Source organism: Solirubrobacter ginsenosidimutans (assembly GCF_027587205.1).
Window position 1 is genome coordinate 110,364 of the sequence record NZ_JAPDOD010000022.1, and the last position, 46,308, is coordinate 156,671.

Annotated in this window: 48 protein-coding genes (1 of these 48 cut by a window edge); 27 read left to right on the top strand and 21 right to left on the bottom strand. The window is 71.2% G+C overall.

What is annotated here, in order from left to right; translation table 11 throughout:
- A protein-coding gene (locus OM076_RS22500; protein WP_270042321.1) for a fimbrial biogenesis chaperone crosses the window boundary here: on the top strand, positions 1–22 show its final stretch. 728 nt of this gene lie to the left of the window's left edge; the window shows 22 of its 750 coding nt (coding positions 729–750); its start codon lies beyond the left edge, outside the window; the stop codon is at positions 20–22.
- Here the strand turns inward: OM076_RS22500 and OM076_RS46245 are convergent.
- Complete coding sequence (locus OM076_RS46245) at positions 19–2,460, bottom strand: PAS domain S-box protein (protein ID WP_270042322.1); 2,442 nt, start codon at positions 2,458–2,460, stop codon at positions 19–21. The genes OM076_RS22500 and OM076_RS46245 overlap by 4 nt on opposite strands.
- 13 nt (positions 2,461–2,473) lie before the next feature.
- Between OM076_RS46245 and OM076_RS22510 the strand changes: the two genes are divergently transcribed.
- Both OM076_RS22510 and OM076_RS22515 read left to right on the top strand, forming a co-directional pair.
- Positions 2,474–2,860, top strand: a complete 387-nt coding sequence (locus OM076_RS22510) for a BlaI/MecI/CopY family transcriptional regulator (protein ID WP_270042323.1) — start codon at positions 2,474–2,476, stop codon at positions 2,858–2,860.
- 1 nt (position 2,861) lies between these two features.
- On the top strand, positions 2,862–3,731 hold the full coding sequence (locus OM076_RS22515) for a M56 family metallopeptidase (protein ID WP_270042324.1): 870 nt from the start codon (positions 2,862–2,864) through the stop codon (positions 3,729–3,731).
- A 2-nt stretch (positions 3,732–3,733) separates the two neighbouring features.
- Here the strand turns inward: OM076_RS22515 and OM076_RS22520 are convergent, their stop codons facing one another.
- Positions 3,734–4,909, bottom strand: coding sequence for a calcium-binding protein (locus OM076_RS22520; RefSeq protein ID WP_270042325.1), 1,176 nt, complete (start codon positions 4,907–4,909; stop codon positions 3,734–3,736).
- A 38-nt stretch (positions 4,910–4,947) separates the two neighbouring features.
- The gene (locus tag OM076_RS22525) at positions 4,948–5,985 is read right to left on the bottom strand and encodes an SAM-dependent methyltransferase (RefSeq protein WP_270042326.1); all 1,038 of its coding nucleotides are present in this window, start codon (positions 5,983–5,985) and stop codon (positions 4,948–4,950) included.
- A gap of 17 nt (positions 5,986–6,002) precedes the next feature.
- On the opposite strand from OM076_RS22525, the gene OM076_RS22530 reads away from it, so the two are divergent.
- The gene (locus OM076_RS22530; protein ID WP_270042327.1) at positions 6,003–6,539 is read left to right on the top strand and encodes a VOC family protein; all 537 of its coding nucleotides are present in this window, start codon (positions 6,003–6,005) and stop codon (positions 6,537–6,539) included.
- On the opposite strand, the gene OM076_RS22535 is transcribed toward OM076_RS22530, so the two are convergent.
- Positions 6,529–7,545, bottom strand: a complete 1,017-nt coding sequence (locus tag OM076_RS22535) for a type I asparaginase (protein WP_270042328.1) — start codon at positions 7,543–7,545, stop codon at positions 6,529–6,531. The genes OM076_RS22530 and OM076_RS22535 overlap by 11 nt on opposite strands.
- Complete coding sequence (locus OM076_RS22540) at positions 7,542–8,351, bottom strand: PaaX family transcriptional regulator (protein ID WP_270042329.1); 810 nt, start codon at positions 8,349–8,351, stop codon at positions 7,542–7,544. Before OM076_RS22540 ends, OM076_RS22535 begins: the two co-directional genes overlap by 4 nt.
- A gap of 37 nt (positions 8,352–8,388) precedes the next feature.
- Here OM076_RS22540 and OM076_RS22545 point away from each other — a divergent pair, with 37 nt between their 5' ends.
- From OM076_RS22545 to OM076_RS22580, 8 genes are all read left to right on the top strand, one after another.
- Positions 8,389–8,835: a winged helix-turn-helix transcriptional regulator gene (locus OM076_RS22545; RefSeq protein ID WP_270042330.1), complete on the top strand. Its 447-nt coding sequence runs from the start codon at positions 8,389–8,391 to the stop codon at positions 8,833–8,835.
- Positions 8,829–10,436: an adenine deaminase C-terminal domain-containing protein gene (locus OM076_RS22550; RefSeq protein ID WP_270042331.1), complete on the top strand. Its 1,608-nt coding sequence runs from the start codon at positions 8,829–8,831 to the stop codon at positions 10,434–10,436. Before OM076_RS22545 ends, OM076_RS22550 begins: the two co-directional genes overlap by 7 nt.
- Positions 10,433–11,902: a benzoate-CoA ligase family protein gene (locus tag OM076_RS22555; RefSeq protein WP_270042332.1), complete on the top strand. Its 1,470-nt coding sequence runs from the start codon at positions 10,433–10,435 to the stop codon at positions 11,900–11,902. Before OM076_RS22550 ends, OM076_RS22555 begins: the two co-directional genes overlap by 4 nt.
- Positions 11,899–12,252, top strand: a complete 354-nt coding sequence (locus tag OM076_RS22560; protein WP_270042333.1) for a hypothetical protein — start codon at positions 11,899–11,901, stop codon at positions 12,250–12,252. Before OM076_RS22555 ends, OM076_RS22560 begins: the two co-directional genes overlap by 4 nt.
- Positions 12,249–12,938 carry an SDR family oxidoreductase gene (locus OM076_RS22565; RefSeq protein WP_270042334.1) on the top strand — a complete coding sequence of 230 codons (690 nt, stop codon included), beginning with the start codon at positions 12,249–12,251 and terminating at the stop codon, positions 12,936–12,938. The genes OM076_RS22560 and OM076_RS22565 overlap by 4 nt, the downstream gene beginning before the upstream one ends.
- A 67-nt stretch (positions 12,939–13,005) precedes the next feature.
- The gene (locus OM076_RS22570; RefSeq protein WP_270042335.1) at positions 13,006–14,451 is read left to right on the top strand and encodes an aldehyde dehydrogenase family protein; all 1,446 of its coding nucleotides are present in this window, start codon (positions 13,006–13,008) and stop codon (positions 14,449–14,451) included.
- A gap of 2 nt (positions 14,452–14,453) precedes the next feature.
- On the top strand, positions 14,454–15,227 hold the full coding sequence (locus OM076_RS22575; RefSeq protein WP_270042336.1) for an enoyl-CoA hydratase/isomerase family protein: 774 nt from the start codon (positions 14,454–14,456) through the stop codon (positions 15,225–15,227).
- Positions 15,220–16,431: an NAD(P)/FAD-dependent oxidoreductase gene (locus tag OM076_RS22580; protein WP_270042337.1), complete on the top strand. Its 1,212-nt coding sequence runs from the start codon at positions 15,220–15,222 to the stop codon at positions 16,429–16,431. The genes OM076_RS22575 and OM076_RS22580 overlap by 8 nt, the downstream gene beginning before the upstream one ends.
- On the opposite strand, the gene OM076_RS22585 is transcribed toward OM076_RS22580, so the two are convergent.
- Genes OM076_RS22585 through OM076_RS22600 form a run of 4 tightly spaced genes read right to left on the bottom strand, consistent with a single transcriptional unit; the run spans position 16,428 to position 21,776 of the window.
- The gene (locus OM076_RS22585) at positions 16,428–18,155 is read right to left on the bottom strand and encodes a sensor histidine kinase (RefSeq protein WP_270042369.1); all 1,728 of its coding nucleotides are present in this window, start codon (positions 18,153–18,155) and stop codon (positions 16,428–16,430) included. The two genes, OM076_RS22580 and OM076_RS22585, sit on opposite strands and share 4 nt — an antisense overlap.
- A 52-nt stretch (positions 18,156–18,207) precedes the next feature.
- Entirely contained in the window at positions 18,208–18,597 is a 390-nt protein-coding gene (locus OM076_RS22590; protein WP_270042338.1) for a hypothetical protein, read from the bottom strand.
- The gene (locus OM076_RS22595) at positions 18,594–21,149 is read right to left on the bottom strand and encodes a DEAD/DEAH box helicase (protein ID WP_270042339.1); all 2,556 of its coding nucleotides are present in this window, start codon (positions 21,147–21,149) and stop codon (positions 18,594–18,596) included. The genes OM076_RS22590 and OM076_RS22595 overlap by 4 nt, the downstream gene beginning before the upstream one ends.
- Before the next feature lie 3 nt (positions 21,150–21,152).
- Complete coding sequence (locus OM076_RS22600; protein ID WP_270042340.1) at positions 21,153–21,776, bottom strand: alpha/beta fold hydrolase; 624 nt, start codon at positions 21,774–21,776, stop codon at positions 21,153–21,155.
- 53 nt (positions 21,777–21,829) lie between these two features.
- Between OM076_RS22600 and OM076_RS22605 the strand changes: the two genes are divergently transcribed.
- Genes OM076_RS22605 through OM076_RS22620 form a run of 4 tightly spaced genes read left to right on the top strand, consistent with a single transcriptional unit; the run spans position 21,830 to position 24,391 of the window.
- Positions 21,830–22,915 carry a sensor histidine kinase gene (locus OM076_RS22605; RefSeq protein ID WP_270042341.1) on the top strand — a complete coding sequence of 362 codons (1,086 nt, stop codon included), beginning with the start codon at positions 21,830–21,832 and terminating at the stop codon, positions 22,913–22,915.
- A gap of 10 nt (positions 22,916–22,925) precedes the next feature.
- A complete protein-coding gene (locus OM076_RS22610; RefSeq protein WP_270042342.1) occupies positions 22,926–23,795 on the top strand; it encodes an SAM-dependent methyltransferase in 870 nt (289 codons plus the stop codon).
- 12 nt (positions 23,796–23,807) lie between these two features.
- The gene (locus OM076_RS22615) at positions 23,808–24,227 is read left to right on the top strand and encodes a DUF6529 family protein (protein ID WP_270042343.1); all 420 of its coding nucleotides are present in this window, start codon (positions 23,808–23,810) and stop codon (positions 24,225–24,227) included.
- 2 nt (positions 24,228–24,229) lie between these two features.
- Entirely contained in the window at positions 24,230–24,391 is a 162-nt protein-coding gene (locus tag OM076_RS22620; protein ID WP_270042344.1) for a hypothetical protein, read from the top strand.
- An 87-nt stretch (positions 24,392–24,478) separates the two neighbouring features.
- Here the strand turns inward: OM076_RS22620 and OM076_RS22625 are convergent, their stop codons facing one another.
- Together OM076_RS22625 and OM076_RS22630 are read right to left on the bottom strand one after the other, a co-directional pair.
- Positions 24,479–24,988 (bottom strand): gamma carbonic anhydrase family protein, encoded by a 510-nt coding sequence (locus tag OM076_RS22625; RefSeq protein ID WP_270042345.1) that lies wholly within the window; start codon positions 24,986–24,988, stop codon positions 24,479–24,481.
- Positions 24,985–25,731: an enoyl-CoA hydratase/isomerase family protein gene (locus OM076_RS22630; protein ID WP_270042346.1), complete on the bottom strand. Its 747-nt coding sequence runs from the start codon at positions 25,729–25,731 to the stop codon at positions 24,985–24,987. The genes OM076_RS22625 and OM076_RS22630 overlap by 4 nt, the downstream gene beginning before the upstream one ends.
- Positions 25,732–25,738: 7 nt before the next feature.
- On the opposite strand from OM076_RS22630, the gene OM076_RS22635 reads away from it, so the two are divergent.
- Genes OM076_RS22635 through OM076_RS22660 form a run of 6 tightly spaced genes read left to right on the top strand, consistent with a single transcriptional unit; the run spans position 25,739 to position 29,724 of the window.
- A complete protein-coding gene (locus OM076_RS22635; RefSeq protein WP_270042347.1) occupies positions 25,739–26,425 on the top strand; it encodes a ferritin family protein in 687 nt (228 codons plus the stop codon).
- Entirely contained in the window at positions 26,422–27,150 is a 729-nt protein-coding gene (locus OM076_RS22640) for an alpha/beta fold hydrolase (RefSeq protein WP_270042348.1), read from the top strand. Before OM076_RS22635 ends, OM076_RS22640 begins: the two co-directional genes overlap by 4 nt.
- Positions 27,147–27,560 (top strand): PaaI family thioesterase, encoded by a 414-nt coding sequence (locus tag OM076_RS22645; RefSeq protein ID WP_270042349.1) that lies wholly within the window; start codon positions 27,147–27,149, stop codon positions 27,558–27,560. The genes OM076_RS22640 and OM076_RS22645 overlap by 4 nt, the downstream gene beginning before the upstream one ends.
- 28 nt (positions 27,561–27,588) lie before the next feature.
- Positions 27,589–27,984 carry an ATP-binding protein gene (locus OM076_RS22650; RefSeq protein ID WP_270042350.1) on the top strand — a complete coding sequence of 132 codons (396 nt, stop codon included), beginning with the start codon at positions 27,589–27,591 and terminating at the stop codon, positions 27,982–27,984.
- Between the two features lie 12 nt (positions 27,985–27,996).
- On the top strand, positions 27,997–28,737 hold the full coding sequence (locus tag OM076_RS22655; RefSeq protein ID WP_270042351.1) for a lipoate--protein ligase family protein: 741 nt from the start codon (positions 27,997–27,999) through the stop codon (positions 28,735–28,737).
- 45 nt (positions 28,738–28,782) lie between these two features.
- A complete protein-coding gene (locus tag OM076_RS22660) occupies positions 28,783–29,724 on the top strand; it encodes a manganese catalase family protein (protein WP_270042352.1) in 942 nt (313 codons plus the stop codon).
- Positions 29,725–29,839: 115 nt separating this feature from the next.
- Here OM076_RS22660 and OM076_RS22665 read toward each other — a convergent pair whose 3' ends face one another.
- A complete protein-coding gene (locus tag OM076_RS22665; protein ID WP_270042353.1) occupies positions 29,840–31,261 on the bottom strand; it encodes an NAD(P)/FAD-dependent oxidoreductase in 1,422 nt (473 codons plus the stop codon).
- A 7-nt stretch (positions 31,262–31,268) separates the two neighbouring features.
- On the bottom strand, positions 31,269–32,636 hold the full coding sequence (locus OM076_RS22670; RefSeq protein ID WP_270042354.1) for an amidase family protein: 1,368 nt from the start codon (positions 32,634–32,636) through the stop codon (positions 31,269–31,271).
- A 27-nt stretch (positions 32,637–32,663) separates the two neighbouring features.
- On the opposite strand from OM076_RS22670, the gene OM076_RS22675 reads away from it, so the two are divergent.
- Positions 32,664–33,071, top strand: coding sequence for an acyl-CoA thioesterase (locus tag OM076_RS22675; protein WP_270042355.1), 408 nt, complete (start codon positions 32,664–32,666; stop codon positions 33,069–33,071).
- Here OM076_RS22675 and OM076_RS22680 read toward each other — a convergent pair.
- Both OM076_RS22680 and OM076_RS22685 read right to left on the bottom strand, forming a co-directional pair.
- Positions 33,059–33,583, bottom strand: coding sequence for an AAA family ATPase (locus OM076_RS22680; RefSeq protein WP_270042356.1), 525 nt, complete (start codon positions 33,581–33,583; stop codon positions 33,059–33,061). The genes OM076_RS22675 and OM076_RS22680 overlap by 13 nt on opposite strands.
- Positions 33,584–33,618: 35 nt before the next feature.
- Positions 33,619–34,587, bottom strand: a complete 969-nt coding sequence (locus OM076_RS22685; protein WP_270042357.1) for a PRC-barrel domain-containing protein — start codon at positions 34,585–34,587, stop codon at positions 33,619–33,621.
- 64 nt (positions 34,588–34,651) lie between these two features.
- Between OM076_RS22685 and OM076_RS22690 the strand changes: the two genes are divergently transcribed.
- A complete protein-coding gene (locus OM076_RS22690) occupies positions 34,652–35,731 on the top strand; it encodes a hypothetical protein (protein ID WP_270042358.1) in 1,080 nt (359 codons plus the stop codon).
- The gene (locus OM076_RS22695; RefSeq protein ID WP_270042359.1) at positions 35,728–36,081 is read left to right on the top strand and encodes an STAS domain-containing protein; all 354 of its coding nucleotides are present in this window, start codon (positions 35,728–35,730) and stop codon (positions 36,079–36,081) included. The genes OM076_RS22690 and OM076_RS22695 overlap by 4 nt, the downstream gene beginning before the upstream one ends.
- Here the strand turns inward: OM076_RS22695 and ppc are convergent.
- Positions 36,078–38,723 (bottom strand): phosphoenolpyruvate carboxylase, encoded by a 2,646-nt coding sequence (gene ppc, locus OM076_RS22700; protein WP_270042360.1) that lies wholly within the window; start codon positions 38,721–38,723, stop codon positions 36,078–36,080. The two genes, OM076_RS22695 and ppc, sit on opposite strands and share 4 nt — an antisense overlap.
- Before the next feature lie 150 nt (positions 38,724–38,873).
- On the opposite strand from ppc, the gene OM076_RS22705 reads away from it, so the two are divergent.
- The gene (locus OM076_RS22705; protein ID WP_270042361.1) at positions 38,874–40,085 is read left to right on the top strand and encodes a hypothetical protein; all 1,212 of its coding nucleotides are present in this window, start codon (positions 38,874–38,876) and stop codon (positions 40,083–40,085) included.
- On the opposite strand, the gene OM076_RS22710 is transcribed toward OM076_RS22705, so the two are convergent.
- From OM076_RS22710 to OM076_RS22725, 4 genes are read right to left on the bottom strand one after another with little or no spacing between them, the layout of a single operon-like run.
- Positions 40,082–41,296: a sulfate adenylyltransferase subunit 1 gene (locus tag OM076_RS22710; protein WP_270042362.1), complete on the bottom strand. Its 1,215-nt coding sequence runs from the start codon at positions 41,294–41,296 to the stop codon at positions 40,082–40,084. The two genes, OM076_RS22705 and OM076_RS22710, sit on opposite strands and share 4 nt — an antisense overlap.
- 2 nt (positions 41,297–41,298) lie before the next feature.
- The gene (cysD, locus tag OM076_RS22715; RefSeq protein WP_270042363.1) at positions 41,299–42,216 is read right to left on the bottom strand and encodes a sulfate adenylyltransferase subunit CysD; all 918 of its coding nucleotides are present in this window, start codon (positions 42,214–42,216) and stop codon (positions 41,299–41,301) included.
- Positions 42,217–42,244: 28 nt separating this feature from the next.
- A complete protein-coding gene (locus OM076_RS22720) occupies positions 42,245–42,832 on the bottom strand; it encodes a phosphoadenylyl-sulfate reductase (RefSeq protein ID WP_270042364.1) in 588 nt (195 codons plus the stop codon).
- Positions 42,832–44,418, bottom strand: a complete 1,587-nt coding sequence (locus OM076_RS22725) for a nitrite/sulfite reductase (protein WP_270042365.1) — start codon at positions 44,416–44,418, stop codon at positions 42,832–42,834. The genes OM076_RS22720 and OM076_RS22725 overlap by 1 nt, the downstream gene beginning before the upstream one ends.
- Before the next feature lie 253 nt (positions 44,419–44,671).
- On the opposite strand from OM076_RS22725, the gene OM076_RS22730 reads away from it, so the two are divergent.
- Entirely contained in the window at positions 44,672–45,373 is a 702-nt protein-coding gene (locus OM076_RS22730) for a thermonuclease family protein (protein ID WP_270042366.1), read from the top strand.
- On the opposite strand, the gene OM076_RS22735 is transcribed toward OM076_RS22730, so the two are convergent.
- Positions 45,370–46,308 (bottom strand): 3'-5' exonuclease (locus OM076_RS22735; protein WP_270042367.1); only part of this gene is annotated, 939 nt, incomplete at its 5' end. The two genes, OM076_RS22730 and OM076_RS22735, sit on opposite strands and share 4 nt — an antisense overlap.

A 46,308-nucleotide genomic window follows, 5' to 3' on the forward strand; every position in this document is an offset into this window, starting at 1 on the left:
GAAGCGCACCTTCAAGCTCTAGTTGAGCCTATCGGTCGCCCGGACGGGTTCCGGGCGGCCGATATGGAACCCCTGCGCGTAGTCGACACCGAACTCGCGCAGCATCGCGACCGTCGCATCGTCTGAGACGAATTCGGCGGTCGTGGTCTTTCCGAGCCCCTTCGCGATCTGCACGATCGCCTGGACCGTGAGCTGATCGGTGCGGGTGGTGGGCAGCTCCTTGATGAAGTCGCCGTCGATCTTGACGACGTCGAACGGCAGGTGCTTGAGGTAGTAGAACGACCCGAAGCCTGAGCCGAAGTCGTCGAGCGCGAACTGGCAGCCGAGGTCGGCGAGCCCGCGCGCGAGGCTGCGGGCGCGCTCGACGTTGGCGATCGCCGCCGTCTCGGTGACCTCGAAGATCAGGCAGGTCGGGTCGATCGGGGCGTTGCGCACCTCGGCGGCGATGAAGTCCATCACCGTCGGGTCGGTGATCGACTCGCCTGAGAGGTTCACGTCCAGGCCGAGGCGCTCGTGGCCGGAGGCGTGGCGCTCGGCCAGCAGGCGGATCGCGCCGCCGATCACCCACCGGTCGATCGCCTTGATCAGCCCGTAGCGCTCCGCCGCGCCCAGGAACGCCCCAGGCAGGACGATCTGCCCGTCGGCGTCGAGCAGGCGGATCAGCAGCTCCGAGCGGTCGACGCGGTTGCGGGCGAGGTCGAGGATCGGCTGCTCGTACAGGACGAAGCCGTCGTTCTCGAGCGCTTCACGCAACCGCTCGACCCAGCTCAGCGCGCGCGACCGGGCCGAGCCCACGACCTCCCGGCCGGAGACGGCGAAGCGGTCGCGCCCGCGGTCCTTGGCGTCGTTGCGGGCGATCTCGGCCTCGGCGAGCTCCTCGGCGAAGGTCAGCTCCGTCTCGGGCTCGATCGCACGGATGCCCATCGAGAGCGTCGCGCGGACCCGGCGCCCGTCGCGGACGACGTGCACCTGCTCGCGCGCGGCCTCGATCAGCGCCTGCCCGGTCGCCTCGGCGTCCTCCAGCGCCGTCTGCGGCAGGATCACCCCGAACTCGTCGCCGCCCAGCCGGCCGACGATGTCGGTGTCGCGCAGCCGCGAGCGCAGCAGCGCGGTCACCGTGCCGAGCAGCTCGTCGCCGGTCGCATGGCCGTAGCTGTCGTTGATGTACTGGAAGTGGTCGACGTCGATCGCCAGCAGCGCCGCCGGATGGCCGTAGCGCTGGGCGTAGCTGACGACCCATTCGAGCTCCTCGCCGAAGCGGCGCCGGTTGTAGAGCCCGGTGAGCGCGTCGGTGTCGGCGAGCCTGCGGAGCTGGCCCTCGAAGCGCCGGCGATCGCTCACGTCGACGAACTGCACGATCAGGTAGCGCCCGTCGTCGCCGCCGATCGGGGTCGCCCGGACCTCGGCGTGGACGACGTGCCCGTCGCGGTGTACGTAGCGGTACTCGCCCGCGAGGCTGCCGGACGATCCGTCGCGCAGCGGCTGGAGGGCGTGGTGGGCCGCCTCGCGGTCATCGGGGTGGATGAGCTCCCGGATCGCCATGCCGGTGAGCTCCTCGTAGCCGACCAGCTGGCTCAGAGCGGCGTTGGCCTGAGCGATGACGACGTCCTCGAGGCCGACGAGCGCCATGCCGATCGGGGCGTGCTCGAACGCGGCCTGGAACCGCGCCTGCGCCGCCTGCAGCGCGTGCTGGGCGCGACGCTCGAACGTGACGTCGCGCGAGACGCCGACCGCCCCGGTCACCCGCCCCGACCGGTCGCGGATGGGGGAGAGCGTGCTGGCGATCACCACCTCGGAGCCGTCGCGGCGCCGGCGGGTGGTCTCGCGGCGGATGACCTCGCCGGCGATCAGGCCGGCGGGTGGCGTGCCGTCCCCGCTGGTGATCGGGACCAGGTGCGCGGCGCTCTGTCCCAGCGCCTCGCGTTCCGTGTAGCCGAAGAGCACGGTCGCGGCGTGGTTCCAGGCGGTGACGCGCCCGTCGCGGTCGATCGCGACGATCGCGTCGGCGCTGTGCTCGACCAGCGCGGCGTGCCGGGCGCGCTCGGCCTCCGCGCGGGTGCGATCGGCGATGTCGCGGGCGATCGTCGTGACGCCGATCAGCTGCCCGCGCGTGTCGCGCAGCGCCGCCACGCTGATCGAGACGGGGACCGTCGAGCCGTCCCGGCGCATCCGGACCGTCTCGAGATCCTCGATCGTCGCGCCCGAGAACACGCGCCGGCGCAGGTCGGCCGCCTCGCCCTCACGATCGGGCGGGACTATGCGTTCGATGGGCCCGCCGATTGCTTCCTCGGCCCGCCATCCGTAAAGTCGCTGCGCACCAGGGTTCCAGGCCGTGATGCGACCGCGCCGGTCAGTCGCGATGATCGCATCGGGTGAGTGCCGCACCAGAGCCGCGAGGCGCTGGGCGGCGGCGTTGCCGCGCCGGGGGCTCGTACTAGTTGCTGGACGTCTTCGTTTCACTCAGGGATCACTGATGAGTCTAGATGGCACACTTCCCCCACTTCACGCGCTCGAATCCGAAGTCATGGAGGAGCTGTGGGCCCGTTCCGAGGCGACCGTGCGCGAGGTCCAGGAGGCCCTCAACGCGCGCGGCGGCAAGGTGCGCGCGTACACGACCCTGCTGACGGTGATGACGCGGCTCGACGGCAAGGGCCTGCTGGTGCGCCGCCGCGCCGGGCGCCTGGACGTCTATGCGCCCGCGCTGCCGCGCGACGCGTACCTGCAGCGGCGCGCCGAGTCCGAGGTCGCCGCGCTCGTCGAGGACTTCGGCGATCTCGCGCTCGCGCATTTCGCCCGCCACATCGGCGGGCTGGATCCCGAACGGCTCGAGAAGCTCCGCCGGCTGGCGAACGGCGGCTGAATTGCGCCGAGCTGAGTTCGCGGTCGCCGCGTTCGGACTCACCGCATTCCTGCTGGCGCTGATCTTCGCGCTCGACGCCGTGCGCTTCCACGGCGACGTCCTCGTCGCGGCGCTGGAAGGCTTGACGCGGGGCGAAGTGCACATCCGGGGCGTGCTGTTGATCTCCCTGGCGCTATTCGACCTGTACGCGCTCACCCGCGCGGTGGGCTCGATCTCGCACGGCGTGAGCGCGCACCGGCGGATCAATGCCCGGATGCCGGTGTCGGAGGCGCGCGCGGTGGCCGGCCACGACGTGCTGGTGGTGCCGGCCGCGCGGCCGATGGCCTTCTGCGCGGGGCTCTGGCGGCCGCGGGTGTACGTCTCGACGGGCGCGGTCGAGCGCCTGGGCGCCGACGAGCTCGCCGCCGTCGTCACCCACGAGGCGCACCACGCCGAGCGGCGCGATCCGCTGCGGATTCTGATTGCGCGGGCGATCGGAGACGCCTACTCGCTGGGCGCGCTGCCGCGACGGGAACAGGCACTGGCCGAGCTGGCCGCCGACGCCGCGGTCGTCCGCAGCCGCGGGGCCGCGCCGCTGGCCTCGGCGCTGCTCGCCTTCGACGCGGCGGAGATCGCCCCCGAGCGGGTGGATCGCCTGGTCGGCGAGGCGCCGCGCGACGAGGTCCCGCGCGCGTTGGTGGCGGGCGCCGGGGCCGTGATCGCGGCGCTGCTCGTCGTGCTCGCGCTCGGCGTGCTGGTGCACGGGCACCCGCGGGTCTGCCTTCCGCTGGCGTCCGCGCCGGTCTGGTGGGTATGCGCCGTCATGGCGCGGTTCGCGGCCATGGGGCCCGCCTGGCTCGGCTGGCGCCGAGCCGGGGCGTTCCTCACGTAGGGCTAGCCCTGGACCTTCTTCTCGCAGTCCTTGGCGACCGAGACGCGCTTGCGGTTGCCCTTGAAGCGCGAGATCAGCACGGTGTCGTTGCCCGGCCCGCACTTCACGCTCGCGCGGCCTGAGGCGATGATCGCGGTGATCGTGTCGTCGCCGTCGCCGCCGTCGGCGCTCGTGTTGCGGCCGGCGACGCGGATCGTGTCCGCGCCCGGGCCGCCGCTGAGCACCGCGCGCTGGCCGTTGCCCTGCAGGAAGTCGTTGCCGTCGCCGCCGAGGGCATTGGTCGTGCCGCGGCCGGCGTAGATCGTGTCGTCGCCCGCGCCGCCGCTGACGAAGTCCTTCTGCTTGAGCGCGCGCGCCCCGCCGCTGTCGTGCGCGGCGTCGCCCCAGAGGACGTCGTCGCCGCCGTTGCCGTAGAGCTTGTTGTTGCCGTGCTGGCCGTTGAGGCGGTCGTTGCGCTCCGAGCCGTGCTTGGTGCCGTTGCCCTGCCACGAGATCCCGCGCGTGGGGTCACGCTCGGCCGCCAGGTCGATCACGTTCTCGCAGTTGGACTGCTTGGCGAGCAGCTTGCGGTTCGTGCGGCCCATCGGCGCCGGGCTGTTGTAGACGGTGTCGTAGCCGTCGCCGCAGTCGATGCTCGTCACGTGGCTGGGCGGGTCGCTGTTGAGGTGGATCGTGTCGTCGCCGGGGCCGGCGTCGATGCGGTCGGGCCCGGTCTCGGAGCTGATGTCGTCGTTGCCGTTGCCGCCGTGGATCTCGTCGCCGCCGCTGCCGCCGTTGAGGACGTCGTTCCCGTCGCCGCCGAAGAGCTTGTCCGGCGCTTCGTTGCCCGCGAGGTTGTCGTCGCCCGGACCACCGATCAGCGTGTCGTGGCCGAAGCCGCCGACGCCCTTGTCGTTCCCGTCGCCCCCGTCCATGTGGTCGTCGCCCGAGCCGCCGTCCATGCTGTCGTTGCCGTTGCCGCCGTCGATCTGGTCCGGGCCGGTGTCCCCGGTCAGCATGTCGTCCCCGTCCAGGCCCCGCAGCACGTCGCGCCCGCCGAGCCCATTGATGGTGTCGGGGCCCGCCGTCCCGGTCAGGTTGTTCGGAGCGTTGGTCCCGATGATGGTCTTCGCGAACGCCGTCGAGGCGAACGCGAGCGCGCCGAGTGCGGCGACGACGAGCAGGGTGCGGAAGCGCATGGACGCAATTATGAAGCGCCCCGCCGTGTCCAGCGGGCTTAACTTCGGCGCGCCGTCAGCAAGTAGTGCGACACGAGCCAGTCGTTGCCGCCGTTGAAGTCCCAGATCTCGGACGCCGAGAGCATGAACAGCCGCCAGGCGGCGAGCTGCCGCCGAGCCTCGCGGCGGCCGAACTGCGCTTCGAGCAGCGCGAGCGCCTCCGCCGAATTGGCGTCCAGGCGGTCGAGCCACGCGCGCAGGGTCCGCGCGTAGTGGGTGCCTGAGACCGCCCAGCGATCCTGGACGACGAGGTGCTCCTGGAAGCGCAGCATGAGGTCGTGGCTCGGCATCGTCCCGCCGGTGAAGAACCGCTCTGCGGCCCAGGTGCCCTCGAAGCGGTAGGCGAGGCTGCGGTGACTGAAGACGTGGACGAAGGCCTTGCCGCTCTCGGGCTCCAGGCGCGTGGCGATCCGGCGCAGCAGCTCCTTCCAGTTGCGCATGTGCTCGAACAGTTCGACTGAGAGCACGCGGTCGATCGTGCGCTGCGGGTCGTAGGCGTTAGGCCCGGCGGTGACGATCTCGACGTTGGCGATGCCGCGCTCGCGCGCCTCGCGCTCGATGTGCTCGCGGTGCGCGACGGACGCCGAGATCCCGGTGACGCGGGCGTTCGGGTACTGCTCGCCCAGCCAGAGGGTGAGGCTGCCCCAGCCGCAGCCGAGGTCGAGGATGTCCATGCCGTCCTCGATCTCCGCCCGCTGACAGGTGAGGCGCAGCATCGCCTCCTCCGCCTCGGCGAGCGTGTTCGCGCCAGGCGGCCACAACCCGCACGAGTACTTGTGCCGCGGGCCGAGGAAGAGCGTGAAGAACTCCGCCGGCAGCTCGTAGTGCTGCTGGTTCGCCCGCTCGGGCACCTCGGAGATCGGGCCGTGCGACATATGCCAGACCAGTGAGCGCAGCCGATCCTCCTGCGCCTCCACGCCGCCCTCGAGCTCGCTCGCCAGGCGGCGCCGGGTCGCGAGCCGCGAGCCGAGCAGCAGCACCGGATCCGGAAGCAGATGGTGGGAGAGCGCTCGATCCAGGAGCTCGTAACGGAGCATCGCGGCAGTATGTCGGTATGAGCGACGATGCTGTGGAACCAATCGCCCGCGCGGAGCGCCCGATCGCGGCGGGAGCGCGGATCGGCCATGTGCACCTGCGCACCGCCGACATCGATCGCGTACGCCGGTTCTACGTCGGCGTGCTCGGCTTCGACGTGATCTCCGAGGTGCGTGACGTCCCGGGCTGGGGCACGACCGGCGACGCGCTGTTCCTCTCGGCCGGCGGCTATCACCACCACCTCGGCTTCAACACGTGGAAGTCGGCGGGCGGGCCGCCGCAGCCCGACGGCGTGACCGGGCTGCACCACGTCGCGATCCTCTACCCGTCGCGGGCCGATCTCGCCGACGCCGTGCGCCGCCTGCAGGAGGCGGACTGGCCGCTGCGTCAGCTCGCCGACCACGGCACGCACGAGGCCGTCTACGTCAGCGATCCCGACGGCAACGACCTCGAGCTCTATTGGGATCGCCCGGCCGCGGACTGGCCCCGCGACGAGGCCGGGCACCTGGCGTTCGCGGGCGGTGAGCTGGACCTGGAGGATCTCCTTACGGCGTGAGCTCGCCCGCGAGGTCCTGGGCGAGCAAGGCGCGGACCGTGGCGGGCGGGTGGCCCTCGGAGAGCAGCACGACGAGCTTCGCGTAGGCGGCCTCGGTGGTCATGTCGAGCCCGCCGACCGCGCCCGCGCGGATCAGCGGCCCGCTGGTCGCGTACGCGCCGAGGTCGACGCGGCCGTCGGCGCACTGGCTGACGACGGCGATCACGATGTCGCGGCGGGCGCCGTCGGCGAGCGCGGCGAGCAGGTACGGGTCGCCGTCGGCGAAGGTCCCGGCGCCGTAGGCCTCGATCACCAGCCCCTTGATCGGCTCGGCCAGCGCCGCGCGCAGCAGCGCCGCGGGCATCCCGGGGTACAGGCGCAGCAGCGCGACGTTGGCGTCGAGCGCGAGCGGCAGCGCGATCGGCGCTCGCTCGGTGACGCGCAGGCGCGCTTCGTCGAGCGTGATCAGCACGCCGGCCGCCCCGAGCGGCGCGGCGTTGGGGGAGGTGAAGGCCTCGAACCCGCTCGCGCTCGCCTTGACCGCCCGGGCCCCGGCGAGGATGTGCGAACCGAACACGAGGCAGACCTCGCGCACGTCGTCGCGCGCCGCGACGAGCGCGCTGGTCAGCAGGTTCTGGCGGCCGTCCGAGCGCAGCACGCCGAGCGGGATCTGGCTGCCCGTGACGATCACCGGCTTGCCCAGCCCGCGCAGCAGGAACGCCAGCGCCGACGCCGTGTAGGCCATCGTGTCGGTGCCGTGCAGCACCACGAACCCGTCGAAGCTGTGGCGGTGCTCGACGATCTCGCGCGCGATCCGCAGCCAGTCGGACGGGCGGGCGTTGGCGGAGTCCAGGAGCGGCTCGTGCTCGGAGACGACCAGCTCGGGCACGTCGCGCGCGTTGAGCTCCGGCGTCTGGCGGATCTGGGAGCCCAGGTGCCCGCGCACCGGCGCGTAGCCGCTGGCGGTGGGCATCATCCCGATCGTGCCGCCGAAGTAGGCGACGTAGATGCGCTTGCGGCCACTCACGGTGCGGTCAGGTCGTCGAAGTGCTGCTGCGCGAGCGGCGCCCAGCGCTCGTGGCGCTCGCGAAACAGCTCATACGCCTTGCGCCGCGGCCAATCGCGCGGGAGCAGATCGTCCGGCAGGTCGGGATCGATGAACGGAAAGCGCCGCCACGCGTGCACGATGGCGATCTGGGTCGCGAACGTGGCCTCGGGGCTGCGCGGGCGCACCTGCGCGAAGTCGTCGACGAACGTCTCGTAGTGCTCCCTGAGGTTCGGCAGGTCCCACGCCTCGTCGATCACCTTCTGCGTCTCGCCCAGCGCGCCCAGCTCGGCGCGAAAGCTCAGCAACTGGGCGGGTTCCTCGGCGTTGACGAGCGTCTCGCGATCGACGTGCGGCGTGATCCACAGCCCGTTGCCGAGGCTGCCGAACCCCGCCCACGCGAGTTGCGTCGTGAGCTGGTGGCGCAGCTCGCGCCGCTGCTCCGGCACCCGCAGCACGAGCAGCAGCCAGCGTCCGTCCCAGCTCACCGGTCCACCGAACCCATAGATCCGCCGCGCGCCATCACGCAGGAGAGTGGCGGAAGAGGATGTGAGCCGCATGCGCGACCGCCGCCCCACCCGCTCACCCTCCAGCCACCCTTCCCGCGCGCTGCGCACCACCGCCTGCCGCGCGGCGCTGGGCGTGAACCCGAGCCGGTTCAGCGCGGCGATCAGCGCCTCCTGCCACGCGCCGTCAGGCCGGGGGAGCAGGAACTCCCCGAGGATCGTGAGCAGCGTCGAACGGGCGGCGGGCGCGCCGACAGAACGGCGTCGCAGGACGTCTTCCACCGCGGAGACGCTAGCGCTCCGACTATCCTCGCCCGGCATGAAGCACCGGGCGCTCGACGAGGTCTATTGCTCGGTCGCGCGGACGTGGTCGGTGTTGGGGGACCGGTGGACGATGCTGGTCCTGCGCGAGGCGTTCGCCGGCACGAGCCGGTTCGACAGCTTCCAGTCCAAGCTCGAGATCGGGCGGACGCTGCTGTCTGAGCGGTTGAACCGGCTGGTCGAAGAGGGCATCTTCGACCGAGTGCGTTACAGCGAGAAGCCGGAGCGCTTCGAGTACAAGCTCACGCGCAAGGGGCTCGATCTCTATCCCGTGCTCCTGGCGCTGATGGAGTGGGGGGACCGGTACAAGGTCGAGGACCCGCCCGTGCGGCTGTTTCACAAGGCATGCGGTGAGGAGGCCGACCCGCACCTGGTGTGCAGCCACTGCGCCGAGCCGGTGGCCTACGGCGACCTGCGCGCCGAGTACGCGCCCGGCGCTTGGTAGTTCTGCGCGGCGGCACCGTCGCCGACGTGTACACCGGCACCTGGGTCGAGGCCAACGTCGAGATCGACGGCGGCCGGATCGTCTACGTCGGGCCGCGCGACCCACCGGCTCAAGCCGAGGTGATCGACGTGCGCGGAAAGATCGTCGCGCCCGGGTACATCGAGCCGCACACCCACCCGTGGTGCCTGTACTCGCCGGCATCGCTGCTCGAGGTGGCGGTGCCCGACGGGACGACGACGCTCGTCTACGACAACCTCTTCTTCTTCCTCGCGCACGGCGTCGACGGGCTTCGCGCGATCGTCGACCAGATGAATGCGGCGCCCGCGCACATCAAGTGGGTCGCGCGGATCGCGGCGCAGACGGCGCTCGCGGAGGACGCGTTCGATCCCGAGGTCGTGGCGGCGATGCTGGCGTGGCCGGAGGTCGTGGCGTCGGGCGAGATCACGAACTGGTTCGGCGTCACCCGCGGCGTGTTCGACCGCGGGATCGCCGCTGCCAAGCGGGCCGGCAAGCGCGTCGAAGGCCACAACGCCGGCGCCTCCTACGCCCGCCTGAACGAGCTGAGCGCGGCCGGGATCTCCGCCGACCACGAGGCGATCACGGCCGAGGAGACCCGCCAGCGGCTGCGCCTGGGCATGTGGACGATGATCCGCAACTCCTCGCTGCGCCCGGACCTCGAGCCGATCCTGCGCGAGCTGGCGCCGATCGTGCCCGCCGCGCGCCGGCTGATGTTCACCACCGACGGCGCGGTCCCGAGCTTCTACGCGCAGCATGGTGTGATCGGCGGGTGCCTGCGGATCGCGACGCAGCTCGGCCTGGACCCGATGCGGGCGCTGCAGATGGCGACGCTCGACCCGGCGACGTTCCTCGGCCTCGACGAGGAGCTCGGCGGCGTCGCGCCCGGGCGCCGGGCGACGCTGAACATCCTGCCCGCGCCCGGCGAGTGGCGGCCGGAGCTCGTCTTCGTCGACGGGGAGATCGTCGCCCGCGACGGCGAGCTCGTCATGGCGCCGCCGGACCTGAAATGGCCGGAGGGGCCGAAGCTCACCGCCCCGCCTCCGATCACGCCACTGAACGGCGTCCAGCCCGTCGCCCGCTACGAGAGCGCGGTGATCAACCGCCGCGTCGACCGGGAGGTGCGCCGCGGCGACCTCCAGGCGGCGCTCGTCGCCCGCGACGGCACCTGGATCACTCAAGGGGTGATGGAGAATTTCCTGGACACCCCCGGCTTCGCGACGACCGCCACCACCAGTCTCGAGCTGCTCGTCCTCGGCACCGACCCGCGAGCGATGGCGCGCGCCGCGGCCCGGGTGGCGGAACTGGGCGGCGGCTTCGCGTTTGACGGCGGCTGGTCGGCGCCGCTGGAGATCGACGGCCTGATCGCGGCCGGCGGCTTCGAGCGCGCGCTGGGAATCGAGCGCGAGCTGACCAGCGAGATGCAGGCGGCCGGCTATCCGTTCCACGATCCGCTGTACTCCCTGCTGTTCGCTTCCGGCGACTTCCTGCCGGAGGTGCGGCTCACCCCGAGAGGAGTGCTCGAAGTGAAGACCCGGACTGTCCTAAAGGGTCCGTCACGAATTGATACGGTCCCCGCCCGATGATGAACTCGGGGACGCTCGTCGACCGGCGGCTGGAAGCCGGCCACGGCGACAAGGTGGCGATCCGCTGCGCCGGCGAGGAAGTGACCTACGCGCAGCTGCACGACCGGATCTGCGCGGCCGGGAACGTGCTCTCCCAGCGGGGCATCGGCCGCGAGGACCGCGTGCTGATGATCCTCGACGACACGCCCACGTTCCCGACGCTGTTCCTGGGGGCGATGCGGATCGGCGCCGTACCCGCGCCGGTGAGCTTCCTCGACACCACCGAGAACTTCGCCCACTACGCCCGCGACAGCTACGCGAAGCTGATCGTGGCCGAGGACCACTTGCTCGGCCGCCTTCCCGAGGGCGCGATGTCGCGCACCGCCTTCGAGGAGCTGCTGCGCTCGCACGCCGGTCTCACCGACCCCGCCGACACCCACCCGGATGACATGGCGTTCTGGTTGTTCAGCGGCGGCAGCACGGGCTTCCCGAAGGGCGTCGTTCACCTGCACCACGACATCCCGTACACGTGCGAGACCTTCGCCAAGGAGATCCTGAAGATCACCGAGCGCGACGTCACGTTCAGCTCGACCAAGCTCTACCACGCGTACGGCCTGGGCAACAACCTGACGTTCCCCTATTGGGTCGGTGCGACGACGGTCCTGCGCATGGGCAAGCCCGAGCCGCGCGGCCTGCTGGAGACCGCGCAGGCCAACCGGCCGAGCCTGTTCTTCTCGGTGCCGACGCTGTACGGCGCGATGGTCAACCTGCCGGACGCGGAGGAGTACGACCTGAGCAGCGTCCGCTTCTGCGTCAGCGCCGCCGAGCCGCTCGCGCCCGAGGTCTACCGGCGCTGGAAGCAGACCTTCGACCTCGACATCGTCGACGGCATCGGCTCGACCGAGATGCTGCACATCTACTGCTCCAACCGGCCGGGAGAGGTGCAGCCCGGGACGAGCGGGAAGCCCGTCCCGGGCTACGAGCTCGTCCTGCTCGACGAGCTCGGCCAGCCGGTGTCGCAAGGCGAGGTCGGCAACCTGCACGTCCGCGGCGACAGCGCGCTCGCCTACTACTGGCACCAGCACGAGAAGACCAAGGCGGCGGTCAAGGGCGATCTGTTCTTCACCGGCGATCGCTATCGCGAGAACGAGGACGGCTACTTCGTCTACGAAGGCCGCGCCGACGACATGATCAAGATCGGCGGGCTGTGGGCGTCGCCGATCGAGATCGAGAACGCGCTCGTCGAGCACCCGCGGGTGCTCGAGGCCGCCGCGGTGGGCGTCGACGCCGACTACACGACGCGCGTGAAGGCGTTCGTCATCTGCCGCGGCGAAGCGGGCGACGAGGCGCTGGTGGCGGAGCTGCAGGAGTGGTGCAAGAGCCGCTTGCGCCGGTACGAGTTCCCGCACTTCATCACGTTCGTCGACGACCTCCCGAAGACGCCGACGGGCAAGATCCAGCGCTACAAGCTGCGGGAGGAAGCGTGATCTTCACGGCACTGGAGCCGAGCGACTTCGACGGGGTCGAGACGGCACTGGCCGACGCGTTCCGCCGCTCGCAGGAAGCCGCCCGCAACGAGGAGCCGATCGTCTTCGTGCTCTCCCAGGAGGACCTGCTCGGCCAGCGCGGCGTGCCGGGCGCGATCCTCGCCAACGCCCTGCTGAGCGGGATGCGCACGCTCGCGGCCGAGGGCCACAAGGCCAACGCCGTCGCGGTCGGCAACGACGCCGATCCCGAAGACCTGCAGCACTGGATCGCGCAACTCGAGGCGGGTCGCGGCGTCGCCGGCGAACTCGTACGCGTGCATGCGGCCCACGTGGGGAAGATTCAGGTATGAGCGTGATCGTCACCGGTGCGGCGCGTGGGATCGGCCGTGCCGTCGCCGAGCGGTTCAGCGCTGACCGCCCGGTCATCCTGGCCGACCTCGACCCCGCGGTGCACGATGTCGCGCGCGAGCTCGGCGGGATCGGCGTGGTCGCGGACGTGACGAGCGCCGAAGGCCGCGCGGCGATCCTCGCCGCCGTCGAGGGCGACATCACGCTGCTCGTCAACAACGCCGGCATCACCAAGGACGCCCGGATCGTGAAGATGACCGAGGAGCAGTTCCTCGCCGTCATCCGCGTCAACCTCGGCGCCGCCTACGAGCTGACGACGGCCGCGATCGGGCGCTTCGCCGACGGCGCCAACGTCGTCAGCCTCGCGAGCCGCGCCTACCTCGGCAACTTCGGCCAGTTCAACTACTCCGCCTCCAAGGGCGGCCTGGTCGGCATGACCCGCGCGCTGGCGCTCCAGCTGGCGCCACGCGTGCGCGTCAACGCGATCGCCCCCTCGCTCACCGCGAGCGAGATGACGAGCGCGATGCCGGAGAACGTGCTGAACAAGATGATCGCGACCATCCCGCTCGGCCGCATGGCCGAACCGCGGGAGATCGCGGAGACGATCGCCACGCTGGCCTCGCCGGCGATGGCGTACGTGACGGGCCAGGTGGTGGTCGCCTGCGGCGGCCGCTCCCTCGCTCCCTGAAAGATAAACGCCACCTAAGGGGTCTGGCCCCTTAGGTGGGCTTTAGAAAACCGAAGGGACCTGAACCATGGCTTCAATGCTCATAGCGGGCGAGAAAACCGAAGGCTCGGCGGGCGAGGGGATCGACGTCGTCGATCCCGCGACCGAAGCGGTCATCGAGACGGTGCCGCGGGGAACCGCGGCCGATGTCGACGCCGCGGTCCAGGCCGCGCACAAGGCGTTCGCGAGCTGGTCGCGCACCGACGCCGAGGAGCGCGCGACCCTGCTGCGCAAGGCGATCGCGCTGATCGAGCGCGATCGCAAGGAGCTGACGCTCAGCCTCGTCCACGAGCAGGGCAAGCCGGTCACGGAGGCGGGCGGTGAGATCCACCACCTGATCCACGGCCTGAACTACTACGCCGACCTCGCGACCAAGGTCAAGGGCTCCTACCACGAGCTGCCGTCCGCGCTGTCCAAGGCCTACGGCATGGTGATCCGGCGCCCGATGGGCGTCGTCGCCGCGATCGTCCCGAACAACTTCCCGCTGACGCTGCTGGGCACCAAGCTCGCGCCCGCGCTGATGGCCGGCAACACGATCGTCGTCAAGCCCGCGGCCACGACGCCGCTGACGACGCTGAAGATCGCCGACCTGCTGCTGGAGGCCGGCTTCCCGGCGGGCGTGATCAACGTCATCACCGGCCGCGGCTCCGAGGTCGGCGACGCGCTCGTCACGCACGACCTCGTCCGCCGCGTCGCGTTCACCGGCTCCACCGCCGTCGGGCGCCACATCATGGGCCTCGCCGCGCCGAAGCTGAAGCGCATGACGATGGAGCTCGGCGGCTCCGACCCGGTGATCGTCACCGCCGACGCCAACGTCAAGGCCGCCGCCCGCGGCATCGCCATCGGCCGCTTCTGGAACTGCGGCCAGATGTGCCTCGGCGGCAAGCGCGTCTACGTCTTCGACGAGGTCTACGACGAGCTGATGGAGCAGCTCACGCGGACGGTCGCCAAGTACGAGCCCGGCCTCGGCTGGGAGAAGTCCGAGAAGCCGAACATCCGCGTCGGCCCGCTGCACACCGCCGACGGCCGCGCGGAGCTGCGCGAGCAGTTCCAGGACGCGCTCGACGGCGGCGGCGAGCTGGTGCTCGGCGGCGACGACATCGAGGGCAAGGGCTACTTCGTCCAGCCGACGATCGTCGCCAACCCCGCGCAGGATTCGCGCGTCGCGCGCGAGGAGACGTTCGGGCCGCTGCTGCCCGTCTGGCGTGTCAGCAACCTCGACGAGGCGATCGACCGCGCCAACGACTCCGAGTACGGCCTCGGCGCCAGCGTCTGGACCAACGACGTCCGGATCATCCACCGCGTGGCCAACGAGGTCGACGCGGGCATGAAGTGGGTCAACCAGTTCCACTACGGCTACGACGAGCTCCCGTTCGGCGGGGTCAAGCAGTCCGGCTACGGCAAGGAGCACGGCGCCGAGGGTCTGGACTACTACCTCGAGGACACGGCGGTCGTCGTGGGAGGGCTCGAGTAACCATGGCGGTCACCTTCGAAGGCGGCAACCCCGTCGGCTCCATCACGCTCGACAAGCCGCCCGCCAACTCCTACGACTTCGAGTTCATGGAGGAGATGGGCGCGGCGGTCGACGCCGCCGCGGCCGACGACGCCGTCAAGGTCGTGATCGTCCGCTCGGCGTCGAAGAAGTTCTTCTGCGCCGGCGCCGACATCAAGGCGTTCCTGGCCAACGACACGGCCGGCAACATGAAGATGATCAGCCGCGGCCACGAGGCGCTGGCCGCCATCGCCCGAGTCCCGAAGGTCTTCATCGCCCAGATCGAGGGCCACGCGCTCGGCGGCGGCCTGGAGATCACCCTCGCCTGCGACCTGCGCTTCGGCGCCCGCGGCCGGTACAAGCTCGGCGTCCCGGAGGTGACCCTGGGGCTGCTGCCCGGAAACGGCGGCACGCAGCGCCTCCCGCGCATCATCGGCGTGCCGAAGGCGCTGGACCTGATGGTCACCGGCCGCGCGATCAGCCCGGGCGAGGCGCACAATCTCGGCATCTTGAACCGCCTGTTCGCGCCCGCCGACCTCGCCGAGAAGACCCTCGAGTACGCGACCGGACTGGCCAACGGCGCGACGGCCGCGATCGGCGAGATCAAGCTGACGACGTACGCCGGCTCAGAGATGCCGATCGCCGACGCCCTCGCCCGCGAGCGCGCGGGGATCGAGCGGCTGTTCGGCACCGCCGATGCCAAGGAAGGCCTGAGTGCCTTCGCCGAGAAACGCAAGGCGGAGTTCTCCGGTGCCTGAGCGCGAGGTCGACTTCCTGATCGTCGGCGGCGGCCCCGCGGGGTTCTCCGCCGCCCGCACCCTCCGCGAGGAGGGCGCCGAGGGCAGCATCGTGATCGTCTCCCGCGACCCTGACCCGCCCTACGACCGCACCGCGGTCTCCAAGGGCTACCTCCAGGGCGAGACGGCCCGCAAGGACACGCTGCTCGGCGACGCCGCCTGGTACGCCGAGCACGACGTCGAGCTGCTGACCCGCACAAGCGCGATGAAGCTCGACCCCGAGGCGCACACCGTCACCCTCGCCGACAAGTCGGTGCTGAAGTACTCAAAGCTCCTGCTGGCGACCGGCGCCAACGTGCGCCGGCTGCGGCTTGACGGCTCTGACCTCGAGGGCATCCACTACCTGCGGGCGCTCGCCAACGCCGATCACATCCGTGACGACACCGAGAACGCCGACCACGTCGTGCTGATCGGCGGCTCCTACATCGGCACCGAGGTCGCGGCGTCGTTGACGAAGCTCGGCCGCAAGGTCGCGATCGTCATGCAGGAGGAGGTGACGCTCGAGCGGGGCTTCGGCAAGACCGTCGGACGCTACTTCCAGGGCGTGCTCGAGGCGCACGGGGTCGAGGTCCACGGCGGTGAGGAGATCGAGCGCTTCGAGGGCACCGAGGGCCGCGTCTCCGCCGTGGTCACCAAGGCCGGGACCCGCATCCCCGCCGACGCGGTGATCGTCGGTGCCGGCGTCACCCCCGACGTGATGCTGGCCTCCCGCGCCGGCCTGACGATCGGCGACAAGGGCGGCGTCCTCACCGATGCCACTCTGAAGACCTCGGCGGACGACGTCTACGCGGCGGGTGACATCGCCGAGTTCGACAGCCCCTACCACGAGGGCCACGTCCGCATCGAGCACTGGGACGTCGCCGAGACCCAGGGCAAGACGGCCGCGCTGAACATGCTCGGCAAGCCGCAGCCGCACGACACGATCCCGTACTTCTTCTCCGATCTGGCCGATTGGAGCTCGATGGAGTACGTCGGCCCGGCCTACGAGTGGAGCGAGGAGCTCGTCCGCGGCTCGATCGACGACGGCGCCTTCACCGTCTACTACCTCGACGGCGACCGCCTGGTCGCGGCGCTGAGCGTCGGGCGCGGGGACGACCTCGAGCAGGCGCGCGAGCTGATCGCCTCCCGCGAGCCGGTCGACCGGGAAGCGCTGAAGACGGTCTAGACCGAGGCGGGGCGGGCCTGGCACGGCATCTCTGCCACCAGGGTCGTCCCGCCGCCGGCCGGGCTGATCACCCGCAGGCGCCCGCCGAGCGCTTCGACGCGGTCGGCGAGCCCGCGCAGGCCGGAGCCGTTCGCCCCGTCCGCGCCGCCGACGCCGTCATCGGTGATCTCGATGCTCGCCACGTCGCCGTTCATCGACACGCGGATCGCCGCGCGGGTGGCCTGCGCGTACTTGCCGATGTTGGCCAGCGCCTCGCACGCCACGAAGTAGGCGGCGAGCTCGACGGGCTCCGGGAGCCGCTCGTCGACCTCGAACGACAGCGCCACCGGGGTGGCGGAGCGCACCGCGAGCGAGGTCAGCCCGGCGTCCAGGCCGTACTGCAGGACAGCGGGATGGATGCCGCGCGCCAGCTCGCGCAGCTCCTCCAGCGACTTCGAGACCTCCTCGCGCGCCGCCGTGACGAACTTCAGCGCCGTGTCCGGATCGCTGTGGACGCGGTCCTCGGTCATCCGCAGCTGGATCGCCAGCGTCACGAGCCGCTGCTGGGCGCCGTCGTGGAGGTCGCGCTCGAGCTTGCGCCGCGCCGCGTCACCCGCCTCGACGAGCCGCGCCCGCGAGCCGGCGAGCTCCTCGATCCGCGACTGGAGCTCCGCGTGCAGGCGTTCGCGCTCGAGCGCGACGTTGGCCGCCGCCGAGACGAGCGCGAGCAGCTCCGGGTCGTAGGTGAGGGCCGCGTCGTGGACGAGCGCCGCGACGTGCTCGCCGCCCTGGTCGATGGGCGTCGCAGCGCGCCCCGAGCCCGCTTCGGGGAGCCCGACCGGCTGCCCGCCGGCATCGATGTAGCTCTCGAAGCCGGGCAGCCAGTAGACCAGCTCCAGCGACGGATCGTGCAGCGCCTTGGCCAGCAGCTCGCGCAGTCGCGGCGCATCCGGGGCCTGCTGGAGCGCGAGGACGAGGTCCGCGACCCCGGCGCGGGCGAACGTCGTGCGCAGCAGGCCGAAGAGGTACGCCAACGGCACGGTGACCAGGACCACCGAGGTGATCTCCGCACTCGCCCGGATGAACCCGCCCACGATCACCTGGTAGAGGATCTGCACGGCGAGGATCAGCGCGGCGGCGGAGCCGGCCAGCGTCGGCAGCAACAGCCTGCGCAGCGCCGGGGCGGCGCGCAGCCAGCGCGTCACGCCGACGATGCCGAGTGCCGCCGCCAGCGTGCCGTTCCACGCCCGCTGGAACGTGTCGATCACGTCGTCCAGGCCGGGCTGGGCGCTGATCAGGAAGATGTTCTCCTCCCCGTCGGGGAACGCCAGGAACAGCAGCCACACGAGCTGCAGCAGCCCGGTGCCGATGGCGAAGCCCCAGACGATTGCCCGGTCCACCCGCCCGACGACCCGCCCGCTCGGGAACGAGAGGATCAGCGCCGCGAACGGGACCGCCCACAGGTTGGCGAGCAGCTGCGCCATCGAGTCCCAGAACGGCGTGCCGATCTCGCCCAGCAGCGGTTCGGCGAGGTAGAGGAAGCCGGTCGCCGTCATCAGCATGCCGGACCGGTTGCTCGGCCGCCGCTGCCACGCGATCAGCCCGCAGATGAGGAACGACCCGCCGACCGAGCCGCCGACGATCGCCACCACGGTCACGTCGTCGTCGCCCCGGAACAACAGGATGAAGCCCGCCACCACCGCGGCGATGCCGAGCGGCCAGAGCGCTGCGGGCAGCCACCTCATCGGCCTCACACCAACGATCCTCTCACTCGCCCGCGATCAGGGCAAGCGGCGCTCAGTCGTCGGGGGAGTACCCGCGCACGCTGACGACAGCGGCGCGCAGGACCGTGGCGAGCCGCTCGTCGGCGACGACGTCGGCGCAGAGCTCCACGTTGCGCGCGAGGTGCTCGAGCGGGAAGTCGCGTGCCACGAGCACCCGGGCCAGCCACAGCATGTTGGTCTCCAGGTTGGTGAAGCCGCGCACGTCCAGGATCGCCCAGTTGAACGTGTGCAACGTGTCGTGGATCTCCCACGGGCGCGCGGCTTCGCCGTAGCGCTCGAGGTCCTCCGGGAACTCGTCGAAGTAGCGATCGGCGACCGCCTCGGCGAGTGGCATCAACTCGATCACCTCGCCGTCGAGCGTGGCGCTCGTCGGCGGTGGCATGCCACTCGGCGGGCGGGTCATGCGGCCGCTCCGAAGGACTGGGTGCGGATCACCGGCTCTCCCGCGGCGTCGGAGGCGTCGAGGTCGACCGTGGCGACGATCGCCCAGTCGTGGTTTGAGTCCGGGTCGTTGATGATCTGGCGCGCGGTCCACTCGCGCGGCTTGGAGCGGTCGACGATCAGCAGCTGCGGCGAGCGCGCCGCCGGCCCGTCGTCCATCGACTCGTACTCGTCCCAGTAGGCGCCGAGCGCCGTCTCCCACGCCGCGAGGTTCATCGTCACCCGCACCGGCGGGTCGCTCAGCGCGGCCGCCGCGGACTCGTGCGCCGCGAGCGTGCCGTACTCGTCGCGGGCGGCGAGCTGGACCTTCTGGAACATCGCGTTGCGGATCATCACGCCGAAGGCGCGGTGGTTGGCGCTGATCGGGCGCGGCGGTGCGATGGCTTCGCCCGCCGCGGCCGCTTCGGCGGCGCGGGCGACGGACTCGGGGTCGGTCAAGGCTTCCCATTCGTCGAGCAGGCTGGAGTCGACCTGGCGGACGGTCTCGCCCAGCCATTCGATGATGTCGTCGAGCTCGTCCGTCTTGAACTGCTCGGGCACGGTCTGGCGCAGCGCGCGGTAGGTGTCACTGAGGTAGCGCAGGACGAGACCCTCCGAGCGCGTGACGCCGTAGTAGGCGACGAACTCCGTGAACGTCCGGCCGTACTCGTACATGTCACGCACGACCGACTTCGGCGAGAGGTCCTCGGGCGACACCCACGGATGCGTCTCGCGATAGAGCGAGAGCGCCATCTCGAGCTCCTTGCCGAGCGGCTTGGGATACGTGACCTCCTCGAGCAGCACCATCCGCTCCTCGTACTCGATCCCGTCGGCCTTCATCGTCGCGATCGCCGCGTCGCGCGCCTTCTTGGACTGCGCCATCAGCACCGGGAACGGGTCGTCGAGGATCGACTCGACGATCGAGAGGACGTCGAGCGTGTACGTCTCGGACTCGTCGTCGAGCAGCTCGAACGCGGCCTGGGCAAACGAGGCCAGCGGCTGGTTGAGCGCGAAGTCCTGCTGCAGCTCCGGCGCCAGCTGCAGCGTGCGGCCGTGCTCGTCGGGCTCGTCGAGGCGCTGCAGCACGCCGGAGGTGAGCAGCTCCTCGGTCAGCGACGCGGCCTGCTCGGCCAGGCGGCGGCGTCCGCGCTCGTCCTCGTGGTTGTCCTCCAGCAGCGCGCGCAGCGTGTCGTCGGGGTTCGCGCGCTGGTTGATGACGTTCAGCAGCATCGCGTGGTTGACCCGCATGCGCGAGACGAGCGCCTCGGGCGTGGCGTTGCGCAGCCGGTCGTAGGTCTCCTCGGTCCAGCTGACCACGCCGTCGGCGGGCTTGACCTTCTGGACGCGCTTGACCTTCTTCTCGTCGCCCGCCGCCTTGGCGAGCCGGCGAGCGTTCTCGATCGTGTGCTCGGGCGCCTGGACGACGACGTAGCCGGAGGTGTCGTACCCGGCGCGGCCGGCGCGGCCGGCGATCTGGTGGAACTCGCGCGCCTTCAGCAGCCGGTGGTTGGTGCCGTCGAACTTCGCGAGGCCGGTGAAGACGACCGTGCGGATCGGGACGTTGATGCCGACGCCGAGCGTGTCGGTCCCGCAGATCACTTTGAGCAGGCCGGTCTGGGCGAGCTGCTCGACCAGGCGCCGGTAGCGCGGGAGCATGCCGGCGTGGTGCACGCCGATCCCGTTGCGCACCAGCTTGGAGAGCGTCTTCCCGAAGCCGGCGGTGAAGCGGAAGGCGCCGATCACGTCGGCGATCTGGTCGCGTTCCTCGCGGGTGCACAGCTTCGCGCTGAGCAGGGACTGCGCGCGCTCCAGGGCGCTGGCCTGCGTGAAGTGCACGACGTAGACGGGCGCCTGGTCGGTACGCACCAGCTCCTCCAGCAGCTCGTGCATCGGCTCGACCGACCAGGTGAAGTAGAGCGGGACGGGCCGCTCGGCGTTGTCGACCAGGACGGTCTCGCGGCCGGTCCGGCGGGTCAGGTCCTCGGCCAGCGAGGTCATGTCGCCGAGCGTGCCGGACATCAGCAGGAACTGCGCCTGGGGGAGGCTGAGGATCGGCACCTGCCACGCCCAGCCTCGCTGCGGCTCGGCGTAGAAGTGGAACTCGTCCATCACGACCTGGCCGATGTCGGCGTCCGCGCCCTCTCGCAGGGCGATGTTGGCCAGCACCTCGGCGGTGCAGCAGATGATCGGGGCGCGGCTGTTGACCGACGCGTCGCCGGTGAGCATCCCGACGTTCTCGGCGCCGAAGATGGCGCACAGCTGGAAGAACTTCTCGCTCACGAGCGCCTTGATCGGCGCCGTGTAGTACGTGATCTGGTCGACGGCCATCGCCGCGAAGTGCGCGGCGACGGCGACCGTGGACTTCCCCGAGCCGGTCGGCGTCGCCAGGATCACGTTGTTGCCGCTGAACAGCTCGATCGCGGCCTCCTCCTGGTGGGGATAGAGGCTCAGGCCTTCGGCTTCGGCCCACGCGAGGAATGCCTCATAGACCTCGTCGGCGGTCGGATCGTGGGGGAGGACGTCGACGAGCAGCATTTCCTAGGTCATCATCGTACGAGCGAGCTCCTCCGGTTGGCTCAGGGCGGGCATATGGCCGGAGTCGATCGGCTCGACCTCGACGCCCAGCCGCTCGCGGGCGATGCGCTGCATGAACGGGTACGGGAAGAGCCGGTCCTGGAGGCCGGCGATCACCCGCGTGGGGATATCCGGCCAGGCGTCGAGCGTGAACCGGTCCTTGAACGGCGCGTCCGCCTGCTTGGGCTCGCCGCGCGCGAAGGCGGCGTTCTTGACCGCCTCGGGGACGTCGTGGAAGAACGTGTCGATCGGGTCGAACGGCGGCGCGCCCGCGTCCGGCAGACCCGAGGTGGTCCACCATTCGCCCGGCGTCTCGCCGGGCGCGGGGATCATCGGGGCGACGAGGATGATGTTGGCGACGTCGAGCTTGGCCAGCGGCGCGCTGAAGGCGCCCATCGACTGCGCGACGAGGGTCACCCGCTCGCGGTCGCCGGCGGCGGCGGTGATCGCGTCGGCGTAGTCCTGCAGGCCGGCGTCGGGGTCGCCGGTGGGGAGCTCGACGGCGATCGTCTCTTCAGCGAGCAGCGGCGCGACGAGGTGCCAGTACCAGGCTTCCCCACCCGCTCCGGGGACGAGAACGTAGGTCATGCGGGTACAGACGCTCGCAGCTCTCCGAATTCATCGCGGCCATACTGCGCGTCGTGGATATCGAGCGTGCGTTGCGCGAGGTGGCGGTGCTCGTCGCGCGCGGCGGCGAGCCGGGCGAGGTGTTCGACGCGCTCTCCGAGCAGGCCGCGAAGGTGTGCGGCGTGGGGGCGGGCGCGGTGGTGCGGTTCACCGGCCGTGCCGCGGAGCTCGTCGGGCGCTGGGGCGACCTCGCGCGCGAGACGCTGCCGCCCGGCATGAGCTTCGCCCTCGACGGCGGCGGCGCGCTCACGCTGGTGCGCGAGACCGGGCTGCCGGCACGGTTCGACGACTACGCGGTCGCTGTGGGCGCCATGGGCGTGACGCTGCGGCCGACCGGCCTGCGGGCGAGCGCCGCCGCGCCGGTGACCGTCGAAGGGAGCGTCTGGGGCGCGCTGATCGTCTCCGCGTTCGACTCCGAGACGCTGCCCGTCGACACCGAGGAGCGGCTGACCGAGTTCACCGAGCTCGCGGCCGTGGCGGTCGCGGGCGCCGACGCGCACGAGCGGCTGCTCGAATCGCGCGCCCGGCTGGTGAAGACCGCCGACGATGAGCGCCGACGGCTCGAGCGCAACCTGCACGACGGCGCGCAGCAGCGGCTCGTGAGCGCTCGGCTCGCCTTGCGGATGCTGCGCAAGCAGTTCGACGATCCGGCGCCGGTCGACGCGATCCTCGACGAGCTCGGCAAGGCCCACGAGGAGCTGCGCGAGCTCGCCCGCGGCCTCCATCCCGCCGCGTTGAGCCGCGGTCTGGGCGCGGCGATCGGCGCGCTCGCCACACGGTCCTCGGTCCCGGTCGAGTACGACGTGGTCGACGAGCGCTTCCCCGAGGAGCTCGAGATCGCCGTCTACTACGTCGCCAGTGAGGCGCTGACGAACGCGGCCAAGCACGCCGAGGCGAGCGTGGTCTCCGTGACGGTGTTGGTGATCGACGGCGCGTTGGTGCTCGAAGTCGCGGACGACGGTCGCGGCGGCGCGGTCGCGGGCGGCGGGTCGGGGCTGATCGGGTTGAGCGACCGGGTCGAGGCGCTGCGCGGCCGGTTGCGCGTGACCAGCCCGGTGGGCGTGGGCACGACGGTGCGCGCCGAGTTCCCCCTGCCGTAGCCTTCGCGTCATGGCCTACGCCGCGGCCATGCAGATGATGGCGCGCCTGACCGCGTCAGCCGAGGCGCTGGCCGCGCTCGGCGCGCGGATGCGGGCCGACGCGGAGGGCATCCCGCTCGATCCGGCGATCGAGTCCGCGCTCGACGGCGTGCTGGTGGAGCTGGGCATCGAGCTGGCGGCGCTGCAGCCTGCCGAGCGCTCGACCGTCGCGTTGTTCGCCCGCGCGTTCCTGCGCCAGGCCGTGGATCTGATCGACCATCCCGAGTGCTCTCCCGGGTGGGCCTACGAGGACGACGTCGTGCTGTTGTCGCTGGGCCGGGGCTCGGCCGCGATCGCCGATGCAATGGCGGAGGTGAGCGTGCTCGACGACGCACTGTCGCGGCCGGGAGCGATCCTGCTCGACGTCGGCGCCGGCGTCGCCGCGCTCTCGGTGTCGTTGTGCGCGCGCTGGCCCGGCCTGCGCGTCGTCGGCTTGGAGCCATGGCCGCCGGCGCTCGCCCACGCGCGGCGCACGATCGCAGGCTACGAGGATCGGATCGAGTTGCGCGAGCAGCGCGTCGAGGAGCTGACCGACGCACGGTCCTACGACGTCGTGTGGCTGTCGACGCCGTTCATCGCGCCGGAGATCCTCCCGGTCGCGTTGTTGCGGGTGTTCGACGCGCTCAAACCCGGTGGGCACGTGATCTTCGGCATGTACGCCGGTCCGCCCGACCCGCTCTCCCAGCGGTTGGTCGACCTGCGGACGACACGCTCCGGCGGCGCGGTCGCAACCGAGGCCGAGGCCACGGCAGCGCTGACGGCGGCCGGCTTCGAAAGTGCGCGTGAGGTCGAGCGGGTGTGGGCCGCGCCGGTACGGCTAGTGGTCGGGACGCGCGGGTAGCACCGTATGTGAGTGGAGGACCTGGTCGATCAGCTCACGCGCGGGAACCCGGGCTCGGTCAAGGCCGTCCTGGCCTCGGTGATCCTCGCGCTGGGGAGCTACCAGCTGATCCTGGCCGCGATCGGCTACCGGAAACTGCCGGTGATGAAGGCCGAGCCGGCGTTCCTGACCCACCGCGCGTCAGGCGACGCGATCGCGGTGCTGTTCGTGCTCGTCGCGCTGGCGTGCTTGGCGGTGTTCGGCTTCGAAGACGACTACGCGTTGCACGCCGGAGCCGGGATCGCCGCGGCGGCCGTGCTGGCGGTCAAGATCGGCGTGCTCCGCAGCGGCGTCGGCGGCCGCGCGCTGCCCTACCTGGGCATCACGCTGTTCACGTTGCTCGCCCTGACCTGGCTCACGGTCACGCCCGACTTCCTCGCGGGTGAGGACTGACCATGCAGCTCTTCGGCTCGATCGCCGTCGCCCTCGCGATCGTCGCGGTGACGATCGCGCTCGTCACCGCGAAGCTCGGCCCGAACGCCGAGGACGACTCCGGCGGTCACCACGGCGGCGATCGCCAGGAGCAGCAGGACTCGTCACACGGCGACGAGAACTAAGCGCGGCGAACGCAAGGTTGTTCGTGTAGAGCACGAACAACCTTGCTTTCGCTTCGCCTACACCGGTTTCACGCTCTCGCCGGCGGCTCAGCCGACGCGCATGTAGCGCAGGCGCTTGGACTGGTACTCGCGGGCGGCGGTCTCGACCCACCGCTGCGAGCTGCCCGCCAGCTCCTTCTTGACCTTGGCCGGCACGCCCGCGGCGAGGACGCCGTCGGGGATCTCCATGCCCTCGCTCACCACGGCGCCCGCCGCCACGAGCGCGTTCGCGCCGACCTTCGCCCGCTGCAGGACGATCGCGCCCATCCCGACGAGTGACCCGTCGCCGATCACGCAGCCCTCGAGCATCGCCATGTGGCCGACGGTGACGTTCTCGCCGACGATCGTGGGCAGCTCGTCGGCGCAGTGGATCACACAATTGTCCTGCACGTTGGACCCTTTGCCGATCACGATGGCGCTGTTGTCGCCGCGCAGGACGGCGCCGAACCAGATCGAGGCGCCCGTCTCCACCGTCACGTCGCCGATCAGGACCGCGGTCGGCGCGATGAACGCGTCCTCCGCGACCTGTGGCGTCTTGCCGTCGAGCTCGATGATCATCGTTGCCGCACCTCCCGCACCGCTTGCTTGTGCTCGTCCGTCCCGATCAGCAGCGACTGGGCGAGCCCTTCGGCGACCATCCCGCTCTCGAGGTCGACATTGCCCGCCAGCCACAGCAGGCGCTTGGCCGCGGCGTAGGCCTGCGGTGAGCGCTGGAGCATCAGGTCGACGCGGGCGCGGGCGGCTTGCAGGAGCTCGGCGTCCTCGACCACGGCCGTGATCATGCCGACGGCGTGGGCCTGGTCGGCGCTCAGCTCCTCGCTCCCGAGCAGCACGTCGCGGGCGCGGGCCTGGCCGATCAGCTTGACCAGGCGGGTGACGCCGCCGTGGCTGGGGATGATCCCGAGCCGGCCCTCGCGGTAGATGAAGCGGGCGCTGCTTGCGGCGAGGCGGACGTCGCAGACGAGCGCGAGCTGCGTGCCCGCGCCGGTGACGGCGCCGTTGATCGCCGCGACGGTCGGTTTCTCCAACCGCTCCAACAGCGTGATCAGGGAGGTGAGGCGGTGTGAGTCGTGGCGGAACTCGCGCGGGTCCCAGTCGCGTTCGAACCGGCTCAGGTCACCGCCGGCCGAGAACGCCTTGCCCTCGCCGGTGAGGATCAGCGCGCGGACGCCGGGGTCGTCCGCGGCGGCCTCGAAGGCGTCGCGGAGCTTCGACGCCATCTCGCCATCGATCGCGTTGCGCCGCTCAGGGCGCGCGAGGGTGACGGTGAGGACGCCGTCCTCAGTGTCGGTGCGGAGCATGCCCCTGATGCTACGTTCGCCGCGCGTGTTCGCGAGCTACGAGCACTTCCTGGGCATCGCCGACTCGGTCCAATGGGACGAGCGGGCGATCGCGTTGCGCGCGGACGCGAAAGCGTGGCCGCAGGTCGCGGATGCGCGGTTGACGGAGCTCGTCGCCGGCTTCTGCGTGGGGGAGGCGGGTGTGGCGTCGCATCTCTCGGTGTTCGCATCGGGTGCTGCCGCGGCGTGCTTCGAGGCGCAGTTGCGCGACGAGGACCGCCACGCGCGGTTCTTCGCCCGCTACGCGGCGGCGGTGGGGCTGGGCGACCCGCGGGGCTTGGTCTCGCCCGCGTTCCGCTCGCTGTTCGAGGAGCGCTTGCCGGAGGCGGTCGCCGGGGCGCCGGGTGAAGCGGTCGGGCTCTACCACATGGTGCTTGAGGGCGTGGTCTTCACCGCGGGCCAACTGGCGCTGCTCGATCTGGTGGACGATCGGCTGCCTGGGCTGCGGGAGGGGGTCGAGCTCGTGCTGCGCGACGAGCGCTGGCACGTCGGCTTCGGGGCGCGCTGCCTCGCCGATCTCGACTACGACGAGGAGGCGATCCTCGCCGAGGGCGAAGCCGCCGCGGCGCTCTGGGCGCCGGAGTACGCGGGGCGCGTGATGGACGGGCTCCGCAGCCGGCTGCGGGCGGTACGGCGGCAGGCCGCTTTGTTGTGAAGGCGGGCGGGTTCGAGCTGGAGACCGTCGAGATCGCGGGCGCCGAGCCCGCGCTCGTCTTTCTGCACGAAGGGCTCGGAGCGGTCACGCTGTGGCGGGACTTCCCGGAGCGGATGGCGTCTTTGAGCGGGCGGCGGGCGCTGATCTACTCGCGGGCGGGGCACGGGCAGTCCGACGTGCCGGATGACGACCGCACGCCCGCGTTCATGCACGAGGAGGCGCTCGAGGTCCTGCCCGAGGTGCTGCGCGTCGCGGGCGTGGAGCGGCCGGTGCTCGTCGGCCACAGCGACGGCGGCTCGATCGCGCTGATCTACGCCTCGCAGCATCCGGTCAGCGGCCTGGTGTTGCTGGCCCCGCACGTGTTCGTCGAAGACGTGACGGTGGCGAGCATCGAGGAGGCGCGCGAGACGTTCGCGGCCACGGATCTGGGCTCGCGCATGGCCCGCTACCACCGCGACGCCGAGCGGACGTTCCGGCTCTGGAACGACATCTGGCTCGCCCCGGAGTTCCGCTCGTGGAACATCGAGGACGTGTTGGGCGGCGTGACCGCGCCCACGCTCCTGATCCAGGGCGAGCACGACCAGTACGGGACGCTCGCCCAGATCGACGCGATCTCGCGGGGCGTGGGCGGGCCGGTCGAGCGCGTCGTCCTGGACGCCCGCCACGCTCCGCACCTCGAAGCGCCTGACGCGACACTGGCCGCGGCGCTGGAGTTCCTGCGGTGAGCCGTCTGGAGGACAACTTCGTCATCCCGTTCGAGCGCAGCTTCGATGCGCACTACGGGCTCGAGTACGTCAGCCCGACGCAGGGCCGTGTGGTGATCCGTGCCGACCACCTCGGCGTCGATGGCACGGTGGTCAGCGGGGTCTACGCGGCGATGGCCGAGTCGATCGCCTCGACCGGCACGGCCGTGGAGGTTCTGCCGCAGGGCCTGTTCCCGTCGGGGCTGAGCAACTCCACCCACGTCGTCGGCGACGCCCGCGAGGGTGTCCTGGAAGCGACCGCCCGCTGCCGTGCGCGTGGTGCGCTCGAGTGGTTGTGGGACGTGGAGATCGGCCTCGCAGGCGGGGAACGAACAGCGTTCGCCACCGTCGCGATCGCCGTCCGGCCGATGCGGGGAAAGAAAGGCGTTTGAACCCGGGCGAAGCGGGTAGCGGCGGCTCGTGCCCCATGCCGCGTGGTCATTCACGGCTGCGCGCGAAACTCCTATGCAGGCCCGCCGCGCAGTCGTCGACTGGGCGCAGAAGCACGTGGAGGATCGCGCAGTGCTGAGCGATATCGCCCTGGCGATCACGGAAGCGACCACCAACGTCGTCCTGCACGCCTACCGCGACCGCGAACTACCCGGAACGGTCGCGATCAAAGCCGAACGCTATGACGACCACGTCTGCCTCTACGTCCTGGACGAAGGCTCCGGCCTGGCCCCGCGGGTGGACAGCCCGGGCCTCGGCCTGGGGCTCGGGCTGATCGCCCAGGTCGCCGACTCCGCGGACGTCCGCACGCCCGAGACGGGCGGCACCGAGGTCGTCATGCGCTTCAACGTCTCGCGCGCCGCCTAGCATCAGAGGGCGATGCAGCTGGTGCGCTCTGGAGCGGCTGGTTCGGCCGCGCTCGAGCTCGCGGTCTCGCACGCGCTGCTCACCCGGGTCGCGGCGGGCGAGCTGCCCTCGACGCTGCGGGTCTACCGCCCCGCGCCCGCGGTCGCGTTCGGCAAGCTCGACACGCTCCGCCCCGGTTACCCCGACGCGGTGGCGGCCGCGCAGGAGCAGGGGTTCGAGCCGGTCCTGCGCCTCCCCGGCGGCCACGCCGCGGCGTATCACCGGGCGTCGCTGGCGATCGACGTCGTGTGGGCGCTCGACGATCCGGCCACCGGCACCCACGACCGGTTCCGCGACGAAGGGGAGCGGCTGGCGGGCGCGCTGCGGACGCTCGGCGTCGACGCCCGCGTGGGTGAGGTGCCGGGCGAGTACTGCCCGGGCGCCTACAGCGTCAACGCCCGCGGGCGGGTGAAGCTGATCGGCACCGCGCAGCGGCTGGTCCGCGGCGCGGCGCTGCTGGGCGCGTCGATCGTCGTCGGCGACGGGCCCGGCATACGCGCCGTCCTCGACGCCGTCTACTCGGCGCTCGAGTTCCCCTGGGACGCCACCACGGCGGGCGCGATCGACGAAGAGGTCCCGGGTGTGTCACTCGACGCCGTCGAGGCCGCGGTCATCGCGTCCTACGGCGAGCTCGAGCCGGCGACGCTGGACGAGGCGACCCTCACCCTCGCGCACCGGCTCGCACCGCAGCGCGCCGCCACGTCACCGACCTGACCCAACCGTCTGACAGTTTGCCGGGGTTGGGTAGCGCCGCGGTTCATGATTCTTCGCATTGACCGACTCGGGGTTGAGCTTCCGCCCCCCTCCACACCCGACCCCGCCGGCGCCGCCGCTGTCCAGGAACTGATGGGCGGCAAGTTCGGCGAGATGTCGACGCTGATGAACTACACGTTCCAGTCGTTCAACTTCCGCTTCCGCCAGGGCGCTCGTCCCTTCTATGACCTGATCGCCAACATCGCCGCCGAGGAGTTCGGGCACATCGAACTGGTCGCGGCGACGATCAACACGATGCTCACCGGCGCCAAGATCGACGACGCCAAGGACGAGCCCTACAAGCAGCACTTCCTCTTCGGCGGCAAGGGCGCGCTCCCGGCCGACTCGCACGGCAAGCCGTGGGACGGCTCCTACGTGCACTCCTCCGGCGACCTCGTCGAGGACCTGACTCACAACTACTTCCTCGAGACCGGCGCCCGGTCCGGCAAGCTGCGCGTCTACGAGATGTGCGACCACCCAGCCGCACGTGCGCTGACCGGCTACCTGTTGGTCCGCGGCGGCGTCCACCAGGTCGCCTACGCCCGCGCCCTGGAGAACCTCACCGGCGCCGACATGTCCAAGCTCTTCCCGACGCCGCGGATCGCGACCGACAAGATCCCCGAGTGCCAGCCCCACATCAAGCAGGGCCTGCACCTGAAGATGTATCGCTTCTCGCCGGACGACTACCGCGAGATGGCCGCGGTCTTCAACGGCAACCACCCGGAGACCGGCGAGCCGCTGGAGGTCGTCGACGAGGCCCCCGAGGGCTTCCCGCCCAACGACCTCCCGCCCCAGGCCGACGTCTTCGCGCCCGACTACGCCCCCGAGGAGATCGCCGAGATCGCTCAGAAGCTCCGCAAGGCCGCCGGCCTCCCGGACAAGGTCACCGGCATCGTCGCCACCAACGGCGGCGTCAACGCCAAGGGCAGCACCAAGGCCCAGATCTAAAGTTAACGCCCACCTAAGGGGTCTGACCCCTTATCTCGCGTTTAGGTTTCGCACGCCCGGCGCAGAGCCGTTTCAACCTAAAGGCCGCCTAAGGGGCCTGGCCCCTTAGGTGGGGTTAAGAATCGAAGCCGAGGCCCAGGCGGTCCAGCAGACGCAGCCACGGGCCTCGGCGGCCGTCGTTCCGGTCGGCGGCGGCGAGGCGGTTGCGGGTGTATTGGATGACCGCCCAGCGCAGCGGCTCGGGTGGGAAGGGGACCGGCTTGGAGCGGACGTAGCGCAGGCGGGTGGCCTCGGTGTCGCGGTCGTCGAGGAGATCGAGGGCGACGCGGCCGCCGAAGCGGGCGGCACCGACGCCGAGGCCCGTGTAGCCGGTGGCGTAGGCGACGCGGCCCGCGAAGGCGGTGCCGAAGAAGACCGAGAAGCGCGAGGAGGTGTCGATCGCGCCGCCCCAGCGGTGGGTGAAGCGGACGCCCTCGAGTTGCGGGAACGTGTGGAAGAAGTGCTGGGCGAGCGTGGCGAACGTCGGGTCGTGCTCGTCCCACCGGGGCCCGACCGGGCCGCCGAAGCGGTAGACCGCGTCCCACCCGCCGTACAAGATGCGGTTGTCGGCCGTCAACCGGTAGTAGTGGAACTGGTTGCCGCCGTCGCCGATGCCCTGGCGGTGCTCCCACCCGACAGAAGCCAGCTGGGCGGCGCTCAGCGGCTCGCTCAGCAGCACGTAGTCATACACCGGCACGACGTAGTGACGGACGGACTTCAGGAGCGGGGGATAGGCACTGGTGGCGAGCAGCACCTTGCGTGCCCGCACCCGCCCGGATGCCGTCAGCGCCTCGACGACCGCGCCCGCGCCTCCGTCGGCGAGCGAGTGCACGGCCGAGTGCTCGAAGACCCGCACGCCCGCCCGCAGCGCCGCCGAGCGCAGCCCGCGGGCGAGCTTGCCCGGGTCGAGGATGCCGGCGCCGGTGTGATCCCACACGCCGCCGGTAAACGTGGGGGAGTGGACCTCGCCGCGCATCGCGTCGCCGTCCAGCACGGTCACCGAGTGCCCGAAGCGCTCCAACGACGCGCGCTCCTCCGAGACCCACTCGAGCTGGTAGGGATCGGTCAGCGCCAGCAACTCGCCCGTGGCCTCGAAGTCACAGTCGATGCCATACCGCTCCAGATCGCCACGCAGCCCCGCGAAGTTCTCCAGCCCGAGCCGCTCCAAGACCTCCATCTCGGAAGCGAACCGCGCGAGCCCGTTGTCGATGCCATGCGTCAGCGACGCCACACAGAACCCGCCGTTGCGCCCACTGGCACCGAACCCCGCCGTCTCGGCCTCCAGCAGGACGACGTCACGCGACGGATCGTCAGCCTTGGCGTGCAACGCCGCCCACAGCCCCGTGAAGCCACCCCCGACGATCAACAGATCGGCGTCGACACGCCCGTGCAGCACACCCGCCGGCGCCACGACGTCGTCCAGCCAGAACGGCTGCGGCTCGGCGTCGGCGAACGCTGCCCGGTGCGCCGCGCTCGGCGGAGACGACGGCCAGGGCACGGCAGCGTCAGAGCTCCGGCACCCGCGCGGACAGCCCCGTCGCCTCGACGAACGCGTGTGCGAGCCGCAGCAGAGCACCCTCGCCGCGAGCACGCCCCACGAGCTGCAACCCGACCGGCAGCCCGTCGGACGTGAACCCCGCCGGCACGGCGACCGCCGGGTGCGAGGTGACCGTGATCCGCGAGCAGGACCGGAACCACTCCAGATAAGAGCCCATCTCGACGCCCGCGATCTCGGTCGGGAACTCGAGGTCGACGTCGAACGCCGGCACCTGCGTGACCGGCGCGGCGAACGCGTCGTAGCGCAAGAGCAGCGAGCGCATGCGGTTGAACATCGCCCCGCGCAGCTCGAGCGCCCGCGCGATCCGCTCCGGCGTCAGCGCCAGCCCGTAGCGGACGTTCTCGGCCAACGTCGGCTTGACCTGGTGCAGGATCTCCTTGAACGCGCCCGCGAACGTCACCCCGCGCAGCACCTCGAAGCACTGGTCGGCGCCCGTGAAGTCGATCTCGGCGTCCTCCACGACGCAGCCGAGGCCCTCCAGAGTCGCCCGCTGCGCCTCCAGCGTCGCCAGAACCGCCGGCTCGACCGGAAGCCCGCCCACGTCGCGGCTCCACGCGATCCGCAGCCCGCGCACGGAGCCGTACTCCACCTCCACACGATCGGTCAAAGACAGCGGATCGCGCGGATCTGGTCCCGCCAGGGCCCCAAAGAGCAGCGCCACATCCGGCACGGTGCGCGCGATCGTCCCCAGGACCGGGAGCGGGTTCCACGGATCGCCCGGGCCATGATCCGGAATCCGCCCGGGCGACGGACGCAGACCCACGAGGTTGCACATCGCGGCCGGGTTGCGCACCGAGGCGCCCAGGTCGGACCCGTCGGCGAACGGCAGCATCCCCGATGCCACCGCCGCGGCCGCGCCCCCGCTCGACCCGCCCGGCGTCCGCGACAGATCCCACGGGTTGCGCGTGGCGCCGAAGACCGCGTTGAACGTCTGCGAGCCCGCGCCGAACTCCGGCGTGTTGGTCTTGCCGATGATCAGCGCGCCCGCCGCGCGCAGCCGCTCGACCAGCAGCGAGTCGGCCACCGGCACGTGCGAGGCGAACAGCGGCGAGCCGTACGTCGTCCGCATCCCCGCCGTGTCCTCGAGGTCCTTGACCGCGATCGGCAGCCCGTGCAGCACGCCCCGCGGCTCACTGAGACGATCCGCCTCATCGGCCAACGCCAGAGCGATTTCGGGCTCCAGCAGCGTGACGATCGCGTTCACGCGCGGGTTCACCGCGGCGATGCGTTCGAGATGCGCCTGCATGACCTCGCGCGCGGTGAACTCACGAGCGCGAAGGCCCGCGGCGAGCTCCGTCGCGGTGCGGCCCCACACGGGCGCGGACTCTACTGTGCAGACGCGATGGGAGACTTCGTCCACGAGCTCCGGGTCCGCTACGGCGAGTGCGACCCGCAGGGAATCGTGTTCAACGCCAACTACCTGGCGTACTTCGATCACACGGTCAGCGAGCTGTGGCGGGCGAGCGCGATCGGCAGCTGGACCGCGATGGTGCAGCGCGGCGTCGACGTCGTGGTCGGGGAGGCCAACCTGCGCTTCCGCGCACCCGCCCGCTTCGACGACGTGCTCGCCATCCACGCCCGCGTCGCCAAGCTCGGCACCACGAGCCTGACGATGGAGCTCGAGATCCACCGCAAGGAAGAGCTGCTGATCGAGGGCTGGCTTCGGCAGGTCTTCGTCGACGCGAAGACCTGGCAGAAGACCCCGATCCCGGAGTGGGTCCGGGACGCGCTGGCGGTCTACGCGGCCTGAAGCGCCGGCGCCTCGAAGGCCGCCGGCACGAAGCAGAACGCCTCAACGCGTGCGGCCGCCGATCGATCGAGCACCCGCACCGACGCCCACCCCTCACCCGCCGGCCCGCCCGCCTCCATCAGCGCGTGCCAGCGCGCCACCTGGCGGTCCATCTCCTCGGACGAGACCGTCCGCCCGCGACGCTTCTGCCCCGCCACAGCGCTGTCCCGGTCGGCATGGAGCAACACGAGGTGCGCCGGACGGCCCCGCAACCGCGCGAGCAGCGCGATCGTGCGGCGGGTGAAAGGGAGCGTCCCGCGCGAATGGATCACGACCGGCTTGCGGCCGAGGATCGCCGCCGCGATCCGGGCGTAATGCCCCGGATACAACAGCGGCCCGCGATGCGCGCGATCGTCGGTGTCCACCACGCGGGCGACCGTGCGGTCCACCGCTCGGCGCAGCAGCGTCGTCTTTCCCGCGCCCGGGACGCCGGCGACGACGATCACGGAGTCTGAGGAGAAGATGAGGTCCACGGCCCTCAGTGTGAGGGCCGTGGATTAACGAACGGTCAGCGCCGGCGGCGCAAGACGAAGAGCAGGATGAGCGCGACGCCCAGCGCCACGGCGATCGCGGCCTTGCGTTCGGCGAGCGGACCGAGCGCGCTGCTCGGCTCCTCCTCGACCGATGGCGGCGGCGGAGCCGCATGGATGCGCGGCGGCTCGACCGGCGGCGGGGAGAAGACGCGCGGCTCGGCGCCCGCGCCGAGGATCTCACCCGCGGCCGACGGCACGACCACATCGTGCTCGATGACCGGCACCGGCACCGGCACCGGCACCTCGAGGCTGGGCTCCGTCGTCGCCGCAAACGCCGGCGCATCCTCGGTGACCGCGGCCGGCTCCGGGATGTCGGCCGCCTCGAGCTCCCCGACCGTCGGCGGCTCGGCCGCGGGCGGCGCCATGTTCGACGGCTCCTCGGCGGCAGCGCTCCAGGAGGACTCAGGCGTCTCCGTGCGCCACGGGGGAGTGCTCGCCGCCTCGCCCCACGGGTCGGCCGGCGGCTCCGCCTTGTCCGGCGTCGCCCACGGATCGGGCGTCTCCGTCTCAAACGGGGCGGGTGCGTCCTCGCTGCCCCAGGCCGTCGGCGTCGGCCCCGCGGCCCGCGGCTCCTCGCGCTCGAGCTCGGCGGGAAGTCCGCTGCCGGAGTCGGTCTCGGAGTACCCGAGCCCATAGTGGGCGTAGAGCCGGCGCTCCTCGGACTGGTCGATCCGCGGTTCGGCGCCGATGCCGGGCGCGTTGCGGATCGCGTCCGCGGAGTGCGCCACGCGGATCGTGGACGACTCGACCGACGCGTCGGCGAGCGGGACGAACCTGGCGTCGTCGGAGTCGACGTCGACGAGCACCCATTCCGGGCGCCCCGTCTCGCGATCGAGATAGATCTCGCGCACACCGCCTAGCCGCTCCCCGCCCGAGTCGAGGACGTCGCGACCAGGCCATTCGCCGTAGTCCCCGAACTGGGACTGTGAGGGAAGCTGAGCCATACGAGTGGACTTGCCCGCTCAGACGCAGTGCCATGCGTCGGGTCAGATAGGTTGCAGACTTCGCATGACTGACGTTCGCGTGTTGCTGGAGCGCCACAAGCCCCGCCTCGTCTACGACTCGCATGAGGCGTACTTCGCCGATTCGGCGGCGATCTGGACGGATTCTCCGACCAACGTCCTCAAACGGGCCGGCGGAACGGTCCTCGCCAAGCCGACGAAGCTCAGGCTCGCCTTCCTCGGACCGAAGGTCTACGGCGACAACACCAAGGCGCTGGATACCGACGCGATCGGCGACAGCACCCGCAACTACGCCGCCAACGCCGCCGCGCTGCACAAGCTGGCCAAATACGCCAACCGGGTCCACGGCCACGCCCGCCGGGACGCCCAAGGCCGCCTCTGGCTGCAGTATTGGCTCTTCTACTACTACAACGACTACCAGCTGCTCGGCCCGCTCAGCGGCGGCAACCACGAGGGCGACTGGGAGCTCGTCCAGATCCGGCTCGACGCCGCCGAACAGCCCCAGCAGCTCGTCTTCTCCCAGCACAAGCAGGCCGAGAGCAAGGCGTGGAAGGACGCGCCGAAGTCGGGCGCGACGCCGCTCGTGTACGTCGCGCGCGGCTCGCACGCGAACTACTTCGGCAAGGGCAGCCACTGGACCGGCAACTGGTTCGACCAGGCCGACGGGAAGGGCCCGCAGATCCTGCCGGCGCTCGTGCTGCTCGAGGACGCCGCCCCCGCGTGGGTGCTGTGGCCTGGGTTCTGGGGCGACACGAAGGCCGGCGTCCTGCCGCTGGACTCCTCCAGCCCGGTCAGCCCGGGCGTGCGGCCGCACTGGCTGGACCCGTCCCTGCTGAAGGGCGTGGGCCCGAAGACCGGCGCGCCGCCGGTTCCCGCCCCGCCCCGCACGACGGTGCAACGCGCCGGCGGGAGCCTGGTGGTGAGCTACCAGGCACCGCCCGAGGCCACCGCGCTGGCGGTCGCGCTGCGGCCGAAGGGCTCCAACGGCCCCGCGGTCACGACCGCCTTCAAGCTCGACGGTGCCAAGGGCGAGGTCGAGCTGCCCGCGGATGACCGCGAATATGACGTGTGGACCAGCGTCGTCGGAGTGGACGGAGTGGCCTCTGAAGGCGTCCGGCCCAAGTGAGCGACATCGCGAGCCTGTTCGTGTGGCGCCGCCGCCGCGTCGTGATCGCGGCCATCACGGGCGAGATCGACATCTCCAACGCGCGTGAGCTCGAGGCCGAGATCGTCGCGGAGCTGGACGCCGGCGCCGCCGGCCTCGTGATCGACCTCGGCGGGCTCGGCTTCCTCGACGGCTCGGGCGTCCACCTGCTCTACCGGCTCGCCGACCGCCTGAACGAGCGCGGGTTGGGCTTCGCCCTCGTGCTGCCCGAGGACTCGCCGCCCTACCGCGTGCTCGCGCTCAGCGGCACCCGCCCGCGGGCGTGGACGCACGCCCGCGAGGACGACGCACTCAGCGCCGTCCTTCGTTAGCCCGTATTGCGCATCCCCGCCGCGATCCCGGTGATCGTGGCCAGGAGCGGTGAGCGCGCCTCCTCGCGACCCGAGCGCACGCGGCGCAGCAGCTCGACCTGCAGGTGCGAGAGCGGGTCGATCCACGGGTTGCGGTGCTCGAGCCGGCGCTGCAGGGCGGGCGTGTCGTCCAGCAGCTGACCCTGGTTGGTGATCGTCAGCACGCGCTCGACGACGCTGTCGTACTCGGCGACGAGGTCGGCCCAGAAGCGCTGCGCGATGTCGTCGTCGACCAAGGAGAGATACCGCTCGGCGACGCCCAGATCAGACTTGAAGAGCGCCATCTCGAGCGTGCCGATCAACCCGCGGAAGAACGGCCAGTTGCGCCACATCTCGCGCTGCAGCTCGAGGTCGCCCGCGGCCAGCGCGGTCCCCGCGCCGTACCAGGACGGCAGCAGCAGCCGGTTCTGCGTCCACGCGAACACCCACGGGATCGCCCGCAGCGACTCGACGCCCGCCACGCCCTTGCGCGACGGCGGCCGCGAGCCGATGTTGAGCTGGGAGAGCTCCGCGATCGGCGCGAACTGCCCGAAGAAGCGCAGGAACTCCGGATCGTCATAGACGAGCCCGCGGTAGCGCTCGCGCGAGCGCTCCGACAGCCGCTCCATCTCCGCCCGCCACTCGTCACGCACCGGCGGGTTCGGGAGGGCGGACGCGAGCATCACCGCGCTGATCGTCTGCTCCAAAGACCGCTCCGCAAGCTCCGCGTCGGCGTAGCGCGCCGACACCGTCTCGCCCTGTTCGGTGATCCGGATGCGCCCGTTGACCGTCCCTTCGGGCTGGGCCAGGATCGCTCGATAGGTGCGCCCGCCACCGCGCGACGGGGACCCGCCGCGGCCGTGGAAGAGCTCGAGCACCACACCCGCCTCGGTCGCCTGCGCGGCGAGCTGCTCCTGCGCGTTGTACAGCGCCCAGGTCGAGCCGACGTAGCCGGTGTCCTTGCCGGAGTCCGAGTAGCCGACCATCACCGTCTGGCGGTTGGCCTGCGCGCGCAGGTGCGCGACGTAGGGCTCACACGCGTAGAGCTCGGCCATGGTCGCCGGCGCCTGCTCCAGGGCGGAGCGCGTCTCGAACAGCGGCACCATCCGCAGCGAGGTCGCCCCGGCGCGCTGCGCCAGCCAGGTCGCGGCCAGCACGTCGGACGGATGCTCGGTCATCGAGATCACGAACGCGGGGACGGCCTGCGGGCCGTACGCGTCGGCGCTGAGCGCGACGGTGTCGAGCACGCGCAGCAGCTCACCCGCCTCGCCGCCCGGATCGTGCTCGATCCCGCGCCGGCCGGAGGCGAGCGCCTCGGTCAGCAGCGCCTGGCGGCGGGGCTCGCCGTCGGCGTCGCCGTAGCCGGGCAGGATCGCGGCGGTCGCCTCGCGCAGGACGCCGGCGCCCTGGCGGATGTCGATCCCCGCCAGGTGGAAGCCGAAGACGTCGACCTGCCAGAGCAGGCGCCGGATCGTGCCGAGCGCGACGTGGCGGGAGTTCAGGTGGGCGAGGACGAGCTCGAGGTCGCGCCGCAGCGCCTGCGCGTCGGCGTAGCCCGGCTCGCGCCCGCGCGGGGTGAGCGTGTTGCCGAGCCGGTGGTGGACGAAGCCGAGCTTGGTCCGCAGCGGCTCCCACTCGCGGTGCGGGCGGCGCAGCACGGCGGCGCTGGGCAGGTCGAGCGCGTCCTGGTCGAGCGACTCGGTCAGCTCCTGCGAGAGCGGGATCCGCAGCGAGGAGTGCGAGAACATCCGCGCCAGGCGGTCGACGCGGTCGCGGAAGAGCGTCAGCGCGGTCCGGCGGTGCAGCTGCAGGGCGCGCGCGAGCGTGTCGGCTCCGACCTCCGGGTGCCCGTCCATGTCGCCGCCGGTCCAGCTGCCGTAGGAGAGCACCGGCTGCACGAGCCGGACGTCGAGCGCGTGCTCGATCTCGGCCAGCACGGCCGGGACCGCGTCGAACAGCACGGCCTCGAAGAAGAACAGGTTGCGGCGGACCTCGTCCTCCACACGCGGGCGGATCCGGCGCAGCTCGTCGGTCTGCCACCACAGCGTCAGGACCTCGCGCAGCTCCTCGAGCAGCGCGCGCCGCCTCGAGTGGCCGATGCGCGGGTCGTCGAGGCGGTCCAGCAGCGCCGCGACGTCCCACTGGTGATCGAGGACGCTGCGGCGCGTGGCCTCGGTCGGGTGCGCGGTCAGGACGTGCTCGATCTGCAGCTGGGCGGCCAGCGGCGCGACGTCGACGTTGTTGCGCTCGAGGATCTCCGCGGTCTCGGCCAGCGACTCGCGCTGGACCTCGCCCGTCGCGTCGTATTGACGGCGGCGGCGCACGCGCTCGCGCTCCTCGGCGATGTTCGCCAGCTGGAGCTCGAGCGAGCAGGCCCGGATGATCGGCTCGACCGATTCGTCGGGTACGCCGCTGAGGTAGGAGACGAGGCGCCCGACGGCGGTCTCGTCACCCGCCCGCACGGAGGCGGCGGTCTTGAACAGCCATTGCAGGCGGGACGCGAAGACGCGGCCCATCTGCTCTTCGAGCACGCCGATCAGGGATGCGGAGAGGAGCTCGGTGTCGTGAGCGAGGCCATCGGTCGCCGTCGCCGGCGAGGGGCTTGGAACGTCTAGGCGCGTCATGGAGGGGGGAGGTGGACGGCTTGGAGGGGGTGCCGTCGGCCCGTAATCCTATTTGGCCAAGCCCTGCAAGATCCGCCCGAGCACGAATTCGTGCCGCGATACTGCCGCGACGTGGCAAACCGAAGCCAATCTGGACGTGTTCGTGACGCCGTGATCTGGGGCGCCTGCCTCGGCGCGGCGTCGGGTGCGGTGCTCGGTTCCGCGCTCGACTTCAGCCCCGGCGTCGGCGCGCTGGTGGGCGCGGTCGTGTGGGCGCCCGCCGAGGCGCTCTCGACGCTGCGCCAGAAGCCCGCCCAGCCCAAGCCGCTCTGGGCGCGGGTGATCGCCAGCGGCCTGCTGATGTCGCTCCTCGGCGCGCTCCTCGGGCTCTTCCTCGGCTCACTGCCCACCGCGATCGTCGCCGGCGCGCTCGTCGGGCTGATGGGCGTGAGGCCACTGAAGATCCTGCTCGGGCTCGCGGTCGGCGTCGTGGTCGGGCTCCTGCTCGACGAGCCCGCGCTCGCGGCCGGCGTCACCGCCGTCGTGTACCGCCTGATCTCCGCCTTCCTCTACCGCAGGCGCCCGCTGGTGCGGATCATGGCCGAGGAGGTCCCGGCGGACGAGCTGCTCTACGTCGTCCCGTTCGAGGCGCGCTCGCGCTACGTCGGCGCCGACTACGTCGAGCAGCTGGCGAAGGTCCGCGGCGGGACGTTCGTCCGCAATCCGCCCGACGTCGGCATCCTCGCCTCGCTCGACACACTCAACGGGCCGTCGTTCGACGCGACCCGCGTGCACCCGCTGATCCGCGAGTTCTACGAGCACACGAGCCGCTTCAAGCTCTCGATCGTCCCCGAATGGCGCCCGGCGATGAAGCCGTTCTACGCCCTCTTCAAGCAGGTCGTGGCCGAGCCGCTGGGCCAGGCGACGATCCCCTCGAACATCGAGGAGGCCCAGCGCGGCATGGTCTCCACGATCGACACCATTTCGGTCGAGGGCGGCGCGGACATCGACATCCGCGGCTGGATCCGGACCTACGCCGACAGCGGCAAGCCGATCTACGTCGGCATCTACACGACCTTCCGCCACGAGGACCGCGGCTACGTGAGCGTCGGCTTCCCGATCCCCAGCTCGAACTTCACGGCCACGCTGCAGCCCCGCAACGTCGACGACGACGGGCTGCTGCTGACCTCGCGCAGCGACCTCCCGTTCCCCGGCCACTACCTGAGCGCCGTCGAGGACGGCACGCTGACCACGCTCAAGCTGCTCGCGTTCCACGAGCAGATCCACGTCTTCATGGCCGGCGGCGAGCTGAAGACCGAGCACAGCTTCTCGCTCGCCGGGCAGCGCTTCCTCACGCTGCACTACTCGATCGAGCGGCTCTAGGCCGAGACCATTCCGGCCGCCACGGTGTCGTTCGTCGCCTCGTCGATGAGGATGAACGCGCCGGTGGCGTGGCACTGCTCGTAGGCGTCGGCGGCGATGTCGCCGCCGAGGCGCAGACCGACGTGCGCGATGTCGTTGAGGCGCAGCTCGTCGGCCGCGGGCCATTCGAGCGTCTCGAACTCGATCCGGCCGACGATGCTGTCGATCCGCGCCGGGACGGTGCGCGTGCCGTGCTTGAGCAGGAAGCGGTCGCGCTCGCGGGCGGGGCGGTCGCCGAGCCAGCACAGCGTCGCGCGCAGCTCGCGCGTGGGCTCGGGCGCGTCCTCGAGGGCGGCGATCAGCTCGCCGCGGGCGAGATCGACCTCGTCCTCGAGCCGGACTGACACGCTCAGCGGCGCGTCGACCTGCTCCGCGGTGCCGTCGGCGTCGCGCACCTCGGCCACCCGGGTGCGGGCACCAGAAGGGAGGACCACGACCTCGTCGCCCGCCTTCAGCGTGCCGGCGGCGAGCCGCCCGGCGGCCCAGCGCGTCCCGCCTTCGCCGCGCAGGACGACCTGGATCGGCAGCCGCGCGCCGTGCACGGCGGGCGGCTCGACGGGAATCGTCTCGAGGCGCTCCAGCAGCGGCGAACCGGCGTACCAGGGCATGTTCGACGAGCGATCGACGACGTTGTCGCCGTTCAGGGCGCTGATCGGGATGAACTCGATCTCGTGCAGGCCGACCTTGGCGCCGAGCTCGAGTACCTGGCGCACGATGTCGTCAAAGCGCTCCTCGGAGAACTCGACCAGGTCCATCTTGTTGACGGCCACGATCACGTGGCTGACCCGCAGCAGGGCGGCGATCGTGGCGTGCCGGCGCGACTGCTCGGTCAGGCCCGCGCGGGCGTCGACCAGCAGCAGGGCGAGATCGGCCGTCGACGCGCCCGTGACCATGTTGCGCGTGTACTGCGCGTGGCCGGGGCAGTCGGCGAGGATGAAGCGCCGCTTGGGCGTCGCGAACGAGCGGTAGGCGACGTCGATCGTGATGCCCTGCTCGCGCTCGGCGCGCAGGCCGTCGGTGAGCAGCGCGAGGTCGAGCCCGTTGACGCTTCGCTCCTCGACGTGCGCGAGCTGGTCGGCGAGCACGGCCTTGGCGTCGTAGAGCAGCCGCCCGATCAGGGTCGACTTGCCGTCGTCCACTGACCCGGCGGTGGCGAGACGAAGGAGGTCCATGGCTAGAAGTACCCCTCCTTCTTGCGATCTTCCATCGCGGCCTCGCTCGCCCGGTCGTCGGCGCGGGTCTCGCCGCGCTCGGTGATGTTCGTCGCCGCGATCTCTGCGACGACCTCGGGCAGCGTGGAGGCGGTGGAGCGCACCGCGCCCGTGCAGCTCATGTCGCCGACCGTGCGATAGCGCACGGACGCGGTGAACGGCTCCTCTCCCTCCATGAGCTCGATGAACGGGCTGACGGCGTAGAGCATCCCGTCGCGCGGGAAGACCTCGCGCTCGTGGGCCATGTAGATGTTCGGGAGCTCGAGCTCCTCCTGCGCGATGTACTGCCAGACGTCGAGCTCGGTCCAGTTGGAGATCGGAAACGCGCGGATGTTCTCGCCGCGGCGCACGCGCGCGTTGTAGAGGTCCCAGAGCTCGGGGCGCTGGCGGCGCGGGTCCCAGGTGCCGAAGTCGTCGCGGAACGAGAGCACGCGCTCCTTGGCGCGGGCGCGCTCCTCGTCCCGGCGGGCGCCGCCGAAGCAGGCGTCGAGCTCGTACTCCTCGATCGCGTCGAGCAGCGTCACCGTCTGCAGCCGGTTGCGTGAGGCGCGCGGACCGGTCTCCTCACGCACGCGGCCGGCGTCGATCGACGCCTGGACGGACCCGACGAGCAGCTCGAGATCGTTCTCCGCCACGAGCCGGTCGCGGAAGGCGATGACCTCGGGGAAGTTGTGGCCGGTGTCGATGTGCAGAAGCGGGAACGGCACGTTGCCCGGCGCGAACGCCTTCTGGGCGAGCCGGACGAGCACGATCGAGTCCTTGCCGCCGCTGAACAGCAACGCGGGCTTCTCGCGCTCGGCCGCGACCTCGCGCAGGACGTGGATGGCCTCGGCCTCAAGCGCGCGCAGGTGCGACAGCGCGGGTTGCGTTATGGCGGTCACGGGTCGGTCCTTGCGTTCAGCGAAACTTTTAGACGTGCAGGCCGCACTCGGTCTTGGACAAGCCCGCCCAGCGACCCTCGCGGCCGCTGCCCGGGTTCGTGCACGGTGCGCAGCCGATCGACTCATAGCCCTGATCGTGCAGCGGGTGGTACGGGAGGTCGCGCTCGTTGATGCGGCGCCAGAGGTCCTTCTCGGTCCACTCGACGAGCGGGTTGAACTTCCAGATGCCGCGCTTGTCGTCCCACTCGACCGGCTGGGCGTTGGCGCGCGTGGGCGACTGCTCGCGGCGGATGCCGGTGATCCAGGCATCGACGCCTCCGAGCGCGCGCTCCAGCGCGGCGACCTTGCGCTCGCCGCAGCAGTGCTCCGGGCCGGTCCAGTCGCCGGTGGCGTCCTCGATCGCGATGTCGACGCCGAAGCGCTGCTCGAACGCCCGCCAGGTCGCGAGCGTCTCCGGGAACAGCACGCCGGTGTCGATCGTGACGATGCGGGCGTCGGGCGCGAGCCGGATCAGCTCGTCGACCAGGACCGACTCCTCCTTCTGGAAGGAGCACAGCATGACCAGCCGCGGATGGTGGCGCTCGACCGCCTGGGCCAGCACCTCTGTGACGTCCACTAGCTCACCGGTTCTTCGACCGGCGTGAGCTCGTTCGTCCACCATTCCGGCTCGGTGCGGCCCGCGAAGTCGCGGAACGTCTCGCCGGCGTCGTGATTGTGCTCGTAGAGGCTGAAGATCCGCAGCAGCGTCTCGTTGAGATCCCAGTGCGGGACCTTCTTGAGCACCACGTCGCCGAACTTCGGGCTCTCGCCCAGATGGCCGCCGATGCGGATGTCCATCGCCTCGACGAACTCGCCGTCGACCTTCTTGAGCACGCCCTCGATGCCGACGTCGGCGATCTGGTGCTGCGCGCAGCTCGAGGAGCAGCCGGCGAAGTGCAGCCGGAAGTCCTCGCCGTGGCCGTTGGGGCGCACGTGCTCGTCCAGGAACTTCGCGATCTCGACCGCGCGGCTCTTGGTGTAGACCTTCGCCAGGCCGCAGAACTCCTTGCCGGTGCAGGTCTGCAGGCCGCGCTGGAAGAGCGTGGGCGCGGGGGTGAGGTCTGAGACCAGCGGCTCGGCGAGCAGCGCGTCGACGTGCTCGTTCGGGATCCACGGCAGCACGACGTTCTGCTGGTGCGTGAGCCGCAGCGCGTCGTCGGCGTTGGAGCCGTGCTTGCGGGCGAGCTGGGCCAGCTCGAGCAGCTGGTGGGCCTTCAGGCGGCCGACCGGCACGACCATGCCGACCGTGCTGTGCGCGCCGTCGGCCTGGGGGAGGACGCCGATGTGGTCCTCGCCCGACAGGCCCGGGGCCTTGGGGACGCCGTGGCGCAGGTCGCGGCCGACGCGCTCGATGATCTCGGCGCGCAGCGCCTCGGGCCCGATCCGGTCGACGAGGAACTTCAGGCGGGCCTTGCCACGCGCCTTCCGGTTGTCGTCGGAGTCGCGGAAGATCCCCGTGACGGCGGCCACGACCTCGGGCGCCTCCTCGGGGGAGACGAAGATGTCGACCCAGCGGGCGAAGCGCGGCGCGGTGCTCAGGCCGCCGCCGACGCGCAGGTTGAAGCCCTTCGTGCCGTCCTCGTGGATCGCCGCGGAGAGCGCGATGTCGTTGATCAGGCCGCGGGCGCAGTCCTCGGCGCAACCTGTGACCGAGACCTTGTACTTGCGCGGCAGGTTCGAGTAGAGCTTGTTGTCGAGGAAGTACTCGTGGATCGCCTCGGACGTGGCGTACCCGTCGACGATCTCGTCGTGCGCGAGGCCGGAGACCGTGCAGCCGACGACGTTGCGGGTGATGTCACCGCACGCGCCGGAAGTGGTCATGCCGACGGCCTCGAGGCGCCGGAAGATCTCGGGGATGTTGTCCAGCGTGATCCAGTGGATCTGGAAGCACTGGCGCGTCGTGCAGTCGATCACGCCGCGGCCGAACTCTTCGGCGATGCCGGCCATCGTCTCGACCTGGGCCGCGCTCAGCTTGCCCTGGATCACCTTGACGCGCATCATGAAATGCCCGTCGCCGGTGTTGTGGGCGTAGAGGCCGTACCACTTGAGAAGGCCGACGTGGTCGGGATCCAAGGTTTCCCACCCCTCGCGCGCGGCGCGGAGAAGCTCCGGGAGTACGTCGAGTCCGTCCGTGGCCGCCTTGATGCGTTCGATCTTGCTCATGGGGTCCGCTTCACGGTACCCGAAAACCCATGGATCACAAGTAATCGGATCAGGATTAAGAAATATGGATGCGGATCAAGATTCTTCCTGGAAACTCGACCAATCTGGTGAAGATTGGGTCTGCCTTGCTGGAGCGTTGATCGTCGTCGGTAAGAGCCCCGACGGCGACTCCATCCGCTTCATCCCGGAAAACCCTGCGCTGCTGAGGGGTTTAGCTGGAGCGGACGCGATCGACCCCTCCGCGGACGGGTCCGTGCAGCTCCGGCTGGACGGGATCGACACCCCCGAGACCCACTACAACGGACTCGCTCAACCACTCGGCGAGCCGGCGCGCGACGAGCTGCTCGCGTGGTGCGGGTTCAGCGAGGTGCGTTGGAACGCTGACCAGGTCGTCGCGTCGCAACCCGCGTCGATCCCGGCCGCGGTGCTGACGCGGATGGCCGACGTCAACGGCCGGCCGATCGCGCTGCTCCTCGTAGGCGAGGGGCTGCCCACGGATGGCGCGTCGGTGGCGGTCGACGACGCCCTGGTCGCGCGGACGGCCAACTTCGCCCTGGCCGCGTCGGGTGCGGCGTACCCGACCGTCTACGGCACGACGCCGGAGCCGGTTCGCGCGGCGCTGCTCGCTCCGGCACGCGAGGCACACGCCGCGGGCCGTGGCGTGTGGGCGGTCGACGCGAGCGGCGGGTTCGAGCTGCGCTCGCAGGCGTCGATCGGCCCGGCGGGCGCACTGATCCTCCCGAAGCTCTTCCGCCGTTGCTCGGACTATCTGAAGGCGGGGATGAGCGGCGAGACGCTGATCGAGTGGCTCCGGCGCCGCCAGACGGGGCGCAACGCGCAGGACGATCCGGTCGTGGTGGGTGGGAAGACCGTGCGGCTCAGTGATCTGCTGCGCCAGGACGGCCGCCGCATCTCGCTCACGGTGAGTCCGCTGGACATGGTCTTCCTGGATTAGTCAAACAGCGCGTCGGGCGTGACGTTGAGGCGCCGCCTCGTCACGATCGGCGCGCCGTACGGGTTCAGCGGATCGTCGGGCAGCCGCGTGACGTCGCAGGTCGCCAGGACCTCGGGCGTGAGGAAGCGGCTCGGCTTGCCGTAGCCGTGGGCGTCGTCGCGGCCGTGCGGGCGGTGGTGGTAGCGGACCGGCACGTAGAGCGTGAGGTGGCGGCGCGCGCGGGTCATGCCCACGTAGAGCAGCCGCCGCTCCTCGTCGATCTCCTCGCTCGTCCCCGCCGCCATGCACGCGGGGAAGTTCCCGTCGTAGACCGCGAGCACGTGCACGCTGTCCCACTCCAGGCCCTTGGCAGAGTGGATCGTCGAGATCGTCAGGTAGTCCTCGTCGAGGTGCGGCGGCTGGGCGATGTCGGCGCTCGAACTCGGCGGGTCGAGCACGAGTTCGGCGACGAAATGCCGCGGGTCGTTCGCCTGATACGCGGCGGCGACGAGCTGATCGAGGTCCTGCACCCGCAGCGCGCCGTCGGGATAGCGCAGGCGGATCAGCGGCGCCAGCACGTCGCGCAGGCCCTCCGCGCGCGGCCCGGGCCGCGGTTCCTCGCGTGCGGCGCGCAACGCCGCGATCAGCGCGTCGGCGCTCTCGCGCGCCCCGGCAGGAACGACCTCGCGCGCCGACGCCCACGCCGCCAGGCGGTCCGGCACCGCCGCGAGCCGCCCCTCGCCGACCTCGTCCCGCGCCGACGCCGCCAGCCGCGGCGCGCCCCCTCGGGCGCCGCCGGCGGAACGAAGGTCACCTTCGTCGGGCACAGCACGGATAACTTTGCCCTCGCTGAGCCGAGCCGCGGAAATGGCGCCGGCCGGAGGCTCGCCGGCGCGGCCCACGCCGGCGGCCGCGCCGTCCACGCCCGCGGCAGCGCCGCCCACGCCCGCGCCGCC

What these genes read in the sequence shown, in the direction of transcription:
- OM076_RS22600 (WP_270042340.1), bottom strand. Translation starts at nt 21,776, where the DNA reads ATGACCTACGTTCTCGTCCCCGGAGCGGGTGGGGAAGCCTGGTACTGG.
- OM076_RS22565 (WP_270042334.1), top strand. Translation starts at nt 12,249, where the DNA reads ATGAGCGTGATCGTCACCGGTGCGGCGCGTGGGATCGGCCGTGCCGTC.
- OM076_RS22585 (WP_270042369.1), bottom strand. Translation starts at nt 18,155, where the DNA reads ATGAGGTGGCTGCCCGCAGCGCTCTGGCCGCTCGGCATCGCCGCGGTG.
- OM076_RS22630 (WP_270042346.1), bottom strand. Translation starts at nt 25,731, where the DNA reads ATGCTCCGCACCGACACTGAGGACGGCGTCCTCACCGTCACCCTCGCG.
- OM076_RS22610 (WP_270042342.1), top strand. Translation starts at nt 22,926, where the DNA reads ATGGCCTACGCCGCGGCCATGCAGATGATGGCGCGCCTGACCGCGTCA.
- OM076_RS22555 (WP_270042332.1), top strand. Translation starts at nt 10,433, where the DNA reads ATGATGAACTCGGGGACGCTCGTCGACCGGCGGCTGGAAGCCGGCCAC.
- OM076_RS22725 (WP_270042365.1), bottom strand. Translation starts at nt 44,418, where the DNA reads ATGAGCAAGATCGAACGCATCAAGGCGGCCACGGACGGACTCGACGTA.
- OM076_RS22660 (WP_270042352.1), top strand. Translation starts at nt 28,783, where the DNA reads ATGATTCTTCGCATTGACCGACTCGGGGTTGAGCTTCCGCCCCCCTCC.
- ppc (WP_270042360.1), bottom strand. Translation starts at nt 38,723, where the DNA reads ATGACGCGCCTAGACGTTCCAAGCCCCTCGCCGGCGACGGCGACCGAT.
- OM076_RS22520 (WP_270042325.1), bottom strand. Translation starts at nt 4,909, where the DNA reads ATGCGCTTCCGCACCCTGCTCGTCGTCGCCGCACTCGGCGCGCTCGCG.
- OM076_RS22570 (WP_270042335.1), top strand. Translation starts at nt 13,006, where the DNA reads ATGGCTTCAATGCTCATAGCGGGCGAGAAAACCGAAGGCTCGGCGGGC.
- OM076_RS22685 (WP_270042357.1), bottom strand. Translation starts at nt 34,587, where the DNA reads ATGGCTCAGCTTCCCTCACAGTCCCAGTTCGGGGACTACGGCGAATGG.
- OM076_RS22675 (WP_270042355.1), top strand. Translation starts at nt 32,664, where the DNA reads ATGGGAGACTTCGTCCACGAGCTCCGGGTCCGCTACGGCGAGTGCGAC.
- OM076_RS22545 (WP_270042330.1), top strand. Translation starts at nt 8,389, where the DNA reads ATGAAGCACCGGGCGCTCGACGAGGTCTATTGCTCGGTCGCGCGGACG.
- OM076_RS22595 (WP_270042339.1), bottom strand. Translation starts at nt 21,149, where the DNA reads ATGCTGCTCGTCGACGTCCTCCCCCACGATCCGACCGCCGACGAGGTC.
- OM076_RS22575 (WP_270042336.1), top strand. Translation starts at nt 14,454, where the DNA reads ATGGCGGTCACCTTCGAAGGCGGCAACCCCGTCGGCTCCATCACGCTC.
- OM076_RS22510 (WP_270042323.1), top strand. Translation starts at nt 2,474, where the DNA reads ATGAGTCTAGATGGCACACTTCCCCCACTTCACGCGCTCGAATCCGAA.
- OM076_RS22655 (WP_270042351.1), top strand. Translation starts at nt 27,997, where the DNA reads ATGCAGCTGGTGCGCTCTGGAGCGGCTGGTTCGGCCGCGCTCGAGCTC.
- OM076_RS22635 (WP_270042347.1), top strand. Translation starts at nt 25,739, where the DNA reads ATGCTACGTTCGCCGCGCGTGTTCGCGAGCTACGAGCACTTCCTGGGC.
- OM076_RS22690 (WP_270042358.1), top strand. Translation starts at nt 34,652, where the DNA reads ATGACTGACGTTCGCGTGTTGCTGGAGCGCCACAAGCCCCGCCTCGTC.
- OM076_RS22590 (WP_270042338.1), bottom strand. Translation starts at nt 18,597, where the DNA reads ATGACCCGCCCGCCGAGTGGCATGCCACCGCCGACGAGCGCCACGCTC.
- OM076_RS22625 (WP_270042345.1), bottom strand. Translation starts at nt 24,988, where the DNA reads ATGATCATCGAGCTCGACGGCAAGACGCCACAGGTCGCGGAGGACGCG.
- OM076_RS22530 (WP_270042327.1), top strand. Translation starts at nt 6,003, where the DNA reads ATGAGCGACGATGCTGTGGAACCAATCGCCCGCGCGGAGCGCCCGATC.
- OM076_RS22525 (WP_270042326.1), bottom strand. Translation starts at nt 5,985, where the DNA reads ATGCTCCGTTACGAGCTCCTGGATCGAGCGCTCTCCCACCATCTGCTT.
- OM076_RS22620 (WP_270042344.1), top strand. Translation starts at nt 24,230, where the DNA reads ATGCAGCTCTTCGGCTCGATCGCCGTCGCCCTCGCGATCGTCGCGGTG.
- OM076_RS22710 (WP_270042362.1), bottom strand. Translation starts at nt 41,296, where the DNA reads ATGGACCTCCTTCGTCTCGCCACCGCCGGGTCAGTGGACGACGGCAAG.